This window comes from Streptomyces sp. NPDC057682 (genome assembly GCF_042799575.1).
Classification (GTDB): Bacteria; Actinomycetota; Actinomycetes; order Streptomycetales; family Streptomycetaceae; genus Streptomyces.
This window is the reverse complement of the sequence record NZ_JBHVIN010000031.1, coordinates 1-52,697: the sequence shown is the minus strand read 5'-3', so window position 1 is coordinate 52,697 and position 52,697 is coordinate 1. Positions and strand designations below refer to the sequence as shown.

The 52,697-nt window shown below is 69.6% G+C and carries 58 protein-coding genes and 1 pseudogene; 21 read left to right on the top strand and 38 right to left on the bottom strand.

Annotation, left to right across the window (positions count from 1 at the left end):
• Positions 1 to 65 precede the first annotated feature (65 nt).
• Positions 66 to 794 (bottom strand): hypothetical protein, encoded by a 729-nt coding sequence (locus tag ACFVDM_RS37385; RefSeq protein WP_383651152.1) that lies wholly within the window; start codon positions 792 to 794, stop codon positions 66 to 68.
• A gap of 4 nt (positions 795 to 798) precedes the next feature.
• Positions 799 to 1,287 (bottom strand): ATP-binding protein, encoded by a 489-nt coding sequence (locus ACFVDM_RS37380; RefSeq protein WP_383651151.1) that lies wholly within the window; start codon positions 1,285 to 1,287, stop codon positions 799 to 801.
• A 200-nt stretch (positions 1,288 to 1,487) separates the two neighbouring features.
• Between ACFVDM_RS37380 and ACFVDM_RS37375 the strand changes: the two genes are divergently transcribed.
• Together ACFVDM_RS37375 and ACFVDM_RS37370 are read left to right on the top strand one after the other, a co-directional pair.
• Entirely contained in the window at positions 1,488 to 2,420 is a 933-nt protein-coding gene (locus ACFVDM_RS37375; protein ID WP_383651150.1) for a helix-turn-helix domain-containing protein, read from the top strand.
• Complete coding sequence (locus ACFVDM_RS37370; RefSeq protein WP_383651149.1) at positions 2,417 to 2,638, top strand: DUF397 domain-containing protein; 222 nt, start codon at positions 2,417 to 2,419, stop codon at positions 2,636 to 2,638. The genes ACFVDM_RS37375 and ACFVDM_RS37370 overlap by 4 nt, the downstream gene beginning before the upstream one ends.
• Before the next feature lie 106 nt (positions 2,639 to 2,744).
• On the opposite strand, the gene ACFVDM_RS37365 is transcribed toward ACFVDM_RS37370, so the two are convergent.
• Positions 2,745 to 3,440 (bottom strand): HNH endonuclease family protein, encoded by a 696-nt coding sequence (locus ACFVDM_RS37365; RefSeq protein WP_383651157.1) that lies wholly within the window; start codon positions 3,438 to 3,440, stop codon positions 2,745 to 2,747.
• 544 nt (positions 3,441 to 3,984) lie between these two features.
• Here ACFVDM_RS37365 and ACFVDM_RS37360 point away from each other — a divergent pair.
• From ACFVDM_RS37360 to ACFVDM_RS37350, 3 genes are all read left to right on the top strand, one after another.
• Entirely contained in the window at positions 3,985 to 4,167 is a 183-nt protein-coding gene (locus ACFVDM_RS37360; protein WP_383651148.1) for a hypothetical protein, read from the top strand.
• A gap of 163 nt (positions 4,168 to 4,330) precedes the next feature.
• Entirely contained in the window at positions 4,331 to 4,810 is a 480-nt protein-coding gene (locus ACFVDM_RS37355; protein WP_383651147.1) for a hypothetical protein, read from the top strand.
• A gap of 198 nt (positions 4,811 to 5,008) precedes the next feature.
• Positions 5,009 to 5,815 (top strand): SAM-dependent methyltransferase, encoded by an 807-nt coding sequence (locus ACFVDM_RS37350; protein ID WP_383651146.1) that lies wholly within the window; start codon positions 5,009 to 5,011, stop codon positions 5,813 to 5,815.
• Position 5,816: 1 nt separating this feature from the next.
• On the opposite strand, the gene ACFVDM_RS37345 is transcribed toward ACFVDM_RS37350, so the two are convergent.
• The 35 genes and pseudogenes from ACFVDM_RS37345 to ACFVDM_RS37175 form a co-directional block, all read right to left on the bottom strand.
• Positions 5,817 to 6,803: a helix-turn-helix domain-containing protein gene (locus ACFVDM_RS37345; RefSeq protein WP_383651145.1), complete on the bottom strand. Its 987-nt coding sequence runs from the start codon at positions 6,801 to 6,803 to the stop codon at positions 5,817 to 5,819.
• A gap of 88 nt (positions 6,804 to 6,891) precedes the next feature.
• Positions 6,892 to 7,128, bottom strand: coding sequence for a DUF397 domain-containing protein (locus ACFVDM_RS37340; protein ID WP_383651144.1), 237 nt, complete (start codon positions 7,126 to 7,128; stop codon positions 6,892 to 6,894).
• Positions 7,129 to 7,494: 366 nt separating this feature from the next.
• Positions 7,495 to 8,652 (bottom strand): DUF317 domain-containing protein, encoded by a 1,158-nt coding sequence (locus ACFVDM_RS37335; RefSeq protein WP_383651143.1) that lies wholly within the window; start codon positions 8,650 to 8,652, stop codon positions 7,495 to 7,497.
• A gap of 240 nt (positions 8,653 to 8,892) precedes the next feature.
• Positions 8,893 to 10,011, bottom strand: coding sequence for a DnaB-like helicase N-terminal domain-containing protein (locus ACFVDM_RS37330; protein ID WP_383651142.1), 1,119 nt, complete (start codon positions 10,009 to 10,011; stop codon positions 8,893 to 8,895).
• Positions 10,011 to 11,204: a DNA cytosine methyltransferase gene (locus ACFVDM_RS37325; RefSeq protein ID WP_383651141.1), complete on the bottom strand. Its 1,194-nt coding sequence runs from the start codon at positions 11,202 to 11,204 to the stop codon at positions 10,011 to 10,013. The genes ACFVDM_RS37330 and ACFVDM_RS37325 overlap by 1 nt, the downstream gene beginning before the upstream one ends.
• A 179-nt stretch (positions 11,205 to 11,383) precedes the next feature.
• Positions 11,384 to 11,968 carry a hypothetical protein gene (locus ACFVDM_RS37320; RefSeq protein ID WP_383651140.1) on the bottom strand — a complete coding sequence of 195 codons (585 nt, stop codon included), beginning with the start codon at positions 11,966 to 11,968 and terminating at the stop codon, positions 11,384 to 11,386.
• Between the two features lie 271 nt (positions 11,969 to 12,239).
• Entirely contained in the window at positions 12,240 to 12,695 is a 456-nt protein-coding gene (locus tag ACFVDM_RS37315; protein ID WP_383651139.1) for a 2'-5' RNA ligase family protein, read from the bottom strand.
• Positions 12,696 to 12,874: 179 nt separating this feature from the next.
• Positions 12,875 to 13,030: pseudogene (locus tag ACFVDM_RS37310) on the bottom strand (DNA cytosine methyltransferase); the annotation flags it as partial.
• The gene (locus ACFVDM_RS37305; RefSeq protein WP_383651156.1) at positions 13,027 to 13,899 is read right to left on the bottom strand and encodes a hypothetical protein; all 873 of its coding nucleotides are present in this window, start codon (positions 13,897 to 13,899) and stop codon (positions 13,027 to 13,029) included. The gene ACFVDM_RS37305 and the pseudogene ACFVDM_RS37310, both read right to left, overlap by 4 nt.
• A gap of 560 nt (positions 13,900 to 14,459) precedes the next feature.
• Entirely contained in the window at positions 14,460 to 15,173 is a 714-nt protein-coding gene (locus tag ACFVDM_RS37300; protein WP_383651138.1) for a DUF317 domain-containing protein, read from the bottom strand.
• A gap of 208 nt (positions 15,174 to 15,381) precedes the next feature.
• Positions 15,382 to 16,158: a hypothetical protein gene (locus tag ACFVDM_RS37295; RefSeq protein WP_383651137.1), complete on the bottom strand. Its 777-nt coding sequence runs from the start codon at positions 16,156 to 16,158 to the stop codon at positions 15,382 to 15,384.
• 181 nt (positions 16,159 to 16,339) lie between these two features.
• On the bottom strand, positions 16,340 to 18,127 hold the full coding sequence (locus ACFVDM_RS37290; protein WP_383651136.1) for a type IV secretory system conjugative DNA transfer family protein: 1,788 nt from the start codon (positions 18,125 to 18,127) through the stop codon (positions 16,340 to 16,342).
• Between the two features lie 40 nt (positions 18,128 to 18,167).
• Positions 18,168 to 18,926: a DUF317 domain-containing protein gene (locus tag ACFVDM_RS37285; RefSeq protein ID WP_383651135.1), complete on the bottom strand. Its 759-nt coding sequence runs from the start codon at positions 18,924 to 18,926 to the stop codon at positions 18,168 to 18,170.
• A gap of 572 nt (positions 18,927 to 19,498) precedes the next feature.
• Positions 19,499 to 20,335, bottom strand: a complete 837-nt coding sequence (locus ACFVDM_RS37280; protein WP_383651134.1) for a DUF317 domain-containing protein — start codon at positions 20,333 to 20,335, stop codon at positions 19,499 to 19,501.
• A gap of 130 nt (positions 20,336 to 20,465) precedes the next feature.
• A complete protein-coding gene (locus tag ACFVDM_RS37275) occupies positions 20,466 to 21,269 on the bottom strand; it encodes a DUF317 domain-containing protein (RefSeq protein WP_383651133.1) in 804 nt (267 codons plus the stop codon).
• Entirely contained in the window at positions 21,266 to 21,649 is a 384-nt protein-coding gene (locus ACFVDM_RS37270; protein WP_383651132.1) for a hypothetical protein, read from the bottom strand. Before ACFVDM_RS37270 ends, ACFVDM_RS37275 begins: the two co-directional genes overlap by 4 nt.
• A gap of 276 nt (positions 21,650 to 21,925) precedes the next feature.
• Positions 21,926 to 22,678, bottom strand: a complete 753-nt coding sequence (locus ACFVDM_RS37265) for a hypothetical protein (RefSeq protein WP_383651131.1) — start codon at positions 22,676 to 22,678, stop codon at positions 21,926 to 21,928.
• A 189-nt stretch (positions 22,679 to 22,867) separates the two neighbouring features.
• Positions 22,868 to 23,707: a relaxase/mobilization nuclease gene (locus ACFVDM_RS37260; protein WP_383651130.1), complete on the bottom strand. Its 840-nt coding sequence runs from the start codon at positions 23,705 to 23,707 to the stop codon at positions 22,868 to 22,870.
• Positions 23,704 to 24,138 carry a hypothetical protein gene (locus ACFVDM_RS37255; RefSeq protein ID WP_383651129.1) on the bottom strand — a complete coding sequence of 145 codons (435 nt, stop codon included), beginning with the start codon at positions 24,136 to 24,138 and terminating at the stop codon, positions 23,704 to 23,706. The genes ACFVDM_RS37260 and ACFVDM_RS37255 overlap by 4 nt, the downstream gene beginning before the upstream one ends.
• A 92-nt stretch (positions 24,139 to 24,230) precedes the next feature.
• Complete coding sequence (locus ACFVDM_RS37250; protein WP_383651128.1) at positions 24,231 to 24,728, bottom strand: hypothetical protein; 498 nt, start codon at positions 24,726 to 24,728, stop codon at positions 24,231 to 24,233.
• 34 nt (positions 24,729 to 24,762) lie between these two features.
• Positions 24,763 to 26,562: a VWA domain-containing protein gene (locus ACFVDM_RS37245; RefSeq protein ID WP_383651127.1), complete on the bottom strand. Its 1,800-nt coding sequence runs from the start codon at positions 26,560 to 26,562 to the stop codon at positions 24,763 to 24,765.
• Positions 26,559 to 27,701, bottom strand: coding sequence for an AAA family ATPase (locus ACFVDM_RS37240; RefSeq protein ID WP_383651155.1), 1,143 nt, complete (start codon positions 27,699 to 27,701; stop codon positions 26,559 to 26,561). Before ACFVDM_RS37240 ends, ACFVDM_RS37245 begins: the two co-directional genes overlap by 4 nt.
• A gap of 194 nt (positions 27,702 to 27,895) precedes the next feature.
• Positions 27,896 to 28,117 carry a hypothetical protein gene (locus ACFVDM_RS37235; RefSeq protein ID WP_383651126.1) on the bottom strand — a complete coding sequence of 74 codons (222 nt, stop codon included), beginning with the start codon at positions 28,115 to 28,117 and terminating at the stop codon, positions 27,896 to 27,898.
• A 36-nt stretch (positions 28,118 to 28,153) separates the two neighbouring features.
• A complete protein-coding gene (locus ACFVDM_RS37230) occupies positions 28,154 to 29,467 on the bottom strand; it encodes an MFS transporter (RefSeq protein ID WP_383651125.1) in 1,314 nt (437 codons plus the stop codon).
• 18 nt (positions 29,468 to 29,485) lie between these two features.
• A complete protein-coding gene (locus tag ACFVDM_RS37225; RefSeq protein ID WP_383651124.1) occupies positions 29,486 to 30,670 on the bottom strand; it encodes a hypothetical protein in 1,185 nt (394 codons plus the stop codon).
• A gap of 516 nt (positions 30,671 to 31,186) precedes the next feature.
• A complete protein-coding gene (locus ACFVDM_RS37220; RefSeq protein ID WP_383651123.1) occupies positions 31,187 to 31,774 on the bottom strand; it encodes a hypothetical protein in 588 nt (195 codons plus the stop codon).
• A gap of 23 nt (positions 31,775 to 31,797) precedes the next feature.
• Positions 31,798 to 32,382, bottom strand: coding sequence for a hypothetical protein (locus tag ACFVDM_RS37215; RefSeq protein WP_383651122.1), 585 nt, complete (start codon positions 32,380 to 32,382; stop codon positions 31,798 to 31,800).
• Between the two features lie 27 nt (positions 32,383 to 32,409).
• Positions 32,410 to 32,832, bottom strand: a complete 423-nt coding sequence (locus ACFVDM_RS37210) for a hypothetical protein (protein ID WP_383651121.1) — start codon at positions 32,830 to 32,832, stop codon at positions 32,410 to 32,412.
• Positions 32,833 to 33,004: 172 nt separating this feature from the next.
• A complete protein-coding gene (locus ACFVDM_RS37205) occupies positions 33,005 to 34,519 on the bottom strand; it encodes an ATP-binding protein (protein ID WP_383651120.1) in 1,515 nt (504 codons plus the stop codon).
• Positions 34,520 to 34,547: 28 nt separating this feature from the next.
• Positions 34,548 to 35,009, bottom strand: coding sequence for a DUF6238 family protein (locus ACFVDM_RS37200; protein WP_383651119.1), 462 nt, complete (start codon positions 35,007 to 35,009; stop codon positions 34,548 to 34,550).
• Between the two features lie 58 nt (positions 35,010 to 35,067).
• Positions 35,068 to 36,540: an SCO6880 family protein gene (locus ACFVDM_RS37195; RefSeq protein ID WP_383651154.1), complete on the bottom strand. Its 1,473-nt coding sequence runs from the start codon at positions 36,538 to 36,540 to the stop codon at positions 35,068 to 35,070.
• A gap of 75 nt (positions 36,541 to 36,615) precedes the next feature.
• Positions 36,616 to 37,989 carry an ATP-binding protein gene (locus ACFVDM_RS37190; RefSeq protein WP_383651118.1) on the bottom strand — a complete coding sequence of 458 codons (1,374 nt, stop codon included), beginning with the start codon at positions 37,987 to 37,989 and terminating at the stop codon, positions 36,616 to 36,618.
• A 38-nt stretch (positions 37,990 to 38,027) separates the two neighbouring features.
• Positions 38,028 to 38,714 (bottom strand): hypothetical protein, encoded by a 687-nt coding sequence (locus tag ACFVDM_RS37185; RefSeq protein ID WP_383651117.1) that lies wholly within the window; start codon positions 38,712 to 38,714, stop codon positions 38,028 to 38,030.
• A complete protein-coding gene (locus ACFVDM_RS37180) occupies positions 38,714 to 39,028 on the bottom strand; it encodes a DUF6112 family protein (RefSeq protein ID WP_383651116.1) in 315 nt (104 codons plus the stop codon). The genes ACFVDM_RS37185 and ACFVDM_RS37180 overlap by 1 nt, the downstream gene beginning before the upstream one ends.
• Before the next feature lie 139 nt (positions 39,029 to 39,167).
• Positions 39,168 to 40,283, bottom strand: coding sequence for a C40 family peptidase (locus ACFVDM_RS37175; protein WP_383651115.1), 1,116 nt, complete (start codon positions 40,281 to 40,283; stop codon positions 39,168 to 39,170).
• 500 nt (positions 40,284 to 40,783) lie between these two features.
• On the opposite strand from ACFVDM_RS37175, the gene ACFVDM_RS37170 reads away from it, so the two are divergent.
• The 16 genes from ACFVDM_RS37170 (at position 40,784) to ACFVDM_RS37095 (ending at position 52,514) form a co-directional block, all read left to right on the top strand.
• Entirely contained in the window at positions 40,784 to 41,539 is a 756-nt protein-coding gene (locus tag ACFVDM_RS37170; RefSeq protein WP_383651114.1) for a DNA-methyltransferase, read from the top strand.
• A gap of 238 nt (positions 41,540 to 41,777) precedes the next feature.
• Complete coding sequence (locus tag ACFVDM_RS37165; RefSeq protein WP_383651153.1) at positions 41,778 to 42,308, top strand: DUF4913 domain-containing protein; 531 nt, start codon at positions 41,778 to 41,780, stop codon at positions 42,306 to 42,308.
• Entirely contained in the window at positions 42,305 to 42,781 is a 477-nt protein-coding gene (locus ACFVDM_RS37160; RefSeq protein ID WP_383651113.1) for a hypothetical protein, read from the top strand. Before ACFVDM_RS37165 ends, ACFVDM_RS37160 begins: the two co-directional genes overlap by 4 nt.
• 14 nt (positions 42,782 to 42,795) lie before the next feature.
• On the top strand, positions 42,796 to 43,491 hold the full coding sequence (locus ACFVDM_RS37155; RefSeq protein ID WP_383651112.1) for a hypothetical protein: 696 nt from the start codon (positions 42,796 to 42,798) through the stop codon (positions 43,489 to 43,491).
• A 21-nt stretch (positions 43,492 to 43,512) separates the two neighbouring features.
• Positions 43,513 to 44,238 (top strand): hypothetical protein, encoded by a 726-nt coding sequence (locus tag ACFVDM_RS37150; RefSeq protein WP_383651111.1) that lies wholly within the window; start codon positions 43,513 to 43,515, stop codon positions 44,236 to 44,238.
• Between the two features lie 140 nt (positions 44,239 to 44,378).
• Complete coding sequence (locus tag ACFVDM_RS37145) at positions 44,379 to 44,855, top strand: hypothetical protein (protein WP_383651110.1); 477 nt, start codon at positions 44,379 to 44,381, stop codon at positions 44,853 to 44,855.
• Positions 44,852 to 45,295, top strand: coding sequence for a hypothetical protein (locus ACFVDM_RS37140; protein ID WP_383651109.1), 444 nt, complete (start codon positions 44,852 to 44,854; stop codon positions 45,293 to 45,295). Before ACFVDM_RS37145 ends, ACFVDM_RS37140 begins: the two co-directional genes overlap by 4 nt.
• Before the next feature lie 10 nt (positions 45,296 to 45,305).
• Positions 45,306 to 45,716, top strand: coding sequence for a hypothetical protein (locus ACFVDM_RS37135; RefSeq protein ID WP_383651108.1), 411 nt, complete (start codon positions 45,306 to 45,308; stop codon positions 45,714 to 45,716).
• Between the two features lie 41 nt (positions 45,717 to 45,757).
• Positions 45,758 to 46,573, top strand: coding sequence for a winged helix-turn-helix transcriptional regulator (locus tag ACFVDM_RS37130; RefSeq protein ID WP_383651107.1), 816 nt, complete (start codon positions 45,758 to 45,760; stop codon positions 46,571 to 46,573).
• Positions 46,570 to 47,052 (top strand): regulator, encoded by a 483-nt coding sequence (locus tag ACFVDM_RS37125; RefSeq protein ID WP_383651106.1) that lies wholly within the window; start codon positions 46,570 to 46,572, stop codon positions 47,050 to 47,052. Before ACFVDM_RS37130 ends, ACFVDM_RS37125 begins: the two co-directional genes overlap by 4 nt.
• Positions 47,049 to 48,380 carry an MFS transporter gene (locus tag ACFVDM_RS37120; protein ID WP_383651105.1) on the top strand — a complete coding sequence of 444 codons (1,332 nt, stop codon included), beginning with the start codon at positions 47,049 to 47,051 and terminating at the stop codon, positions 48,378 to 48,380. The genes ACFVDM_RS37125 and ACFVDM_RS37120 overlap by 4 nt, the downstream gene beginning before the upstream one ends.
• A gap of 213 nt (positions 48,381 to 48,593) precedes the next feature.
• Positions 48,594 to 49,025, top strand: a complete 432-nt coding sequence (locus ACFVDM_RS37115) for a VUT family protein (protein WP_383651104.1) — start codon at positions 48,594 to 48,596, stop codon at positions 49,023 to 49,025.
• Positions 49,026 to 49,075: 50 nt separating this feature from the next.
• Entirely contained in the window at positions 49,076 to 49,894 is an 819-nt protein-coding gene (locus ACFVDM_RS37110; RefSeq protein WP_383651103.1) for a hypothetical protein, read from the top strand.
• 32 nt (positions 49,895 to 49,926) lie between these two features.
• Positions 49,927 to 51,138, top strand: coding sequence for an ATP-grasp domain-containing protein (locus ACFVDM_RS37105; RefSeq protein WP_383651102.1), 1,212 nt, complete (start codon positions 49,927 to 49,929; stop codon positions 51,136 to 51,138).
• Positions 51,138 to 52,007 carry a DUF317 domain-containing protein gene (locus ACFVDM_RS37100; RefSeq protein ID WP_383651101.1) on the top strand — a complete coding sequence of 290 codons (870 nt, stop codon included), beginning with the start codon at positions 51,138 to 51,140 and terminating at the stop codon, positions 52,005 to 52,007. The genes ACFVDM_RS37105 and ACFVDM_RS37100 overlap by 1 nt, the downstream gene beginning before the upstream one ends.
• Before the next feature lie 24 nt (positions 52,008 to 52,031).
• Positions 52,032 to 52,514, top strand: a complete 483-nt coding sequence (locus ACFVDM_RS37095; protein ID WP_383651100.1) for a hypothetical protein — start codon at positions 52,032 to 52,034, stop codon at positions 52,512 to 52,514.
• The last annotated feature ends 183 nt before the right edge of the window (positions 52,515 to 52,697 follow it).

The following is a 52,697-nucleotide window of genomic DNA, read 5'->3' as shown; positions in this document are numbered from 1 at the left end:
CCGCTACGAGAAACGCGCCTACATCTACCTCGGCACCGTCACACTCGCAGCCCTCGTCATCTGGCTCAGAACATGATCCGAGAAACAGTGCCTAGGCGACCTAGGGCGGTTGACGGGTCGGGGTCGTCCTGAGGAAGCAGGGGAGCGAAGACGGAGCGCCAGCGTGGGGCGCGGGCGGTGGCTGCGACCTGTGCGTAGCGGTCGCTGTAGCGCCACCGGGACCACAGGGAGCCGCGGACGAACGAGGACAGGACGCCGACCGGAGCACGGGTCAGGACGATGGCCGGAGAGTGCGGCAGCATTCCCAGGACGGTGTCGGCGGCGAAGAAGAGGTTGGTCTCCTTGACCAAGTGCCGCGGCCGGCCGTGCAGGTCGCTCAGTGCGCATAACAGGTGGTGCCAGCCCAGGCCGCTGAGTCCGGTCCCGTGAAGGCTGGGCGGGACTCGGTTGCCGGGCGAGAGCGGGTGCTCGCGTCCTAACTGCTGGCGGAAGGGCTCGTTGTGCTGCGGCATCACGTCTCGTACGGAGTCGGAGAACCAGTTCGATCCGACACGCTCGAAGATGCCCAGGGCCAGGACGGGCGGCATGGCGGATCCGCCGGACTGCTTGGTGAGGCGGGCCAGCCGTGCGGCGGCGCTCGCGATCGTGCCGTCCAGCGGAATGCCGGCCTGCGGTAATCCGCCACGTGCGGGCGTTGAGAGGGCGAGGCTGTAGTCGTTCTCGTCGGCTCGTGTGTGGTTGCGGGCGGCCGGTGAAGTGCTGTGCCCGGTCGGATCGGATGGAGAGGTGGTCACTGGGTCACTCCTTGACGGTGGTGGCGTTGGTGGTGCAGGGGTCGGTCGCGGGAACACGGCAGATGATCTGTTTGCCGACAGGGGTGATGCGTGTCTGCCACCCGGGCGAGAGCAGGTCGATCAGGCCGAAACCTCGACCGGTTTCCGCGTCCTCGTCGTCCAGGGCGGTCAAGCGCCGCCTGGGCATACGGTTCGGCTCAGGATCGTGGACCTTGACAGAGACGCAGGATTTCTCGGCACCGAGCTCCACGACCAGCGGGACCAGGTCACCGCAAGCACGTACCGCGTTGCCTACCAGTTCAGAGGCCACCAGTTGCGCGCTCTCCACCGCTTCCTGCCCGACGCCGGCCAGCTTGAGCGTTGTGCCGGTCATGTCGCGCAACCGCTGTAGATGCTCCGCGCAGGCGCACATGTGCACGACGAATCCGCGGTCTGTCCTCATCAGGTAGAACCCGGGGGCGGACTCCGTCACCGTCTCCGCCATGAGCGTCATGGCTTCCTCCGTGGTGCAGCATGCGGCCACACGTCGAGATCTCGCGCACACCGTGTTCCCGCCAACTTGAGTACGGTGACGCGTCCTTGGGGAGGAGCATGCACCGTTTGAAGCTCAACTCGCAATATTGTCACCCGAGTTTGCGTTTTAGGCTCGGTGTTCTATCGACTTGCGCCCTGGAGCGGTGAAAGACTGCGCCCATGCCGAACGCGCGACCCGTACCCACCGTGCGCCGCCGTCGCCTGGGTGAGGCGCTGCGGCAGTTCCGCATCCAGGCAGGGCCCGGAGCCAAAGGGCTCACCCTTGAGGAGGCCGTCGAGGAGGTCATCCGGCGAGACAAGCAAGCCGGCGGCGACGGCGGCACGTGGGCCCCGTCGAAGCTGTCTCGGATCGAAACCGCCAAGGCCCGCATCCGCCCGGCCGAGGTCACCCAGCTCCTCACGGCATACGGCCTGGACGCCAAGCAGGACGATGGCATCTTCACGGCCCTGGAAGGCCTGGCCAAGCATGCCAGCCAGCAGGGTTGGTGGCAGACCTACAGAGGGGTCGTCTCCCCGGCCTATGCCGACTACATCTCTCTCGAGTCCGACGCGGAAGGCATCAGGATCTGGTCGCCGCAGCTCATACCCGGGCTGCTGCAGACCGCGGCGTACGCCCGCGAGACGATCACCGTGAACGCCACGACCCGCACCCCGGAGGAGGTCGTGGCTCTGGCCGAGGTTCGTATGGCGCGCCAGGCCGTACTCTCCCGGCCGGAACGGCCCCTGAAACTACGGGCGATCATCGACGAGCGTGTTCTCCACCAGCGGGTCGCGACCCGGCCCACACTCATGCGAGACCAGTTGCGGCGCCTGCTCGATGCCGCCGACCTGCCGAACGTCACGCTTCAGATCATGCCGCTGACCTCATCCCTGCATCCGGGCACCAGCGGTGGCTTCAGCCTGGTCGGATTCCCCGACCCCATGCCCGACGTCGTCCTGCTGGAGAACCTGGTCGGAGCGTCCTATGTTGAGGCTGACGGGGAGGCCCGGATCTATGCCGATGCCTTCGAGCAGGTCGTTGCCTCTGCCCTCCCCAGCGACATGTCGCTGGCGCTGATCACCCGCATACTGGAAGAAGGAAACGGCAAGTGAACAATGAAAAGGGCGAGTTGCGTGCTCCCGATCTCGCCACCGCCCACTGGATGAAGTCCAGCTACAGCGCCGGAGAGAACGACTGCGTGGAGATCGCCATCCTGCCCGGCGGCGCCAGGGCCGTACGCGACTCCAAGCACCCCGAGCGCGAACCTTTGTGCTCCACCGCGTCCGCGTGGGCAGCCTTCGTTCAAGGCGTACTCGGCGGAGAGGTCTAGGCAGCCCTGGCCCCGTCGTGAGTGATCGCGAGAGCCCTGCCGCACGTGTAGCGGCAGGGCTCTCGGCATCAGGAAAGGGTTCTAGCAGGCCCGGTGGGGTTTGCCGTTACACGGATGCTGGCACGTAGCGGACATGGGTTGCAGGGCATTCCTGGGCGAGCGCGAGGAGGGCGTCGCGCTCAGTTTCGTCGGCGGCGAGGTCCCAGCGGAGCTTCGTGCCGACCCAGGTGGCGGCGTAGGTGCAGTGGTATGAGGTATCCGAGGGCAGCCACTCGGCTGGGTCCTTGTCGGCCTTGGACCGGTTGGAGGCCGCGGTGACGGCGATCAGGGTGTCGGGGCTGTCCTGGTCATTCGCGTACGCCTCACGCCGGGCCGCGCTCCACGGAACCTGCTCGGAGTCGTAGACCTCGGCGAGCGGGACGAAGTGGTCAACGTCGAGACGGGCCGCATCGGTGACCACGACGTTGTCGTACCTGCTGAGCCAGGAACCGCCCGTCAGCGCGCACCGCTCGCCGACCTGGGGCGCTTCGACGGCCTCGGCGAGGATGGTCTCCTTGCGGGTATTGCAGCCGTCGGTGCTGTTCAGACCCTTGTTCCAGTGCTTGTAGAGAGACCGGCTGTATCCCGCCCGGTGTTCGGCGGCGATGGGCAGGTGGTCGATCGCCTCGGCGAGCGGCATCAGTACCGCGGGTGACGGGCCGGGTGCCGCCGGCCGTGAGCGAGCTGCTTCGGCAGGCAGGGATGTCGCGAGGACGGTCAGGGCGGCGAGAGCGAGGGCGGGCAGGGTGCGCCGCATCGTCATGGTGATCACGAATGGCGTTCTAGAGCGAATCCCAGCAACCGGGAAGCGCCCACCAGGGATGATCACCCGGATGGCGGGTGCTTTTCACCGCAGAGAGGCGCTGAGTCGAATTCCATCGCCGATTACGCCCAGCGGCATCAGTTCGCTCGAACAGGTGACGTTGTCAACCGATGGTGCTCCCGGTTTTCATTGGCTGCCGCTGATTACTACCCCGATTCGGTCATATGCGATCAGTTAGTGATCGGGCGTGACTGCGGTGTGACGGAGATGGATTGTTGTGGCGAATGTGACTGCATGCTTTCCGGATTTTTGCCGTCCGTTTTCATCGGTCTCATCCGGCCCGGCGAGGGGCGGGGCTGGGCTAGCTTCCGGGGGAAGGCGCGGAAAAGGGGCTCCGAAGTTGAGTGGTGTCGGCGTCGGAGCCCCTCTCGCCGTGCCGGATCAACAACACGCAAGGAGCAGGTAATTGATTCAGCGCGTCCGCCGGGTGATCGATTGGGTCATTCCGGCAAATACTGAGGCTAGCATTCCGCTCGCGGCCCTCGTGCAAACTTCCATCAGCGGTGCCTTCCAGGCGACGCTCCGCCTCGGCTCACTCCTCCAGGTGGGACTCGTCTCGGCGGCCCTCCACGCCGATCCGCTTCACCCGCAGGCGCTCATGATGCTCGCGGCGACCGCCTGGGCCGACCGCAGCACCGTGTCGTACCTCAAGGTGTGGCACGGCTGAGATCGGTGAACCGGACGCCGGCCACCTCCTGTTCGGGTGGCGGCCGGCGTAACCGGCCTCGCGGGCCGGGCCGTTCCTCCCGAACGGCGCCACACCCTCGCTGGGTTGCCGCCGCCGGGGCGGCATCGCTCCACGACTGCTTCGCGTATGGAAGGCAAGCATCATGCCGACGCGCGCCGAATGCGCCCTGGCTCAAGCGGTTCACCCCGTCCACGCCCCCGACGAAGCGGCTCGGGCGGGTAGAGGGCTGCGATTCCTCGCCTACGAGGCGTTCTGCCGGGACCACTGGACCGCATACCGGGCCTTCGGGGCGGCGGCGGCCGGATCCGCCCGCCTCGGCGCAGACATAGCCCGCAGCGCGCTGCGCGACCTGGCCGCTCAGTGGGACGCGACTCTCCAGGCCGCCGCCCCGGCCGCATTGGCGTGGGGCCTGCTCTCAGCCAAGTGTGATCCGCACCACAGGCCCTCCGTGCGGCGTCTGCGCAGTGTCCTTGCGCCGCGCGAGGTTGACGCCCTCCTGCTGCACTATCGCGTCGGGCTGTCTGCTCCCGAATCCGCCCGCACCATGGGGTTGGACGGTCCCGGATTCGAGTTGCTCCGCACTCGCGCGCTGCGCGGCATCACCCGGTCGAAGTGCTGGTGAATATGCCGCTGGTGAATTCGTGACCGGTTGCGCCGGGAGTGCGCCGGGGTGTGGATACGGTTTGGCCTGGCTGATTCGCGTTGGCATGTTTCGCCCGTTCGTGGATGCGGGTAGCCCCCGTGTCGGCGGCCCTCCTAGCATGGGCGATCCGCCGTCAGGGAGCTGTGACGCCTCCCGGGAGGTACGTGCGGCCGGAACGTGAGGAGCGAGTCGATCGTCGACATCAGCAAACCCAGTGTTGCCAGAATGTACGACCATTTATTGGGTGGCACTGACAATTATAAAGTGGACCGCGATGCCTGTGACGAACTGCTGCGTATGGCACCCAGCACTCGGACGCTCGCGCTGGCCAACCGGGCATTCCTGGTGCGCGCAGTGAAATACCTTTCCGGCGAATGCGGTGTCCGTCATTTCCTCGACCACGGATCCGGTCTGCCGACACGCCCGAACGTTCACCAGGTCGCCCAGGAAATCAACCCCGACAGTCATGTCGTCTACATCGACAACGACCCGATGGTCGTCGCGCACGGGCGCACGATGCTGGCCGAGGACCCCAGAACCACTGCGGTGCTCGACGCGGACTTCCGCAACACCGAGGGCATCTTCGCGAGTTCGGAAGTGCGCCGGCTCACCCGTGACGGTAGCCCCGTCGCGGCACTCTTTGTATCGGTACTCCATTGCATTCCCCGCCAGGACGATCCGTGGTCGCTGATCGCCGCGGTCGCAGAACGCCTGCCGCCCGGCAGCTACATGGTGATCTCCCAGCTCACCAGCCCGGACCCCGCACTGCGGGCGGAGATCACGGACTTCATGCACAGGGTGACCGATGGGCGCTGGGGCGAGGTCCGGGCGCCCGACGAGGTCGACCGCTTCTTCGACGGCCTGGAGTTCGTCGGCACCACCGCCCCCGTCGAGGTCTCCCGCTGGCTCCCCGACAGCGATCTCGCCCCGAGACAGACGACCGACGAGTGGATCGAGTACGGCGCGGTCGCCCGCGTCCGCTGACCTAGATGTCCGTCGCGGGCTCGGTCCCTGTCGGCTCTTCGGGCTCGGTCGCCAGCTGGTCGATGTACATCTGGATCCGCGCCAGCGTCTGCTGCTTGTCCAGCGCCCGTCCCCACCAGTCGTCCATCGACGCCTGAAAGGTCTCGACTTCGGCGGGGTCGACGAGGAACTCGCCGCCGCGGTTCTTGTTCTCCAGGTAGACCGCCTTGCCGGTTTCACTTTCGTGCGGTTTGAACAGCGTCATGGCCGGGTGCAGCGGGGATCCCTGGCGCAACGCCTTCCCGGGCAGCACGTAGATGTGGACGTTCGGCTTGTTCTCCGCGAGGTTGAACAGGTGCCGGAGCTGTTCACGCATCACCTGGGTGCCGCCCAGCTCCTTGGCGAGCACGGACTCGGCGATGATGATGTGCATGATCGGGGCGTCCTCCTGGTCGAGGAGCATCTGGCGCATCTGGCGCATCTCCAGCCGCCGGTCGATCAGTTCCAGGTTGCGACGCCGCACTTCCGGGTCGTGCTGTGCACGGGCATAGTCGGCCATCAGCGCCCGCGCGTAGCCGGCCGTCTGCAGGACACCCGGAATGTTGATCTCCTGGTAGATCCTGATCACCTTGGACGTGGCCTCCATGGCGAGCACGCTGGCGAACAGGTCACCGACCACGTCCGAGTAGTTCGACCACCACTGCTGCTGTCGCCCCTGGGACTGCCAGAGCAGGAGCGCGACCTCATCTATGACGTCCTGGGGAGCGTTGTAGAAGGTGAGCAGCGCGAGAACGCGGTCCTCGTTGAGCTGGTCGCCGCGAGCTCGTTCTATCCGGCTCAGCGTGGCCGCTGACCCGAGGCCGGGCCTGCCGGCCACGTCCGCGAGGTTGAGGTGCTGCTGGGTACGCAGATACCGCAGCAGGGCTCCGATGAGCCTTGCTGCGGCCTTCGGGGTCGAGGGCGGCCCCTGCTCCTGCTGGCCCACTAGGGCCAGAATCCGACCGGACATGGTGAACTCCTCGCGTCGACGCAGTTTCCCGCCGCGCGCTCAGAATGGACAACCCGCCACGCCCGGAGCAACCTGTGGCCGGTGCTTTTCAGACAGTCAGCCCGCCCAGATCTCCCCTGCCCGCGCCCGCGAAGAATGCCTCCATGGCGCTGCGGCCGATCACCAGCGCGGGGCCGTCCGGTGCCTTGGAGTCCCGGACCGCAAGGCGAGTTCCATCCCCGATGAAAACCTCGACACAGTTGATCGCGTCATCGCTCGCCGAAGACTTCTTCCACCGCGCCCCCGTAATCGAACTCGCGGTCATTCCGTTGAAGAGATGCTGCATGTATCACTGCCCCTTCCCTGTCTGAGCTGCACCGATGGTCGGGCTGCAGCTCAGGTTGAACCTGGCGACCCTGCTGATTTCACAGCCCGATGAAAATTGCATCGACTCGTGACAACGAGGGAAATCCTAGATCCTTCGCGGCGTCCGTGGAGTCCCCCGAAAGGGCGGTGTCGGCGAGATGCAAAGCATTAGTATGTTTATGTATTTGGTCGGGAGTGGGGCTGTTCCGGCGGTGCAGAGAATGGCCGGACTCGGGTGGTGACGGAAACGGTCCTGCCGGTTCTTGCTCGGTTCACGGAAATGATTCGAAATTCAATCGAGGTGCGTGGCCGGTATGCCGGTTTTTCGCGAAGGGCCTGCTGCCCATCAGCGCGAGCGGCCGGCGGGACGCATGACCGTCGGCGTCGGCGCGGGCGTGACCAGGCCTCTCGCGCGTTCGCGGCCCAGCGGGTACTGACGGACGACGGTCTCGTTGGCGAGGGCGTCGCAGAGACCTGTGATCAGGGAAGTCGGGGTGCGGGGGGATGCGCTGATCGCCCAGGTGGGCTGGTCCGGGTCGGTCCCGGCCCAGATGGTCCATGTGGCCGGGTTCTGGGGGTGCTGCGAGGTGAGGGGGTCGAACTGAACGCCGGCTTCCCCGTCGGGGGATATCCTGCGGAGCCCGCGGGTCGTCAGCGAGTGCTCCCATCCGGCCTCAGTCAGGGGCCGGGTGGCCGCGGTAGCTGTCTGCTCGTCGACCGGGCCGTCGATGCGGGTGTCCCTGCCCTCGCCGTCGGCGAGGTGGGTCAAGAGAACCTGCAGCGCCGGGGCGGGCGTAGCGCCCGTCGCGGTGAGGACCCACATGCGGTCGGAGACAGGGGTTTCGTACGCGGCCACGGTCCACACCGTTTCGTGTGCGTCGGCTTCGTGGACGTGCTCGATACGCAGGGTCTGAGACTCATGGATGGCGTGGGTCGTCTCGTCCGACCAGGTCCGCCACTTCTGGAACTCGCCGTGCTTGTCGAGGAAGCGATCGAGGAGTGCGTCGTGGTCGCCGGGGTCCGCCAGGTAGACGGGGACCGTCTTGTGCCCCGGGTGGGAAGGGCCAGCCTCGCTGGTGGTGACGTTGACGGAGCGTGCTGCGATGGCGGCGCGTTCGGTGTCGGTCAGAGACGCCGGACCCAGGCGCATCTCGGATGCGTGGACCCGTTTGAAGGCCGTCATCGCCTCCGCGAGCGAGTCGAAGGTGTCGGCGACCTGGCGCAGGTGGTTTTCGCCGTGGAGGTACACGGACTTGCCGCCTTGGTGCAGGTAGGTGCCGACTGCGACGGTCGTGTGGCCGTCCCGGGCGTGGGCGTGGATGAGGAGACGACCGTGCTGGATGTCGTCGTGGATCTTCTGCGCCTGGTCGGAGACCCAGCGGACCTCGCCTCGGGTGCACCAGGGCATGGGGTAGTCGGCCCAGGCCCATTCCTCGTCGATGGCCTCCTGGAGCTGAGGAGTGATTTCGACGGCGATGCCCTCGGCCGCCAGAGCCTTCGCCATGTGGTCGGCGTAGTACGGCTCCTCGTGATCAATGCGGGCCAGGACCAGAACGGAAGGGGAAGCAGCACTCCACCCGGCGGACTCCAACGCCGCGGTCGCGATGTGGGCCTGCGAGCCGGTCAAAATGGCCCGTACGGCGCTGGGGTGAGTGGGGTGGGTGGTGAAGAGGACGTGAGCGTCGATAGGGGAGTCACCTGGGGTTTTGTGTTTCGTGCCGACGGCGGGTCCGGGTCTTGGGGGCTACCGGGTTGCGCGTGCGGAGCGGGCGGCGTGAGCGGCCGTGGTGGTCGGCGGGCCGGCACGGGTCGTTGGAGCGGGGCGTTGCCGCGGTGGCGGCGCGGCTCCGGTGGCGCGTTGCCAGCGGGCCCGGACGGCTGAGAAGTCGCCGAGGGCACGACGGGAGCCGACGACGAGCTGGCCGGGGGTGTTCGCGCAGTCATGGGCGTAGGCCTGGATGCGCTGACCGGTGTGCTCGGCTGTCGCGAGGAGCGAGCGCTCCAGGGCCCGGTCGGCCCAGTGCTCGACGGATCCTTCGGGTTCGGCGAGTACGTGCAGGATGTCGGCAGGCCGGCTCCCACTGTCCAGCAGTCCGCGCTGCTGTGCTTCCCACAGGACTGTGACGGGGTCGACGGGCTCCTTGCGGCGGGCCAGGGCGATCAGGCACTCCCACAGGCCGGCGTGCAGCGGCAGAATCAGATCGTCGGGGAGCAGCCACCGGACGGAGCCTATGTCGGCGGGCCGGGCAGTGGCGGTGGCAAGAAGAAGTTGTTCCTCCTCGACGGCTTCCGCGAGGTTGGGTACGGCGGAGGGCGGCGGTGCCGCGGTGCGGGGACGTACCCCTGTGCGTGTGGGGAATCGCTGGCCGATGTCGGCCACGACCGCAGTGAGCGTGTCGGCTTCGGCGAGCACCTTCTCGACGACGTGCGGCAAGGAGGTGTCGTGGACGGTGTGGACAAGGCCTTCGGCGGCCGACTGCAGGCGGCGGCGCGCATGTTCCGCCTCCACCATCCGGGCATACGCGGGGGCATGGCTCGGCCACAAGCAGGCCTGTACCAGTGTGTGCAGGTGTATGGCGGTCAGCCCGCGAGTCAGCCCCTGGGCGGTGCTGAGCACGCGGTTGAGCCATCGGGTGGTCCTCCTGTGCTCGGCGGGGTCGGGCCGCGGCAGAGTACTGATCGCCGTAAACAGCGCGGCGTGTGCGGAGGTGGAGAAGGAGTCTGCGGCGATGCCGCTCACATCGTCCAGACGGTGTGGTTCGCGAAGGAGGGCCCCGAGGAGAGCCTGCTCGGCATGGAACACCGGCGGGGGCGGTGGGATGGAGGCGACATCGTCCTCGCTGGGTTCGGGGGCGTGGGACATCAGGCGGCCAGGGTGAAGTCGTCGGGGCAAAGAGCGACGCCGAGGTGGGGGGCGAGGAGGTGCCCGGCGAGCAGCGGGGGCATCGCGTTCCCAATCTGTGAGAACTGCTGGCCCTTGTTCCCGGCCCACGGGTAGTCGGCGGGGAACGTCTGCAGCAGGCCGGCCTCGCGGGCGGTGATCCTGATCGGCTCCGGAACAGCCGGGACGTCGGCACCCGCGGACAAGGGCGCAGCGGGCTCGGCGACCCACGTGCACTCGTTCGCACGGTGACCGAAGAACATGGTGCCGGCTGGCTCGGACAAGGGGCGGACGGTGGCGTGGGCCTGGTTGTTGCTGCGCAGGGACCATGACCACTGGTGGGTCTCGGCGGTGAACGCCCGTGCCGCAGCGTTCGTCCGGGGCGTCCAGGTGCCGCGCTCCCGGGCGTCGGACAGCGCCTTACGGGAACCCGACGGGAACGGCTCGGGCCCACCGCCGTCTCCGCCGCCCGCGCAGACGGTGGGGACCGGCCGGTCGGTCGCACCCCACCCCAGAGCTTCGGCCATGCTGACCCACTCGGCCCGGCCGGGACCGAACAGTGAATCCGGCTCGGCGAGTCGGGCGTGCGTGGGAGGAGGCGGCAGAGCAGTCCGAACACGGGAGGCCAGGAGGATCGCTCGTCTCCGCGTCTGCGGGACACCGAAGTCGGCCGCGTTCAGGATCCCGTACCAGACGGAGAATCCCCACCCGCGCAGGACAGCAGCGTATTGCTTCCACAGAGGCAATACCGCCGGCACTTCCTCCATGGCGACCCAGTCGGGCTCGCCGACCGCGTTTAGCGCGTACAGGTAGCGCATCGGCTCCGCGGCGAGCAGGGAGCGCTCGTCACGGCACGCGGTGAGGAGGCGCTTGCGGGTGTCGCGGCCCGCGGCCAGGTCCTCGACGACCGTGTGCACCAGCGGCTGGTCGAGGAGCCCCAAGCGCTTGCCCGCCAGGCTCCACGCCTGGCACGGTGGCGAGGCAATCAGACCGCGCGTGCGGCCGACGAACGGCCGCGTCGGATAGGCCGCTACGTCGGTTTGGACCGTCAACTGGCCAGCACGCGCCCGGGTCTTGCACGCCCAATGGTCCCATTCCAGCCCGACGTCGGCCAGACCGAGAACTTGGAGTGCTCTGCTCCAGCCACCCGGCCCCGCGAAAAGGTCGAGAATCAAAACCCGTAGCTCTCGTGCAGGGACGGGGAGTTCCCTGGAGGCAGATTAGTTATCAAGACGCTGACTGTGTCCTTCTTTCATTAATTATGGGTCTTCTGTAGCGAGCTGGAGGGATGAATTGCGCGCATGCTGTGAATTCCCTGCACCGGGAAGCTGAATCACCAAATTGGATCGGCGTGTCAGCGCATCTTCGATGCGTTCTTGAGCGGCGCTGGGGGTGGTGGTGCGGCAGGGGTGGATCGGTTCTGTTCGACGCCAGAAGCGTATGGCGAGGGTATTGCTCCCTGGAGCCTGCCTGCGGTGGGCGGTGCCAGTGTGGCTGCCTCCTCCCGGAGGCCGCTGACAACCATTTCGAGAATTCTGTCAGCCGTGTCACGGCTTTCAGAAACAACCTTGTTGGCCAGACCGGCCCGTCGTGCCAGCTCGACCCTATCGTTTTTGTGCTCGGGGTAGATGCTGAACTTGTACGTGGCGACTTCTGCTTGTATTCGACCGAGTTCAGTAGCGACCTCACCCAGCGGGGCGAGAGTTTTACTGTATGCCTGGACAGCTTCCGTTGAGCCCTGGGATGGTAGGTCGATAAGGCATTGATCGACCTTCTCGCAGACAGCTTTGGTGATCGCTGCCAAGATGTTGCTTCGCGCGGAGAGGGTTTCTACTCCCGGAAGGGATGGCGGTGCAGGAAGGGCGCGTAGCTGAAATCGGAGACGGTCGATCAGGCTGGCCATGTCGTGCAAAGCCAGTGCCTGGGAGAAGTTGGTCATGCGTTTTCGATGCCTTTCTCTAAAGGCTGTCCCGCAACTCGGGGAAATGGCCAGTAGGCCGCCACAGCCAGATCGACTTGTCCGGTTCTATCCCGGCTCGCGGCCTCATCGGGATTCAGGCCAAGCAGGTCGAACCGGACATTGGTAAACGGTCTCCAGAGTTACGGGACAACCTTTAGGACGTCGGCCTCGTCGGCGGCCCACTCGGCCGCCGGCACGTGGTCGATCGGCGCCCGACTCAGCGGTACGCGTGACCGAGAGCAGTACTCGCTCATATCTCAATGCCCCCCAGTGGAACGACCGCGACGGGCTCCCAGGTGATGTGGCGGCCGTCGTGCCACTGCTCGACGAGGTGGAGCCGGTCCGCGAGGACCGTTCCGGACAAAGGGCCGTCGATGGCCGAAAGCTCGGCCTTGAGTCCGGCCGCCTCCAGGAGCTCAGCACCGTCCGAGGTGTAGGCGACGGACATGTGCGGGTAACGGCTCGGCGCCGCCTTGAAGACGCTCCCGGCGCGGGTCATGGCCCCGGTGAGGTAGTCCACGATGCTCGCGAACGGGTTCTGCGGCCACCCGCTGATCTCGACGGCCACGTTGCCGATTGCTGGCCGGTCGAAGGTGAGGACGAAGGGCTCCACCGTACGCGCGAAGGCTCCCACGTTTTTGAGGAGTCCCTCCAGATCGACACCGGTACGCGCCAGCCCGACGGCGTGCAGAAGCGTGCAGTGCATGCCCTCTACCGGTACGCCCGGAAGACCCGGCCGGGAGAACCCTGCGTACGGAGCCAGGAGATCGGCGGCCTCGTCGTAGGTTGGCAGGATGTGCCAGTGGAGATCGCGGCGGCCTGCAGGCCAGACGGCGCTCACCCGGTCAAAGAAGTTCTCCACGAGGCCGCGTTCAGAATCCCCGTCCACACCGAAAGGTCCGTGCGGATGGTCAATTGCCCGCTTGACGCGCGGGTCTTGCATGCCTACTCGTCCCATTCCAGGCCGATATCGTGTACGCCGAGAACGGTCAGGGCGTAGCTCCATCCGCCGGGGCCGACGAACAGATCGAGCACGATCATGTGGCCAGCCCGAAGTCGTCACGGGTCAGGGCGTCTGCCTCGCCCCGGCAAGCCCAGGGCGAGCATCCGTCGGTGACGCCCTCTTCCAGTGCGGCGGCGTCTTCATCGTCGCCGAGTTCCTGCTGCAGGGCGGCCCACTCAGCGGCGGTGACGTGGTCGATGGGGGCCTCGGCCAGCGGGATTCGTGAGCGGTGCAGGAAGGCTTGGCCGAGCAGGCGGTTGCCGCTGGCGTTGGCGCGGGCGTTGCCCTGCCGGATGGCAGCATCGAATTCGACTACGTCCGCCCACTCCTCGGGCGAGGTATCACGGATGTGGCGCCACTGCGCGTTGCCGTGGAACGGGCACCCCAAGCAGGAGGACTTCGGGGTGTTGGCGAGGTCAAGCGAGGACAGGTACCGGATGCAGTCGGTGCGCGACCAGCCCAGGTCGATGAGTGGGTGCCGGTTGCGCATGTACTTCACGTCCGCGTCCTTGGCGCGGTGGAACTCGTCGGTCGAGATGCCGACCCACTGCTCGACGAACACCTCCCGCGGGATCCGGGCGGGGTAGGGGTAACCGAGGAGGGCTCTGACCTGCTTTTTTATTGGTTTTATCTTATATTCGCCGGTGCACTGCCTCCGGGTCATCCCGGCCTTGCCGTTCTGGTTGAGGATGTAGAGCGGCATGGAGGCGAACCTGTGGTGTGGGTCGAGCGCGTCGTCGCGGATGTTCCCGGTGGACACGCGCAGGACGGGGATGCCGGCCGGGGCGGCTATCTCACGCTCCAGGCGGTCGAGGTGCTCATAGACGGCGCGGGGCTCCCAGCCGGTGTCGGCGAAGATCGCGTAGTCGACCTTGGGAAGGGCACCTGCGGCGGACAGGGCGAGCAGGGCACTGGACTGGACTCCGGCGCCGAGAGACAGGGCGCGAAACTGGGGCTGTTCGGTGATGGTGGGTCCTGGAGGGCGTGGGGGAGCGGAGGGGGATCTCGGCGCGTCGGCGGTACGGGTACGGCGGGCGACTGGGAGTGCTCTCGGCGCAGCGCGTGGCACAGCGCGAGGAGCCCGTCGAGCAGGTCGGCGGCCGAGGCGACGGTCGGCTCCGCAGCGCTCGTTCTCAACAGTGCGCGCCAGGGCGGCGGGAGGCGTTCCTCGTTCGTTGGCGGACCGTAGAGATGGGCGTGCAGGGCCTGGGCGTAGACCGCCACGGGGCCGCCGCGGGAGCGGTAGCCGTGCTGGGCTGCTGCTTGGCGCCGGACGGCGAAGTGCACGGTGACGTCGCGGAGAGTAGCGCCAGGTATCTGATTCGGCGAGCACACGGGCGAAGTCGAGCACGGAGGGGGAGCCGGGAGGTGTAGGAAGTTAAGGGACGAATGGTCAGTGCCCGGCTGAGCGATGAGGCTCAACGGGGAGGGCTTTCTGGGGCAGGGGTGGCTCCGTAACGGAAATGGCTAGCGACGGTGTGGGATGCCGAGCTGGGCGAGGGCGTGAGCGACCTGTGGGTTGATTGCAGCGCCGCGGACCGGGGTGATCAGGCTGCTGTGGTTTTGCTGGGTGTTGAGGGGGACGTCAGCGAAGTCACGCTCCACGGCGATCGGCGAGGCGAGATGCGTGAAGAAGTTGCCGACGAGGTGCTCGGGGGTGTCCCGCGTGAAGGTGGCCATCGTCGCCGTCCCCTCGAAGTGGACGTGCTCGACGCTCCAGCCATCGTCCGCGTCCGGCATCTTCTCGATTCGGCAGTAGCGGTCGGGCGAGACGAAGGAGTTGCCTTCGGCGGACCAGCCGTTGAGGGCGGCAACCTGGTCCAAGGGCTCTCGTGTGACCGGGATCCGCTCGGCGTGGCGGTCATCGCCGAGGAGCTGGGGCAGGGCCTGGGTGAACGCGGCCACTGCTTCCAGTGGGGCCTGTCGGCTGAACACCGCTTCCCAGTACGGCTCGTGGTGGGCGACCTTGATCCATCTTCCGAGCGGCTCCAGCAGAGCGATGTCGACCGCCACGCTGCCGTCGGGGCTGCCGACACTGACGTCCACGTAGCCGACATTCTGCTCGGCCTTCCAGCCGAAGAGGTGGGTAAGGGGGCCGATCACGTCGGCGATCCGGTCCCCGGCACCAGCCATGTACCGCGGGGAGACCAGAACCCGTTCGTCGGGAGCGTACGGGCTCATCGGCGAACCGCCCGCGCCGCTGCGGCCCTTCGGAGCTGTGGACTCCGCCGTCGAGAGGGTGGAGCGAGGACGGGGCCTGCCGGGCGTGTACGACACGTCGTGCGGGCGCACCCGGAGGGCTTCAAAGTCGCGGGTCGACTGCCCTGTCTGGCGTACTTGTTTGTGGTGATCGATCGGGGTCGTGGGGATGGGTTGCTCCTGGGATGGTTCAGCGGGTTTGGGCGGGGGCCTGTGTGGTGGCCGGGAGGGGATGGGACGGGGACGTGGTGCTCGGCCTTGCGGGGGGCCGTCCGATGACCGAGGCGAGGGAGGTGATTCCTGGTGCGGTGAGGCGTACGCGGTTCTGGGGCGGGCCGCCGATGTAGGCGGCGTGCGCCGAGGCCGTGGTTCTCTCGGCCAGGCCCTTCGCCTCCAGCGCGCGCAGGGTGCTCATCAGCACCTTGGGTTCGCGGGAGCGTGTGAACTCCCGGCCCAGCGAACTGCCGGTCACGACGTGCCCGCGGGCGATCTCGGTCAGGGCGTTGTACTGGACGGCGGTCAGCCGTTGATCGGTGGCTGGGGCGGAGGACCAGCGGCGCCGACGGGTCTCGTCGGCCAGGGTCACTGCGCAGCTGACCGCCGCTTCCGGGGCCAGAGCGGTCAGTTCCCGGGCCGTCCCGGTAGGGAGGTCCGACGAGGCGGTGGCGAGGAAGGCAAGCTGCTGCAGGCGCATGACCGTCTCGGTCAGCTCCGCTCTCTCGTAGAGTCGTTCGTTCTTGATCGCCTTGATCGCGGACTGGGTGTCGGCTGCCAGGCGCAGCGCCGACTCGGCGTGGGTGTCCGGCCGAGGCGGGGCGGTGGAGGACAGGAGGAGATCGAGGGCGTCGTTGTGCTGGACGTACTGACCGGCCAGGTGGAGCAGTCGCTCGACGGGGGTCGGCGGCGGCGGAACCTCGAACAGTGTGGCGTCGGGATTCACGCGCGCGTACGAGGCGAGGCCGCGCATCCGGCGGACAGTGCTGGCCTGACGGTGAGCGGTGGCGCCTGCCGCACGGGCGCGTAGGAATCGACGATGCCGGCGACGTTCCAGTCGTCGGGAACTTCGTGGACGGGTATCAAAGGGCCGGACTCCAGGCGGGACGGAATACGGGCAAAGCCGGTGCGGTGGAGAGGTGAGGGGTGGTGGGTCAGGCGGCGGTGTCGAAGTCGGACTGCTTCGGAGCCGCCTTGGCGACGGCGCGGGCGGTGATGCCCTGGGATGCGCGGGCAGAGGCGGCGGACAGCTCCTCCGCCCCGGGTTCGAGGTACCACGGCCGAAGATCGAGCACGGCGACGCGCATCCCGGTCGCGAAGCAGAGCGCGGTGCCCTTGGGTAGTGCGCGGATCGCGTCGGCGGGCAGGATCCGCTCCTGCCGCATCGACACCGACGTGCTCTTGCCGGACTCGGAGTGCGAGGTGGAGGTGGTCTCCACGTCGTGGTCGCCGATCAGGCGGCTCAGCTTGTCGGCGAAGTCGGGATCGTCGATTCCGGAGCCGATGACCTTGACGGTGGAGGCGGACCACATCGCGTCCATGCCCGCGTCCCCCCAGACCTTCTGGCCCTGGCGGTAGGACTGGAGAATGGTGATGGGAATGATCCCGCGGCTGCCGAGGTGGGAGTACAGGTCCGGCAAGTCGCTGATCTTGCACACGTTGGCGGCCTCGTCGAGGATCGCCAGCATGGGCGGGTCGAGGCGCCCGCCGGCGCGTTCGGCCTGTGCGGTCGCGGCTCGCATGACCGAGTCCGCGCACGCGGCGATCAACGCCGAGGCCCCGCCTCCGCCGTCCTTGCTGAGCAGGAACAGCGTGTCGGTGGACGTGACGAACAGTTCGGGGCGGAATTCGGGGACATCCTTCTGCGGGGTGACCCACGCGGCGATCTCCGCGTTCAGGAGGGCGGAGGCGTACTGCCGGGCGGTCTCGTAGATGCCGTCGCGGGTCTCGGGCGGCCCTTCGACGGTGCCCTTGAGCTGGGCGGCGACGGCGGCGAAGCCGTGGTCGCGCAGGATGTCGAGCGGGGTGCGGTCCGCGGGGAAGGCGAGCCACTGCATGATGTCGGTGATCGGGCGCTCGTCGAGTGCTGCGGCCAGCAGTAGTTGGGACAGGATGTTGCTGCCGGCCTTCGACCAGAAGTCGCCCTGCTGGGAGGCGTCCACCGACGCGGCGAGGAAGTGCCCCGCGAGCCGGTTCGCGCCGTCCAGGGTTTTCGCCGAGGCGAGGGGGTTCCACCACATCTCGCGGGCGGCGTGCGCGATCTGCTGCGGGTCCATGGTCCACACCGTCCCCGCCCGCGCCCGCATCTCGTGGGTGGCGGTGACCGCGTCCCCGGCGGCCTTGTTCGACGTCAGCAGGACCGGTCCGGGGGCGCCGAGTATGGACGGGATGGCGAGCGAGGTGGTTTTGCCGGAGCGCGGGGCCATGATCGCGACGGCGACGTCCTCGAATCCCATGCGGACCTCGTGACGGGTGCCCTTGAGGTTGCCGAGTAGGACACCGGTGTCCTTGGCCGCGATGTGCTTGGAGTCCTTGAGGCTGGGGCGCAGGGAGCGGGCTTTCGCGGTGATCGCTTTGGCCATCAGCGGTTCGATGTCCTGGGCCTTGGCCATGTCGGTGATCTTCTTTCGGCCGCCCCGGCTTCGGCGCCGGGTCCATAGAACGCCTGCCGTAGCCCCGAGGACGAGGAACACGACAACGGGGACGACGCGGGCGCCGATCAGCAGGGACGTCTCTCCGGCGGTGGGCCAGACCTGGTGGGGGTGGAGGAGGGCAGCTGTCGGCTCGTATCGGGCAGGGGTGGCGCCGGTGAGGTAGGCGGTGACGTTTCCGGACAGCCAGGCCAGATGGGCGAGAGGGACGAGAACCGCGATCGCGCCGAGCAGGAGGCGCAGGACGAGGTCGTATCCGTCGGTGTTGCTGCTGGAGGAGGGAGGGGGCAACGACTACGTACTTCCGGGGGAGAGACAGTGAGTGCGAAGGTCAGCGGCTGCGGCCATACTTCGGTGGGCTGTGCCGAGAGGGGACCGGCACCACCGCGGGGGCGGTGTACCGGGAGGCGAGTGACCGGATCCGGTCCTCCAGCGCGCCGGCGACATCTGCGGCGGGCACTCGTCGGGTCTCGCGGACCGAATGGTTCGGCGTCCTTCCGCTGTCCGTACGGAGCAGAGGTTCCGGGGAGGCGAGCCCAGCGGTGAAAGCGGCCACGAGGTGGCGCGGGGTATGAGCACCGAAGTATGCACTCCAGCCCCCGTCTCGGGTGCCGACTGCGATGGTGGTGACTGCCCAGGCTCCGGTTTCGGCCGGTGGCGCAAGGCGCTCGATGTACGACGTGTTGTCGAAGGAGACGAGTCCGTCGTCGAAGTACCGGGTCCAGCCCGCCTGTCGGAGCGATGAGTACGGGTCGCACGATGAGTCGTGGGTGGATGCCGGGTCGGTGAGGGCGTCGGTGACGGCGGCGATCAACTCGACCGGTGTGCGCGCACCGAAGGTCGCGGTCCACGCGGGTCGGTCCGGTGCGGCGGCGTGCCGGAGCGTCCACCACGGACGGTCGGGGCGGGGCTCCAGGCGCAGAAGGGCCGCCTGGTCGGGGCTTGCGAGCAGCACGCGCGGCATCAACGGGTCGTTGCCGTGGCTCCAGCCACAGGCGCGGTGGAGGGGAATGGTGATCCAGGCGGGATCGCCCCCGCTGGCGAGGTGGCGCGGGGTGATGAAGTCGACCTCGACGGTGTCCGTGGTCACTTTCGTGCCGCCGTTCGCCGGACGGGTGCGAGGGCCGGGGTGGGGGCCAGTAGGGAGGGTGCTGTGCGGGCCGCGGTGTTGATTTCCAGGATCGCGGTGCCGTGGGTGGCCCAGTCGTCGAGGTAGCTCCACGATTCGGCGTGGTGGCCGGCGAGGGCGTCGTCGTAGTCCGGTGTGCCGGGCTGGGCGGTGGTGGGGAGGGCATCGAGGGTGAGGGGCCACTGCTCGTGCAGTTCGTCGAGGCGGTCGAGGGCGTTGCGCAGTACGCCGAGGTGGTAGACCCAGCGGCTCTGGACCGTGCTTGCCGGAAGCCGGGTCAGCTGTGCCTCGGCTGTGGCCAGCAGGTGCCGGGCGCCGTGGCGAAGCGACTCGAACGCTTCTGCCGTCTCGGCGTCGCGTTGGCTTGCGCGCAGGCCGTAGGCGTGGTCGTCGTGGGGCCATCCGTCGAGGTCGGTGTGCTCCTCGGAGTAGGCGTCCCAGGTGGCGAGGATCTTCGTGCTGTCGCGCAGGTAGTCGTCGAGGCGGCGCAGGGAATGGTGGTGGTCTCGGGAGATGGGAGGGGTCCTGTCGGTTCAGTGGCGGGCCGGGGGAACGGGCTTGGGCGGGACCGTTGCGGTCGCGGAGTGGGTCTGCCGGCGGTGTGCCGAGCGGGCCCTTGCACGGATTGCTTTGATCCGGCGGGTGTACGCGTCGGCTGTCTGCTCCGCAGTGAGCGGGCTGCGGTCCTGCGTCACGCCGTAGGTGGCCGTGGGGTCGACCAGTCCGCGCTGCAGAGGTGCGGTGTCGACGAGTGCGGTGAAGAACGCGGCGACGAGGTGCTCGGGCGTACCGCGGTGAAAGGTGGCGTGCCATAGATGGGTGCCACTGCTGCCGATGTCGGGCGGGAGGTCGCGCACACTGATGTACCAGGCAACGGGGCCCTGTTGATCCCACGGAACGGTTCTGGGGCCTTGTCCGGAGTGGCGCTCCACCGTGCAGTTGTCCGTGTAGGCCATGCCCCGGCCGTCGATGAGCCAGCCCGCCGCGTCCAGTTCGGACAGCGGGCTCGGTGACCTGACATGTGTGCGGGCGACGAGCGCGTCGGTGAGGCCGGCGAGGACCTCGGCGGGCACGTGCGCTCCGAACTCGGCGTGCCAGCCGGGCTTGCTGTGGGCCGATTCTGCCCGGAGCCGCCACCGTGCAGAGGAGCGGGGCTGGGGATCGAACTGGAGGTGGTGGCGGCGATCGGGACTCACCAGGATGACCTTGGGGCTCAGGGGGTCGGAGACCGTGTCCCAGCCGGCGGCGGCCAGACCGTGGGTGACGTGGCGGGCATCGCCGGGGCCGGCGAGGTGGCGGGGGCCGGTGTCGTACGGGACCTGCGTGGCGAGTTCGTCGGCGAAGGCGGTGACCTGTTGTGAACTCAGCACCGGCGGGCAACCGACTCGCTCGTGGAAGAACTGCCGTACAGGGCGGTGAGGTCAGCGAGCGTGTCGGTCAAGGTGCGGTGGGCGTCCGGGGGGATGCCGGGCATCGGACTCCTCGGGGTGGGTGTGGAGGTCAGCGGCGGGTGCGTGTGCCGCCGGCCGGGGTGTACGGGCGGGTGCTGGTGCGCGGCCGGGTGCCGCGTGGGCTGTTGCGGGCCCAGGCTGCGGCTCGGGCGGCGGTGATCCGGGCCTGCTGCCATGTGTTGAGCTGGGAGGGCGTCACGGACACCGACCAGGTGCGGATCCGGGCGCTCGCCGGGACGCGTCCGCGGGGGCGCATCACGGGGTCCGGGCTGGCGAGTTCTGTGGCGAAGGCCTGTACGAGGTGCAATGGGGTGGTCGGCGTGAAGTGCGCTGTCCAGCTGTTGCCCTGTGTGTCCCGGGCCCCGGTCCACCACATCGCCGCCCCGTCGGGGCCATGCCGGAATTGCATCCATGCGGTGCCGCCCGGGCTCGCGGCCGTGTGGTCCGGGCCCTCGACGCCCGTACTCCAGCCCTGCTCGGCAAGGGGCGCCCAGACGTTGGGGGCGTGGGCGGACCGGGGGCGGGTGAGCGCGTCGGTGAGTCCGGCGACGATCTCCACCGGCGTCTGGCGGCCCAGGTGGGCCGACCACTCGGCGCCGGCCCCTTCTGCCCGGCCGTGGACGGTCCACCCGCCGGGCAGGATGTACGGGTCGTAGGCGACACGCACGGTGCGGTCCGGACTCTCCATGAACAGCGGGCCACCCGTTCTGGACCTGTCGCGCCAGCCAGAGGCGCCCAAGTACTCCGAGACGTGCCTGATGTCGCCGCCGCCGGCCAGGGCACGGGGCCGGACGAGGTAGTGCTGCTCCGCCTGCTCGCTGGGGCCCCAGCCCCGCCGCTGCTTTTTCCTCACCGGCGCCGCCGTACGACGAGCGGCGCTGGTGCCGGGGGCCGTGCCGCCGTGGCAGCGGGCTGGGCACCGACGCGCTGGAGGGTGTCGGTGTGCTCGTCCAGGTCGAGGGCGATGTCGCCGAGCTCGTTCGAGGCACGGCCCAGGGCGAGCCACACTTCCGCCGGCAGCGCGCCGCGCTCGGCCTGGTCCTTGGCGAACAGACTGCCAGTTGCGACGAGGTGGGTGACACCGCCCAGGACTCCGTTGTCCGGGTTGAGCACGAGGGCGATGACCTGTGCGGCCTGCGGCGGGGGAAGCTGGGACAGATGGTCGGCCAGGTGACCGAGCAGGCGGGTGATTTCGTCGGTCAGCCGCACCGCGTACGTGGTTGGGTGGGACATGGGCCTCCAGAACGGGGGCGGTCGGGGGCCGCGGCGTTCTCCGGCGAGCTGGGCCCGGCGCGTTCGGGCGCACCTGTGCTCGGCGCGGAGAAGTCGGGTCCTGTCGGAATGCAGGCGCGCAGATACCGGCGGAAGAGGGCCGTGGCGAGTCGAGGCTTGAGCCGGGTACTGATCGGCGGGGGTGTGCGGGCTGCTACTGGTTTCTCCGGAGTTCGGGTGGGGAGGAGGCGCTCCTGGGGCGGCGCCGGGCCACCCCGGGTGCCCGCGGTCGCCGTCTTACCGCGACCGGGTGACCTGAGTTCGGGGGCCGGCCGGGACGGGCGGAACGGACGTGGGTGCGGAGGGGGCGGTCCGGCCCACCGAGTGCTGGAGAGCGAGGCCGATGCCGAGCGCGTCGAGGCGCGAGCTGATATCGCGAAGGGCACGGGCCTGGACCTGGGAGTCGTCACCACTCAGGCGGTAGATGCCGCTCTGGGGGTCTTGGACGAAGCCGTGGGAGATCAGGACAGTGCCTGCGCGGTCGTCGATGACGGCCGTGGCGATGCTCCCGTCCTTCTGCCAGGTCAGTACGATCCGGTCGGCCTGCGACGGCTGGACTCCGCCCAGGGAATTGGCGCGGACCTGAGCGAGGGCGCTGTCGTAACGGGCGAGGAGATCGTCGGCGACCTCCTCGGCACCCAGGAACGGGTCGTCGCCCAGGGCGATCCCGTTGGGCTCGGGAACCGCACGGTATGCCTCGTCGGGCAAGGCGGACGGGGCGATGGCGGCGATGAGAAAGCCGTCGCGTTCGTGCCGGTCCAGAAGGACGAGCTGCGCGCCGTCAGGCCGGCTCAGGACCGCGGCGTGCTGCAGGGGCTGCTCGGCAAGGGCGGCGGCGACCAGATCCAGGTCCCAGACGCGGTCGGCAAGTTCAGCGAGGTCGTCCTTCGCATGGTCCGGCAGGTACGTGCTGGTCCAGGTGTCGGGGAGTTCACCGGCCAGTACGTCGGCGTAGGAGGCGAGGCGCTCGGAGTCAGTGATGTTGGGCATGGGGTCCTTGGGCGAAGTGGGAGTCAGCGGCGCAGCCCGTGGCCAGCGGGGGCGGCGGAGCGGTGAAGGCGCGCGGCGGGGGCGGACCGGCACACACGGCGGACCGCTCGTGCTCGGTCGGCGGAATCTCCGCGGGGCAGGTGCTGCGACACGGGGGTCGGCCGTCTGGCCGAGCCTGATGTGGAAGCTCTACGGCGTGCGTCGGTTTGGGCGCCGAAGGCCGGCCGAAGAGGGGGCTGCGGGAGGCTGGGTCAGGTGAGCGACCGTGCCGTCTAGGTCCTGCTGGATGCTATGGATGCGACGGCCGATCAGCTCCAGCCGATGGGCAGCCCCGGGGTTTGCGGGCTGCTGGGCAAGCTGATGCGCGGTGTGCTCGACGATCCTGCGGACAGTGGCCAGCGGACCGCCCTGCTCGTCAGCGAGAAGGACGAGGGTGTTACCGAGCCTCGTCGATGCCGAGGACACGGTGCGACGGGTCTGATCCTGGGCGGTCCTGGCGGAGGCGGGGACCAGACGCAGATCTCTCTCAAGACGACGGGCCTCGTCTGACAGCCGCTGCATGTAGTCACGGGGCAGTACCCGCCACGAGCCGTCGAGAAGGATCAGGCTGGCTACCAGCTCCATACGTCCTGGTTCTGCGTGCACGGCTACCCACCGGCAGCCGTGGGCGTCGTCGCCGGGCACATCGAGGCCGGTGGCCCGGGCGAGGCGCATGGCGACCTCGGCCCATTCCGGCTTCGTCAGCTCCCGGTCCGTCGGCGCGAGGCACACGGACAGCCGAACGATCGCACGCTCGCACTGCTCCGGGGCGACGGCGAACGCGCGCTCCAGATAGGCGTCTTCGAGGTGCTCGGCCCAATCCGCGGAAGTCCAGTCCGCCCGTCGACAGCCCAGGGTGTAGCGATCCAGGCCAGGCCAGTGCGCGACGACCGTGCGCTCGGGCCCGTCGTTCGAGGCAACCGGCCGGTCCAACGCCGCTTCCAGCGCATCGTGCGGCAGACGGGTCCGCCCGTGAAAGCGGACAATCACCGGCCGCCCCCGACATCGGCGACATGTACGAGCTGACCAACGGCGGTGGTGGTGTACCAGCCGCAGTCGACCAGCTCGTCGCGGCCGACAAATCGCGCGAGGAGAGCCTTCTCCATGGCCCGCACGTGGATCACACAGTCCGGACACCTGCGGGAGAGGTGTACGAGATAGCGAGGATGGGCGGTGACGTAGGACTGAGCACCGCCGGTTGCATCCCGCAGCCGCCACCCGTTCTCGTCGGTCGATGTGTGCCAGGAGGGAGCGGCTACTCTCTTCACATCTCCCCAGAGTTCCCCGCCGACCACGCCTTTCAGAACGATGACGGTGTCGCCGACCCGGAAGTGGGCGTGGGTGATGTCCCGAGTGGCAGTGGATGGATCGGGAACGACAGTGACGGGAGTGGGCTGACGGTCCCGGGGCGGAGGATGCAAGCGATTCCTTTCTGGGTGACGGGGCGGGAGCATCAATACTCCGGAGGAACGCCGGTTTGGCTAACCGGCGGTCACCGGCTATGTTGCCGCCGTCAGCGGACCGGATTCTCCGTTCCGTGGTCCGCCGCCTCGGCCGCGTCGAGAAGTTCGGGCAGGTCAGAGCCCTCGGTATCCCTCTGGTCGATCCACCATCCAGCGCGGGCGACGGTGCGAATCTTGTCTTCGAGGACGGCCCAGTCGGCTTCGTCCCAGGTGCCCTCGCTCACCAGCGCGCTGTACGCGGCAGTGACGAGCTGGTGCCGGGAGCGCTCGCCCCAGGCGAGCGCTTTCTCGGGCCCTTCGAGCGGCGGCATGTCGAACCGCTCCGTCCACTCTGCGGCGGCCTGCTGTTCTTCGGCACGCTTGGTGGCGAGCCATGCCGCCCGGGACTCCGCGTCAGAATTCCGGGAAGCGTTCCAGCAGTCGGTGCAGTCGCGTCCTTCGAGCCAGCGCGCGAAACCTGCACGCCGGTCAGCGGGACGGTTGGACAGGTCGTGCGTCGCTTCGTGTCCGCAATTATGAATAACGTTCCAGGCTTTGCGAATTGCCACGTGTTTGTTCCTGCTTTCTCTTTTCTGGGGCGTCTCAGCGGGTCCTGCGGATGGCGTCTGTGGCTGCCTTGGAGATGGCTGCGGGAGCGCTGGACGGTTTGGGGAGGTGCAGCAAGGTGGTCCCCGGCAAGTGCTGGGACTTCGCGGTGAGGGTGAGTTGGAGTACGGCGCAGCCGGCGGTCGTGAGCTGTTTGACGCGGGTGACGGCTTGGGCTGTTTCGTCGCTGCCGTAGTGGGCGTCGGTGACGATCACGAGGAGACGGCCGGTGCCGGGGCGGGTGAGTTCGAGGCCGTGGTCGAGTGCGTCGATGGCGTCGCCGAGGTTGTGGCTCCCGCCGGTGGCATCGAAATCCGTCACGCGTTCTGGTGCGCGGTGGGTGGGGCGGGTCAGTGCGGTCAGGTGCCTGTCATAGGCGACCGTGGCGGTGAGGGAGTCCGGGTCGGTCAGGGCTGCTGCGCGGGCCACGATCCAGGCGGCGGAGGCGACGGGTTTGCAGGCGTCACTCATGGAGCCGGAGACGTCGACGGCGATCCCCACGCGCAGTGGTGGGGTGGGGGAGTTGCGGCGGCGGGTGTGGGTGAACGGCTCCGCGGTGGGGACCGATCCGGCGGCGCGCTGGGCGTCGCGGGCGAGGGCACGGCCCATGTTGAGGCGGCCGGGCGGGGTGGGGCTGGTGGTCCGTTCCTGGGTCCGTTCGCGGTAGGCGGCGGCACGCAGGGCGCGGCTCAGGCGGGCTGCGGCACTCTTCTCGGCGGCGGTGGGCCTGCGGGTGCCGGTGACCGGGGTGTTGTGGGGCGCCGGTGTGCCGTCGGGGTTGACGGTGGTGCCATGGGTGTTGAAGACCGACTTGGCGGTGGCGGCGGCTTTGCGTCGCTGGCCGGCCCGCTGGGCGCGGTCCTGAGCCTGCGCCTCGGCCTTCGCGGCGATGGCGTTGGATGCCGCGGCCTGCGCTGCGAGGTCGGCGGCGTCGGTGGCGGCCGTGCTGTCCATGACGACCCCCACGGCGCCCGACAGCAGATCGGTGAGGCCTTCCGGCACGGGCAGGACGGGGCCCGCGGCGTCCAGAGCGTCGCACCACTCTTGACCGTGCGCGAGCATCGTCGTGGCGTCGTCGTCGGCACACTGGTGGGCCCCGGTCCAGACGCGGGTGAGCGTGGCCAGCAGGTCTGCGCCCAGCACCTTCTCGCACAGTTCGGCGACGGCCCGGGTCTCGCCGGCGTCCAGAACGCCGGCGTCACGGCGGCCGAGGATCAGGGCCGCCACGGCGGCGGCCTGCTCGATGCCCTGGACGGTGGGGTGTGCGATGTCGGACATGACCAGAGTCCGAGCACTGGTGCGCAGGAACGAGCGGTCCGTGGGCCGCGTGATCAGGTGCGCGCCCTCGACACGGCTCTCCTCCAGCAGCAGCGCGGCCTCGACGACACGAGGGTCCGCTCCGGCCGGAGCCGTCCAGACGGAGTGGGCCGCGTGCGCGGCCTCGTGGACGAACACGCCCCAGACGGCGGGATACCGCTCCTCGTCGCCCACGATCCGCGGGTGGATCTCGTGGGGCTTCAGCGGGGCGAACAAGCGGGAGTCGACCTCGATCTCGCCCAGCGTGGGGAAGTAGGCGGCGGGTGCGCCGCTGCGTGTGCCGGGGCGGCAGGTGACGAGGAGGTCCTGGCGGCCGGAGAGGGCGACCAGCCGGTCGCCGAGTTCGGCTCCCACGCGCAGCCACGCGGCCGGGGAGGTGCGCGGTTGCGCGGGCGGGGCGCCGTCGTCGTCCCAGCGCGCGAGGTCGAGGTCGTCGTGCCGGGTGGTGGCGGGGGACTGGACGTGGTGGTGGGCGCTCATCGCGTGCGGCCCCGGTTCGCGGAAGCGGTGCTGCCCGGGGGCTGCCGGGCGGCTGAGGCGGGGATCTGCTTGCCGAGGGTGAGGGGCGCGACCTTCTTGACGCCGACGGTCTTGATGACGGCGTCGGCGACGGCGTCGCGATCCTCCACAGGAGCGATCCCGACCAGGTTCGCGAGCGCGGCCTTGGTGCCCAGGACGGCCTCGGTGCGCTGGTAGCTGAGCAGTTCTCGCAGCTGGGGGGCCCAGCCCAGCTCGCCGAGTTCTACCTGGTGGGCGAGGTGCCGGGCGACCCGGACCACCCGGGCATCGATCCTCAAGGCCAGGGCGAGGTCGTAGTCCGTGCCGATCTGGATCTGCACGCTGAACCGGGACGACAACGCCTCCGTCAACACCGCCCCGTGGACGCCGGGATTGTGGCCCGCCACCACGTAGAAGCCCGGCTCGGCCTTGATGGTCTCGCCCTTGTGCGCCTTGACCTGGATCTGCCTGCGCCCGTCCATCGCCGGATACAGCGCCGCCAACACCATCGGTGAAATCAGGGTCGCGTCGTCGATCAGCAGGGCACGGCCCTCGGTCATCGCGGTGACCAGCGGACCGTACTGGAAGACGTAGCCCCCGCTGTCAGCCTGTGTGTACTCGCCGATCAGGTCGCCGACCGTGGTGTCGCCGTCCCCGGCGACGGTGAGCAGGTCAGGGAAAGCCGCCTCCACCAAACTCGTCTTTCCGGTGCCCGGAGGGCCGTAGAGCAGCACCGGCACGTCCGCGTCCCGCAGCCGGTTCAACGCCTCGACGTCGGGCAGATCGGCCAGCTCCCGGGGGTGGTAGAGCTGGCCGCCCGCACGGCGGATCGGCCCGGTCTTCCTGGGCGCGGCTGCCGCAGGAACGGTCGTGCGCGCCGTGGCCGCCTCGGCACGGGGAGAGTGCGTGCCCGGCCGGCTGATCACAGCCGTCTGCGCGGCGGCAGCGGTCTTCGCGTTCGCGCGGAACTGCGGCTGCCCCCTTCCGTCTTGGTCGGCCTCGCCGCGCCGCACCAGGGTGAGGGCCGCATTTCGGACCGCGCCGTGGGAGTGGCCCAGCTGCCTGGCCATGTTCCCGATGGTGAGCGTGTCCGCCGGCCGGTCGGCCAGCAGGCGGGCCACCTTGGCCCGCAGCTCGCCGCCCTTGGTCCGCGCTGGACTTGTGGTCGGTGCAGGTGTGGTCAAAACGAAGCCCCTTCAACGGGTGCGGGCGCGGGCGGGGTTGGCGATGCGCCGGAGAGGCCGGCCGCTCTCGGAGCGGATCCCGGACCGCACCGACACCGGCGGCCAGCCAGCCGGGCGCGTATCGCTGGCGCTCATCGGTCGACCGAGGGCTCGGCGCAGGTGCACGGGACGGTCGGTGACGAGCAGCTCGTCGGCTGTCGCGCAGCACCGTGCGTCCCCTCCGTACCGGGCTCCGCCGCCTGGCAGACGCAGACCGGCGCCTCTTCGAAGCCGTCCTGGAGCAGGATCCGCCGGGCGGCGGCGTTGTAGCCGGTGGTGGTGACCTCACCGGTAATGGCGTGCCGGATCGTCATGAATGGCTCTTCAGGTGTGTTGGGCAATGGGATCCACTACTTCTGGATGAGGGGGGCGGTGGGAGTGCCCCCTGATCGGGGCACCTTCAGCCGGGTTCGTCCGGGGCGGCGGTGACGGGCGATCGGCCAGTTCTCGGCGGAGCGGAGGTATCGGCGCGCGGCGAGAAGGACAGCGAGGGCGAGGGCCGCGCCTGCGGCGGGGAGCGACGCGCTGGCGAGCGGCTGCTCGGCGAGGCGCCCGGCCAAGGCGGTACCGGCGGACTGCCCGACACCGATCGAGAGGATCAGCCACGCGTACGCTTCGCTGGTCCGGGCTGCCGGGGTGAGGACGTCGGTGGTCACGTAGGCGCAGGCGACCACGACGGTCAGGAATGCCCCAGGCACGGCGACAGCGACGGTGTCCACTGCGGGTGCGTCCAGGAGGACCGTTAGCGGCAGCCATCCGGCGAGGAACGCGGCGGCGGCGGTGATCAGACGGTCTGTGGTGGACGCCCTCCAGGTGCGGCGGCCGTAGACGAGGCCGCCCAGGAAGCTACCGGCGGAAAATGCGGCAGGGATGATGCCCGAGAGCATGTCCTGTCCGTGGCGCTCGGCCATGGCGATCGACCACACGTTCATGGCCCCGATCGCGCACCCGATGCCCGCAAGCGCGATGAACATCAGCACCAGTCCGGTGCCGGGGCTTATTGGCGCGCTGGTGCCGGCCATCGGCGCTTGAGACGGCGCCGGGCGCCAGCGCCGTGAGGGCGGAGCGAGCACGACCACAGCGGTTCCGAAGAGGCCGAGCACTGCGGCGACGGCCAGTGCGACGGCGGGGTCGTACGTTGAGGCGAGGGCGGCGACGAGCAGCGGGCCGACGATGTACAACAGCCCCTGCGTGCCAGTGTCGAGGGCGAGGGCGGCATGCCGCAGCCGGGGTTCGGGCAGCACGCTCGGCCACAGGGCCCGCAGGCCAGCCTCCAGAGAAGGGGTGGTCAGACCGCCCGCGACCACGATGGCTGTGGCGAGACCCGGCCCGCCGTACGGTCCGGCCAGCGGAAGAGCCGCCAGGAACGTGGAGTTCAGAACAGCGGCCGGGACGTCCACCGCGGTCTGGCCGTGGCGGTCCATGAGGCGCCCCTTGACCGGCTGCACCAGCGAGGAGGACAGCCCGTACAGGGCGCTGAGCAGTCCGCCGAAGGCGATGCCGCTGCCGCTCGTGGTGGCCCACATCGTGATCGCGACGGGTGCCATGCCGTTGGGGAGCCGGCCGGTAAGGGTGCCGCCGAGAAGGCGGGCGACGTACGGGGTGCCCAGTACCGCGCCGTAGGTGATACGCGGTGCCGGGGTCTGGAAGACGGTCGGAGGCAACGGAACTTTCTCGGGGCGCTACGGGTGTCGGACTGTCGTGGTTGCGCGGTGCGGCGGTGCGGCCGGTGTGGTCTCGACGCCCGTGCGCGGGCGGACGCGCAGAACGGGAGTGCGGTGCGGGGGCAGGACGCCAACGGTCGCGCCCAGGTCCTGCGCCGCATCTGCGACTTCACCGGCGAGGAACCCGATCTGGCGGCTCAGCGCTGTGAGGCGGGCCCCGATCTGGCGGCCCTGTGCAGTCTCCAGTGCCAGGGCGAACTGGGCGCTGATCTGCAGCAGATTCTGCAACTGGACCATGGGGCCGACGGGATAGCTGTGTTGAACGGCGTCAAGGAGCGCATCCGACGCGTCACCGGCACTGCGGCCTTCGACGACATCCCGGATGAGGTCCTGCAAGGACAGATCCGGAGCCGGTTCCGGACGGTTGAACCGCGAGACGTCCGCGCGCAGCACGCCTGCCGGGACTGCCGGGGGCAGGGCCTGCCCCGCTTCCAGCTCGTGGGCGTAGTGACCGATTACCTGCCAACCAGGTGCCCCTGGGTCACCACGCAGGGCGACCACCGTGGAGTCGTCGTCCTCGACCAGGTTTGCGAGGGTGATGAGCTGGCCGTCGGCGGCGTACCACGACTCGGTCAGCTCCAGATCCCCCCAGCGTTGCGCGGCGTGGGCCCTCTCGGTCCACATTCGCTGTTCCTCGTCGGTCAGCGGAGCCTCGTGGTGGGCTTTCTGGTCGGCGAGATCGCTGGCAATGGAACCGTGGTCAGCCCATACCGTGATGTATAGCCACAGAGCGGCATGTTCGGCGCGTTCGTCCCGGGAACCGGGGACAGTCGGCCGGTCGAGGCTCCGTCGGATCTCGGCCGAAGAGGTGGCCAGGTTGTCCAGGACGGCCCGCCAGCCCGCAAGGTGCCGGGCCGGGGGCAGTCCGTCGAGCACGAGGCGGGCGGCGTCGAGGAGAGCCTCGGCGTGCGGAGCGAGGTGCGCGGCGTATGCCTCGACCGCCGCGCTGTCACGGTGGGCTCGTGCGGCTGCTGCGGCGGTGGGGTGGACGGTGCGGCCGTATCGGTCCCGTGTCGCATGGAGGGCGGCTTCCGCCTCGTTGCCGATGATGTCCATCTTCGAATAGAACTCGCGTGCCGCATTGCCGAGTTCGGATGAGCTCAGCTGTTGGTCTTCGCGTGCCGGACGGTTCGGGGCTGTCATCGGGACCGCCCCCCGACGGTGGCCGTCACATGGGCGGATGGAGCGTAGATGGGGCGCGGCGGGACGGGCCGGGCGGCAGGGGCGGACGTGGTGGGTGGTGTGAAGCGGCGTTGCGTTGTCCGGGCGGCTGCGGCCTGGGCGAGACGGGCGCGACGCTCCAGGAGCCCGTTCGGCCGGCTCGGTCGCGCGGGGCCGGCGGAGACGGCCGGGTCGAGGCGGACGTCGGCGTGCACGGTGCAGCCCTGGCGCCGCAGGTTGTGGACGGCCTGTCGGGTCCGGCGGAGACCGTCGCGTTCGGGCTCGCTCAGCCGGTAGAGGCCGGGCTCGCCGGGAACCGGGTGAAATGCTTCGCGTGTCAGGTACCAGTGAGCCACGGTCGTGGGCATCGAGGCCGAGGCCGAAGCGACGAATCCGTGCTCCGTGTGGTCTCCGAAGGAGAAGTGGGGACTTGGGGGCAAGAAGGCGGGGTCTCCTGTGCTGTCGAAGGGGGACTGCGCGTTGGTGTGACCGGGCGGACTAGCGGTGTGGGACGGTTCGCGCCGGAGCCGGACTCCGCGGGACGGCTGTCGGGGCGTGTGGGGCCGGGGCGGTTCGCGGCGCACGGACAGGTGCTGCGGCAAGTGAGGACCAGGCCGCAGGGTCGTCGCTGAATGCGGAGCGAGGGTCGGTGGACCAGCGGACCATGGGGCCGAGGTCCTCGTTCATGAGAGAGATCACCTCGATACCCGACCCGTGCAGCACATACCCCCACTGCATGTCCTGGTCCTCGACGGTTGCGTCGGTGACGGACATGCGTACCGGCGGAGAGCCGTCGGGCGTGACCAGGTGGTCAAGGGTGCGGCTGGGCCACCGCTCGTCGCCGACCAGCGAGGACACGAGAGCGGGTGGGGCGCCGTCCAGGAGATCGGTGCCGAGTTCGTCCCACCCGACCGTCACGTCGTCAACGAGGTGGCGGGTCATGGCCTCAACGGATCGTGCCCAGCGGTACTGGTAGGCGGTCAGGAGTAGCGGCAGGTGGTGGCTGGGCTGGCCGTCGAGCTGGACTTGAATGCCGCTGTAGCCAGTGCCGTTGACGGGGCGTGCGATGAAGGAGCGTGTGGACAAGGGCGGTTCTCCGTGTGGATGGGTCAGCGTGTCGGCCGGGGCTGGACTGTCGCCGCCATGCGTGGGGGAGGGGACGGCTGAGTGCGGCCCACGGCGACGGGGGCAGCGCGAGGAGGGGTGGTGATGTGCTGATCGCGCGCCGATGCCGGCGGTCTCCGGGGCGGGCCGTCCGGCAGCAGCCCGAGGTCCTCCAGGCGCTGGTCGATGGCCTGGATGAGGGGTACTGCAGCGCCGCCGTTCCGGGCTTCCGGGCGTGGGGGGACACCGGGGTCGCAGCCGGGAGTCGAGTCGTAGACGACTTCGAGCACGGTCGGATCGTCAGGGGATTCCCGCGTCACGATCCAGCCTTCCGGGTCGCCGGCCGGGCGGGCGGCGGACGACTCGTACGGGGGCGCGATGATCAGGTAACTGTCGTCGGGCAGCGCGACATAGACGACGTGGGAGTTGAGGCCGAACTCGATGTCGCATTCGAGCCCGCGCGTCCGCAGCGGCGTGGTGATGTGGGCATGGCGGCGCCACAACTCCTGCCACCCTGGATCAGTGGTGTATCGGTGGCTGGGAAGCGGGGCGGGTTCGGGGGCGGTAGCGGAAATGAAGTAGTGCTCCATCCGTGGGAACAGTGCAGAGGGTCGCGCTCAGTGCGGCCTTGGCGTGGATGCGTTGTGCCCGGCCGGGGTCGGCGGCGGGCCTGGAGGTACCGGCCCGGGGCCTGCTCGACGTGCGGGTTGTGCGGTGCGGTTTCCGAAGGCTGTGACACGCTGGTAGGCGTGGATGGCCTCCTTGAGGTGCTCCACGGCGTCGGCTCGGCGGGCAGCGAGGATGTCGATCAGCAGGCCCCGGGACTGCAGAACCCCCAGCGAGTTGATAGACGACTTTCCAGTGGAGACTCGGTCGAGCATGGAAGCCACGCCCTGGGCGGCGTCGGTGAACTGCGCATGCACATGGTCGAGATGACTGGCAGCCCGGATCACGAGCCAGGCGACGATGTCCTCGGCGGAGTCCGCCGTGCGGGGCCTGGTCGGGCGCGGGGGCAATGCGCCGAGGGCCTCGACCACCATCCGTTTGCCGGTGGTGAGCTGCGAAGAAGGGGTGCCGGTTCGTACACCGGCGGATGTGGTCGAAGAGGGCGGTGTGGCGCCGTCCCGGGTGACGGGACGTGGAGACGAGGCCTCCGCCGGGGCAGGCTCTGGAGCGGTGGTCACGCGGATTCCGTTCGGTCGATCGATGCTCTCAGCGCATGCGGACGTCTGTGTCGAAGAGGTTGAACTCAAGGCTGTGCAGCAGGTGTTGGACGACGAAGGATCGGCCGGCTACCTTCCACAGCCCGCGGCCTCGGATGAGGTGCTGGATGGCGCCTGTCTCGACGGAAGTGAGGCCGAGGAGGGAGGCTGCGGCGTGGAGCTGGTCGGTCTCCTGGCGGTAGATGATGCGAGTGCTGCAGTCGGCGAGAAGGCCCTCGGCCAGGGCGCGGCCTTGTGAGCCCGCGTCGCCGGCGGTGAGCAGGTCGCTGAGCCGGTGGATGATCATCAAGTTGGCGATGCCGAGACCGCGGCTGAGTTTCCACTGGGCCTGCATGCGCTGGAGCAGCCCGATGTGAGCCATCAGGCGCCATGCTTCGTCGTAGACGATCCAGCGTCGGCCTCCGTTCGGGTCGGAGAGCGCGGATTCCATCCAGGCGCTGGCGCAGGTCATGGCGAGGACGAGTGCGGTGTCGTCGCCCGAACCGCCGAGGCGGGACAGGTCGATGGTGAGCATCGGCGCGGTCGGGTCGAAGGCGACGGTGGAGGGTGCGTCGAACATGCCGGCCAGGTCTCCGTGGACCAGCCGGCGCATGGCGTGAGCGAGGTCGCGGGCGGCATCTCCGAGCTGGCCGAGCATCACGCCTGCGGCGTCGTCGAGTGCCAAAGGGTTGTTGAGGGCCGCGGCGATGTCGCCGAGGAGCGGGGTGCGGTGGGCATCGGCTGCGTGGGCGACGACGGTGTCGAGCGCAATGTCCAGAGCGGTGTGCTCCACGGGCCTCAGGTCCCTGCCCAGGACGGTGCGGGCCAGGGAGCCGAGAAGGAGAAGCCGGCGCTTGCGGATCTCGCCGCCCCAGTTGGCCTCGGACACGGACGCGGGGCGCGGGGCCGCGTCCAGAGGGTTCAGACGTCCTGACAGTCCGGGACCGAGGGCGACGGACCGTCCGCCGAGGGCTTCCGCGACCGGTGTCCATTCGCCCTTGGGGTCGCACGGCACGTAGACGCGGTATCCGAAGGCGACCGAACGCAGGGCGAAGGATTTGGCGAGCGCACTCTTGCCCTGGCCGATCACGCCGGCGAGCAGGATATTGGGGTTCGTGAACCCTTCGATCTTCCCGTACAGCGCGAACGGGTCGAACACGAAAGCCGCTTCGGCGTGGACGTCGCGGCCGATGTAGATGCCCTCGGCGCCGAGGCCGCCTTCGGCGAGGAAGGGGTAGGCACCGGCGGCCACGGCGGTGGTCATGCGGTGGGCGGGGAGCTTCAGCCGGCTTCCGCGAGCGGACGCGGGCCCGCTCCGTCCGCCGGGCGGATGAAGTGCGGCAGGCATCTGGGTTTCGGCGTCTATGCTGCCGCGTCCGTGAGCGACGGCTTCGGAGCGGGCCTTCGCGATGGCCTCGGCGAGCTGACGGCGGGCGGCCCTGCGGCTGGCGCGGTCGGTGGTGTGAGGGGTGAACAGCGCGGTCGCGGACGCGCGGCGGCCTCGGCGGGCGGACCGGTGGCTCATCGGCGGCCCTCGATTCGGCGGGTACTGCTCACCGCACACAGACCGTGGTGTATGGGTGGAGGTCGGTGGGCGTGGTTCTGCGGCGGACGACGTGGCCGGCGGCAAGGTGCCGTTGGCAGATCGTCAGCACGGGCGGGCCTTCCGGAAGCTGATCGGGACTGCAGGAGCGTGCCTGGCCGTCGGCCGGCCGCGTACCAGGCAGCAGGTGAAAGGCGGCGTGGACGTCGCTGGCGGCCTGCCAGAGCCTGGTGTGGGCGGATTCGAGACTGCGTCCGGCCGCCGGGTGCGGGGGCCGGGTCGTCTGGGCGAGCCGGTCCAGAATCGGCAGCAGGGCGGTGAGATGCGCGTGCAGCACGTCCAGGTGCGGACGATCCGCGGGCCTGGAGGGGACGATGCCCGAGGGAGCGATGGCCTGTGCGTGATGGCGGATCCCGGCGCTCGCGGCGCGGAGGTAGGGGTGCGCGTCGTCTAGGCGCGTAGGAGAGGTCAACGGTGGTCCTTCCGTCGCGGGTGAACTGGAGTGGTGGCCAGGGCCGACTGGTTCCGGTTCACAGGGCGGTGCGGGCGAGAGGGAGGGCGGTCAGGGTGAACGCTTCCGGCTGCTGGTAGTTGAGCCGTCGCAGGTCGATTCCTGGGGTCACTGCGTGCGTTTCGATCTGTGCGCAGGCGGCGTCCAGGAGCGCGTCGGTTTCGGCGGTCACGGTGATCAGGCCGGTCAACGCGACGTCGGCGTGTCCCGCGATGAGCTGCCGTTCGCGGGTCTTGACGTCGGCGTACTCGACTGAGTCCTCCTCGGAGTCCACCTGTCCTCGGCGGGCACGCTCATTGGCGTCCGAGATGATGGCCGCCTTGCGGCGCTGGACGTCGCGCAGCGCCGATTCGAGACCCTGCGGCACGTAGATGAGGGAGAGGCTGCGACGCACCCCGGCGGTGAACATCAGCCCGTGCAGGAAACCGGCCCCTACGTCGGTCCGCGGCCAGTTCTCCACCCAGTACGTCGCGTGCCGCGCGCTGTCGGTGGCGAGGCGGTCGTACTCCTCGACCTGGACGACGGGGCCGGCGGCGGCGGGATCGGCTTCGGCGCGGCCGGTCTCGGACCAGTGCTGGAGGGCCGCGAGCGCCTTCGGGTCGTAGGCGGTGCGGATGACGGCGGCGATCTCCCGCGCGTTCAGCCAGCCGGTGACCTGGAGCCCCGCGGTGCGGGCGGCCTGGGCGATGGAGGAGGTGGTCTGTTCCATGACGGTGAACGCGCCGGGCAGTCCGCTGCCGGCCTGCGAGATCAGGCGACGGGCGGCCTTGAGGTCGAGCGAGATGGCGAGGTATGTCTCGTGCGGTGCCGCGGTGGGGCCGGCCGAGGCGACCAGCTCGGAATAGATCTGTCCGGCGACCGGGGCGTCGGGGTGACCGTGCTGGGCCCAGTGCCGGGCGAGGGTGTCGCCGGTGTCGGGGACGGTGCGCTCCAGTACCTGCACGCTGGAGACGTGACCGGTGCGGGCGATGCTGGCGAGGGCCCGTCCCCAACTGCCCACGTTGTGGTTCTGGGTGGCGGGGTCGAGAAGGGCGAAGGCCCGGGAGGTGACGCGGGCGACGGCCGTCAGGGTCTGCCGGTGAGGGTCGTGGACGGCCGCGGCGCCGTTGGCCGAGTCGCCGGGGGTGACGACCTTGAGGGAGGCGGCGCTGCCCGGCAGGTGGAGGACGCCGTCCTGACGCGGTCGGGTGACGGGCCGGGCGAGCCAGAGGGTCTGTCCGGTGCGGCGGCGGTACGCATACCGGATGACGGCCGGCGCCCAGTCGATCAGTGAGCGGCCGTTACGGCGGATCGCGACGAGCGCACCGGACCCGGCCCATAGCGGCGCCAGGGCGATGGCACCGAGCAGTCCGGTGGAGACGACGGTGACCAGCAGCAGCGCCAGTGTCGCGGCGACGAGTGCTAGTTGAGGCAGGGTAAGTCCGAGAAGGATGCCGCGACGGGACCGGTGCGGGAACTTCACCGTGACCGGGGCAACGGATACGTCAGTTATGGGCTGGTCCTGGGAGTGCGGGTGGAAGCCGGGGGCGGGAGGGGCGTGTCCCGCCCCCGGCAGTCGGTCAGGGGATCAGAGGCCGGCCGCAGGCGGCGGCGATCCGCCCGCACTGCTGGACGGGGTGTGCTGCGTACCGGAGGGCGGGGGAGCGCCCTGCGGCGGCGGAGTGGTGGTCGGCGGGGTGGACTGCCACCCGCCGCCGTGCCCCGGCCCGGTACTCACTCCGGAGCCGCCGGGGGCGGGGCTGCCTCCCATCTGACGGCTGGTGTCTGCGGTCACGCTCGTCGGCGCGGGCTGAACGGCCCTCTCCAGACCCGACTTGACCGCGGCGCCGCCGGACGAAGGACCCGTGCCGCCGCTCTGCGGCCCCTGCTTGCCTTCGCCGGGCGCGCCGCTCGGGTTGGCGGCGATGTCGCCGGGGAAGCCGCCACTGCCGTCGGGGCCCTGAGGTGCTGCGCCCCCTCCGGCGGTGGTGCCGCCGGTTGCGGCGCTGGTGGCGGCTGCGGCGGCCTTGCGCGCGGCCTTCTCAGCGTGCGCCTTGGCGATCTGCGCACCGGCGCCACCGGCGCGGTGGATCGTCTCTCCGTCGCTGCCTTCAGCGGCCCAGTGCACGAACTTGAAGACGGCGTACGGACACAGCAGCACCAGGACCATGATCACGATGCCGGACATGACGTCCGCGAGTGCGGAGATGCCGTCTTTTGCTTCGGTCTTGCCGAGGGCGGCGACGCCGAGGACGAAGATCACGGTCATCAGGAGTTTGGAGACCACGAGTGTTGCGGTGGCCTCGATCCAGCCGCGACGCCAGCGGCGGGCTGCTTCCCAGCCACCGCCGGCTCCGGCGAAGATCGCGAGGGTGACCATGACGAGGATTCCGACCTTGCGGACCATCATCACGCACCAGTACAGGATGGCGCCGACAGCCGCGCCGAGTCCGGCGACGACCGGGACGAGCCAGCCCATTCCAGTCAGGGCGGCGATCCCGTTGACCATCACCATGCGCCGCACCGCGGACTCGATACTCAGATGTGCAGATTTGAACAGGCCGTCGCTGATGGCGTTGACTACTTTGACGGCTACTGTCGTCAGGGCGATGGCGGAGAACGCGAACAGTACGCCTGAGGCGGTGCCGGTGCCCGCCTGGACGAGGGCCTGCCCGTCGCGCCGGATGGCGGCACGGATGAGCTGGGCGCAGAATGTTGCGACGAGCAGGGTCAGCCCGAGGGGCAGCAGCATCTCGTAGTTGTCGCGGAACCACGTGGCGTTCAGATCGACGCGGGTGGTGGTGTTGACCGATGCGGCGGCCAGGTCGGCCGAGGCGGCGGCAAGCTCGCCCGCCGAGCGTGCCAGCCAGGCCCCGAGAGTAGCGACCGGGTTCGCGGCGAAGTGGATCGCGTCGCCCGTGTCGCACAACTTGTCGGCCACGGGGATGTCGCAGAATCCCACTAGCTACTCCTCCTTTCTGTCGGGACGGGGACGGGCGGTCACTGGTGGACGCTGGGAGCGATGGCGGCCAGCGCGCAGTCGTGGCCGGGCCGGCACTGAACGGCCAGGGTCATCGCTCGTTCCTCTGCGCCGCCTCCGCCGCCCTTCCAGCTGATCTCCTGCTTGCCGTTGACGGTGACGACGTAGACGTACGCCTCCGTGATCGCCGAAGGGTCCTCGGCGAGGACGTCCTTGAACGCGGTGGGGTAGTGGCCTTCGACGACGGTTCCCGTGGCGTGCTGGTCCTGGTCGGCCATCCGCGACCACAGCACCGGGTCGGGCATCTGCCCCGAGACCGAGGCCCAGTCGGCGTATTTGGCCTCGGTGGTCATCCACGAGCGCATGCCGCTGAGTTGCTGGTCGCGGGTGGTATCACGGGTGTCGTAGGACCAGAGCATCTCGGCTGCCGCCCTGGCGTAGGCGACCGGTTCGGATTGCTGCGGAGGCCGGGTCACCGAACCGGATCCGGAGGACGACTTGGGAGTCGGTTCGGGGGAGGACGAGCTGTTGCTCGGGGCGGGCGGCGATGATGCCGTTCGGTGACCGTTCCCGCCTCCGCTCAGCAGGGCGACGGCTGAGGCCGCCACGAGCAGGGCGACACCGGCAGTGACCACGATCGCGATGCGACGGGTGGCCCACCGCCCCGAGCCGTACGAGGACAGTGCGAGGAAGGAGAGTCGCGGCATCAATGGACCTGGGCTCCGAGGTTGGAGAAGAAGGCGACGATTCCGTTCGCGGCGCCGAGTCCGAGGGCGGCGCCCGCGGCGACGACGGCGCCCTTCTTCCCGTTCGCTTCGGCCTGGTGGCCACCGGTGTGGTGGCCCCAGGCCCATACGCCGAGCGAGACGGCGAGGGCGCCGACGACGGCGATGATCCCGAACATGTTGATGCTGTTGACCACGTTCTTCAGCACGCTCAGGCCGGGCAGGCCACCGCCCTTGGGCGAGATTCCTGGGTCGTAGGCGAGGTGCAGGACACGGTCCGTGAGAGGGCTGGACATGAAAGTGGTGACGCTCCTTGCATGCGCCGGACCGAGCGATGGCCGGCGGAAGGCGAAAACGGGGGGGAGGGTTGCGCGAAGGGCGAGGCAATGACCGTGGGCCCCTGACCACCCGGGGTGTTGCCGGGCGGGCGTGGCGTCAGAGGACGCGACGGACGGCGAGAATCGACCAGTCCTTGATCGGAGTGATCCGAACCGGCTTCGTGGTGCGCGGTGCCTCTATGACCAGGCCCGCGCCCATGTACATGCCGACATGCTCGGGCCGTGCGGCGGTGCCGCGGGAGAAGAGCAGGTCACCGGGCTGAAGGTCCGAGGCAGAGACGGCCTTGCCTTCGCGGACCTGCGTGTACGTGGTGCGTGTGAGGGTGACGCCCGCGTGTGCGTACGCCTGGAGCATCAGGCTGGAGCAGTCGCAGCGCCCCATGGGGTCGGGGCCGTGCGCATCCGTGCAGGATCCGCCCCACTGGTAGAGCGTGCCGAGCTGCTGCATCGCCCAGGCGATGGCTTTGCGTGCCCGGGGGTCGGCGTCCTTGGGGATCACGTATCCGGCAGGGACGCTCCCCGCGGGGATGAAGCCGAAACCGGCGCCGGTCTGTCCCAGTGCGCAGCTGGCCGACGACTGCGTGGTCTGGGCCGTGTGCTTGTCGGCGGCGTCACCGGGGAACGTTTTGGCGATGGCGGACTGCAGCGCGGTGGCCAGCGGCTCCCACCGCGCGTATGCGTTGGGGAAGCCGGACTTCTGCACGGCCTGGGCGGCTTGGGTGATGGTCATCTGCTGCCACCCGTCGACCTTGAGCAGGTGCGTGTAGAACTGCTCGCTCGCGTGGATGGGGTCGCGGATCTGTTCGGCGGTGCCCCATCCCTGGGACGGGCGCTGTTGGAAGAGGCCGAGGGAGTCGCGGTCGCCGGTCGCGAGGTTGCGCAGCCGGCTTTCCTGCATCGCCGTGGCGAGCGCGATGACCTGACCCTTGGCGGGAATGTCGAGGGAGAGGCCTGCGGCCACGATCGTCTGGGCGTTGGGCACCTGCTCGTCGGGCAGGTCCAAGCCGTCCACGTGCACGTCCTTCCCGGACGCGCCGTCGAGGAGCTTGGCGACCTGATCGGCGACCTCGTCACTGTCGATGCCGTTCAGGCAGCTCGCGAACGAGCCGTTGCTCTGCATGGCGTCGGCCGAGGCGATCAGCATTATGCCGGTGCTGGCGATCAGGATCGGGGAGAGGACCACGACACCGATGCCGGCGGCGAGCGCCTTCAAACCGGGCGGACTGGTCGCCCAGCGGTTTCGGATAGGGGCGGGTTGCGCGATGTCATGAAGGGTTCCTTGGGGGTGTGGTGTCCGGTCGTGCCGCGAGCGCGAGGCAGCCGGAGGGCACGGCAGCCGGGGTGGGCGGTCACAGGCGGTCCGGCGCAGGGCGAGCTGCTGCCCGTTTCGTGCGGCTGGGCTATGAGCCAGGTATGGCGGCCGGAACCCATATTCTCCCGTGAGGTGCGGCAAGGGGCGCCGGCACCGGAGTGCGTCCGGCCGTTGAAAAACAGTAGACGCGGATCGGCGGATGGCCAAAGAGGTGCCGGACACCGGTACCCCGCCCCCGCGATTCTTGGCCGTCGGCGGGTTCACCCCTACAGTTTTTGAATCCCCTCGCCCTCCTCGGCCCGTGGCTCTGGGCTTCTGCATGCCCAATTCCGGCCCGCGAGGACTCCTGCGCGAGGTGACAGATTCCCTCCGTGTCTCCGCACCCGAATCGGGGTTCCTCTTTGCCATTTTCCCTACACCAGGGCGATGCCCTGGCCGTTCTCTCCACCCTTCCGGACGACTGCGTCGACTCCGTCATCACCGACCCGCCGTACAACTCGGGCGGTAGGACCGCGAAGGAGCGCACCACCCGCTCCGCGAAGCAGAAGTACACCTCCGTCGACTCCAAGAGCGGCCTCGCCGACTTCACCGGTGAGAACATGGACCAGCACTCGTACGGCTACTGGCTGACGCAGATCATGACCGAGGCCCACCGCTTGACGAAGACCGGCGGAACGGCGCTGCTCTTCACCGACTGGCGTCAACTCCCGATCACCACGGACGCGATCCAGGCCGCCGGTTGGCTGTGGCGCGGCGTGCTGGCCTGGCACAAGCCCCAGGCCAGGCCGCAGAAGGGCCGGTTCACCCAGAACTGCGAGTTCATCGTCTGGGCGTCGAAGGGGGCCATCGACGGCTCCCGGAATCCGGTCTATCTGCCGGGAATGTACTCCGCGTCGCAGCCCTCGGGTGCGAAGCGCCAGCACATCACGCAGAAGCCGGTCGAGGTGATGCGCGAGCTGGTCAAGATCAGCCCCGACGGTGGAACGGTTCTGGATTTCTGTGCCGGATCCGGCTCCACGGGCGTGGCCGCCCTTCTGGAGGGCCGGGACTTCATCGGCGTGGAAAAGACCGAGCACTACGCATCGATCGCGAGTGACCGGCTCACCGAGACGATCCGCGCAATCCTCACTCGGGATGACGTCGTTCTCACCGCCTGACCCGTTTGCTCGCCCCGCCGCCCAGCTCGGCAGTGCCCGCGCGCGCCCGTCGGAATAGAGCCGCCCGAAAGGGCGGGTAGTTCCCCGGAGGTATCGCGCGAGCCCCGTAACGTCTCAACTCTGCGTCTCGTAGGAGGCCGACCTCACCATGCCTGAATCCGAAATGCCAGCCGACCTGGAGCCGATCCGCCTCCCCGATCAGCACCTGGAGGGAATCGAGGCGAGCGTGCGGCGTCTCATGGAGCAGTCGGCGCAGCAGGCGCAGCAGATCGATCATCTCGCTGCCGCTCCGTCCCCGTTCGCCGCGTACGGCATGCCCGGATTCGGCGGCCCGTCGACGGCCGCTCCGCCGGAGCCCCGCCCGATCCTGGAACTCACCGGCGAGGAGCGAGAGGACGAACTCGACGCCCTGTCCGACTGGGTCGACGACTTCTTCCTTCCGGTCTACGGGGCAGAGGTCACCACCGCGGCACCGTGGTGCCTGCAATGGCAGGAGCACGACGACGTCGTGGCATGGCTCCACGCCCTGTGGCTCGCGTATCAGCAGCACACGGACCCCGAGGCCGGGCTGAGCGGCCTGTTCGTGTGGCACCGGGACTTCCTCACCCACGCCGTCGCCGCGATCCGCGCGCCGGGCGGCCCGCTGTCGGCCTGCATGACCTCGCCCGACCGGCCCGCACACCGCCTCCTGCCCAGTCCGCCGCCATCCGTACGCACCGAGACGGAAGTTGCGACAGAAGCCGACGACGCCGTCGAACCGCTGTCGTGACGGGACGTCCTGCCTTCGGGCTGAGCATCGACCCCCGCGCGCTTACCGACCTCCTCCAGGCCCCCGGCGACATACGCGACCTCACCCTCTCCTACCTGCAAGAAGTCGTGAACGCCGAGCGCTTCGGCCTGCGCCTGGACGGGGACCTGCAGGGGTACAGGAAGCTGTTCATCGACTCCCGCAAGGACTGGCGCCTCGTCTACGCCTTGCGCCCGGCCCCCGCGGAATCCGCCCACCGCAAGGAGATTCACGTCATCGCGATCCGGCCGCGCGCAGGCAATGACGTCTACGACGAGGTCGGCCGACGCCTGGGCATGTCCCGCCGGCCGCTGAGCGCCCGCACCCATGCGGCACGTTCGCGCTCCCCGCAGGTAGCTGCCCGCGTCCTTGCGCCCCGGCCAGGTCCGCCGCCCATCACGGTGCCTGGCCTCCCGCGAACCGCCCCCAACCCCGCTGTCAATAGGACACGTTGAACGGAGCGCCGTCCATGTCCGCACACGCGCCGGGGGCCCGGCGCGCCGTCTCCCCGCTCGACCACCGTCTCGAAGCCGCCACCGGACACGACATCGACACCCTGTGGGACTACCGGGACCGCAGGGTCCTCGATGAGCAGCACACACTGCTGGTCGACCGGCACCGGGACCTGGCCCGGACTCAGACCGGTGTCGTCTTCTACTTGCGTCTCCTCAACCGCCTGTCCAGCGGTGAGTTCGACGTCGATTGCGCCTTGTTCACGCGCATCGATCGCGCTGTGGATCAACTCGAAGAGGCTGCCGATGCTCGCGACGCCGCCGCTCGGGACGTGCTTGCCGCCCTTGAGCCGATCGAGGCGGCGGCAGCCTCCTGCGCGCCCGACACACAGCATCTGTCCACGGACGACCAAGCGGCGCTGCTCGCCATCGCGGGCGGCGCCAAGCTCTACGAGCACCTGCTGACCGGCCGGATGTCCGTCACGGCCGCCTCCGGCACCCGAATCCCCCACGCCACGCTGCGGCGGCTGGAAGACGGGGGACTGGTCACCCTCGACACCAGCCACCCCGTACACGCCGGTCAGCCCGTAGCACTCACCGACGCCGGTAGAGCGGCACTGGTCGCCGCCCGGCGCACACCCACGGCACTGGAGCCGAAACTCCCCCCGCCCCAGTCCACCGGGCCGCCGTCAACACCACTTCAGCGGCGCTGATTTCCACCGAAGGGCCCTTCATTGCCACACCCCGAGCCGGCACCGGAGCATAAGCCTGTCCCCCAGGTCGACTTCGATCTGGACGACCTCGACGCCGACGACACGTACCTCGACTTCTACCGCACGATCGGTGCCAGCGAACTCGTCCCCCTCGCAGAGCACCACGACGGGCCACACAGCTACTACGTCCTGCATGACCGCAGCGCAGTCTGGGGACACCCCGGCGCGCCCGAGGTACTCGCCGTTCATCTGCGACGAGACCACGCCGACGGGACGTTCACCTTCGATCAGGCCCCGCTACCTCTGGCCGCGATGGCGCAGTCCTGGCTCATCCACCGCGGCTGCCCACCCGAAGCCATCGCTCTCGACCCGGGGCTGGGCGCACCGCCGGCAGACGATGCCACGCGGGCGCTGGAGCAGCGGCTCATCGGCGACGGTGATCGATACGCCATGGGCTACTCCTACACCAGCGACGACCCGGACGACATGGTCATCGTGGTGGCCCTGCACGCCCTGGGCGAGGGCACGCTGTCGCCGTTTCGCGTGATGATCCAGGAGGTCAATGCCGACACCTGGACGCGCACCCTGCGTGAGGGCGGCTTCGACACAGCGGACGAGGCCCTGCAGTGGTGCACCGCTCGCATTGCCGGCGAGGCAGGCCCCCTTCCGCCGGTCCGCCCCACCACCATCTTCCCGGCCGGGGTAGCGAAGGGGCCTGCCGTGCGCCCGCCCGGCCGTGCGCGGTGAGCCCTCACCCCGAGGCGGGCAGCGCAACATAGCCGACGATCGCCGGTTAGCCAAACCGGCGATTGTCCGGACTCTTATAGCCGCCGGGGCGACGCCGCGGCTCCCATTCATTCCACGCCTGTTCAGAACAGGAGACCCCCATGCCCGAAGGCGTACCCGAAGACTCTGTCGTGGGCGTCCTCACCAGCCTTGTCGAAGCCCGCTTCGGCATGGGCTTGGAGCAGTTGAAGGCCGCGGTCACCGCCGAACCGGACGCGAATCCCGACGCCACCGCTGTCGTCAGGTGGCACAGTCTGCTCGTCGATGCCCAACTGGTGCTGGAGCGTGCCGAGAACGACCTCCTTGCCGCACTCCTGACTCAGCCGAGCGAGATCGACGACCCCGCGATGGGGCTGGCCCACCGGGTGAACGCGGCCGTTACCGCCCGCGACGGCCGGGCCATGGTCGTGCGATGGCTCGTCGATCCGGACGCCCTGGGGAAGCAGGGCCTCGCCGCAGAGCGCCTCGCCCGCCACCGGCCCCGTACCAGCCCGGCCGTACAGACCGGCACCCCGAGCCGACCTGCAGGCACTGCCGTACCGGCGACGGTGCGGCCGTCAGGACGGGCCGCGCGATGAGCCGTGACAAGGCCAGCACCCTGGACTCCGACCTGGAGAACGCGTTCGGCAAGTCCGTCTCCGTGCTGTACGAGGCGTCCGTCGGCGACGATGCCCCGCCCGCTCTCGCCCGCGCCCTGGAACTGCGCTCCTTCCTGGCACTTGCGGAGGAGCAGGTCGCCCGCGTACGCGATCGGGTCCACGCCGACATGGCCCCCGACCGCGACATGAGCGAGCTGTCGGCCGACAAACTCCACTCCGACGCGCAGTGGCTGGACGCGGCGCTCGATGCCCGCGACGGGTACCGCGCTGCCCTCGGAGGGCTCCTGCGCACCATGCCGTCGCCCGCCCCGACGGCCCGGCCTGTCCGTACGGCACAGCTCACGGCCACCGCACCCCCACCCCCCTCTGCCGGACCGGCATCTCAGCACGCCGGAGTGACCCGGCACCGCCGACCGTGAAAGCCACCGCTTGACCCAGATCACGTCCACCGACATAGCGACTCGGATCGAAGACCTCTACGACGTTCCGATCGGCGATCTCGCCGTCCACGCCGAGAGCCAGCCGCCCGGCATGCTCAGCGCCCTGCTCGACATGCACGCGCAGGTTCTCCGAGCTGAGCACACCGTTACTGCCCATCGCGCCCGCCTCGGTCAACTTCTCAGCCCGGAGCACATCGGCCGGCCCGAGGTGAGCCATCTGCTCGACGCCGCGCGAGGCCTCTCCGAAGCCGTCGCCCTCCGTGACGGGCTCGCCCCTCTGGTGTTCGCCGTCCTGCAGAGCCTGGGCCGCGTCCCGGCCCCCTCACCCAGCCCACCCGCGCCCGCCGCCCCCGTTCCCGTAGGGCCCGCACGGGGCGAGAGCGCGGTCCCCAGCCGCTGATCCGCCATCGGATTCGCCGTACTCACCCAGGAGTTCCTGTCTTGGTCACCACAGCTCTGCGTCCCGACATCGATACCGACATCGCCCGGGTCACCGAGACCCTCGCCATGATCACCCCGCGCTGGAACGTGCGGATCCTCCTGGCCCTGGCCAGGTCGCCGCTGCGCTACAGCGAGGTGGCTGCCAAGGTGTCCTGGCTGCAGTCCGGCCAGCTCCACCCCAAGCTCACGTCGCTGTGCCACGTTGGTCTCGTCGAACGAACCGAGCACACCGCACGGCACGTGACCTACGGCCACACCGACCGCGGCAAAGCCCTGCTGCAGGTCCTGCCCGTGATCGTCACCTGGGCCGAGGAACACCTGGAAGCGGCGGAACACCCGCTGCCGGCCATCGAGCAGATCGAGGACAGCCTCACTCTTCTCACCCGCCGACACGCCGCAGCCATCCTGTGGGTGCTCAAGTCCCGTCAGGAGGTCAGCGGCCGGGCTCTGGGCCGGATCGTGATGCCCGGCAGCGACTGGACCAGCGTGTACCCGCCGCTACGGCAACTCGTTTCGGACGGTCTGGTCGTCACCGACGGTGTGGGGCGGCCCTACAGGCTGTCCGAGGCCGGCAACGCTCTGGGCCCCGTGCTCGGCTCCCTGTCCGCCTGGTCCGCAGGACAGCCCCTCACCCGGGCCGCCCAGCACCCCGTGTGGGGGAATCCGCAGGTGAAGCCCACGCCAGCGCCGTGGGTCAGCAGCCGTCCGAGGCCCGCCCCCGCGGCAGCCGCACCCGGCTGGCACAAGCGGGATCTCTTCTCGCACGCCACGCACTCTCCGAACGCAGCCGTTCCGGCGGGAGGACCGCGCCGATGAGTACCCCCTTCAGCCCGGCCGAAGTGCAGCGCGCCATCGACCTGCTCGCTTCGCGGCCCCTGGTCCGCCTGGTCACCGAGATCGACGACAACGGGGCGATACCGCCGCGACGGCTGGGCGGCACCCTTCCCGACCTGGCCCCGCACCAACTGCGCAGCGCGTCCGGAACAGCCCGCGCCCACGGCCTCATCTGGGGCTCGCCGGGCACCGGCCTGGAACTGACCCAGGCCGGCCATGAACTGGCTGACCTGTACGACGCGATGGCCACCTGGGCCCGGCGCCGGGCCGCCCCGGTCCCCGTCTGCGAGTTCAGCAGCCGCATCCGATACGTCCTTGATCGACTGGCACCCTCGCTCACCACCGAGAGCGCCGACGGAGCAGCGGATGGAATGTCCCGTCTCCGTGCGCTCCTGATCCAGTGGCTGGCCGGAAACCCCCAGGTGCTCCGTGTGTGCGAACCGGAGCAGGCCGCCGCGTGAGTGCCGCCGTCATGCCCCGCCACGCGCGCGACGCCCGCGCACTGGCGACCAGCGTGTACCTGCCACGCACGGCGGACGCACTCGCGCTCGCCATGTCCACCTACGGCATTCCCCTGCTCGTCCTTGCCGCAACGGGCTCCGCCGAACTGACCGGCACCGCCTTCGCGCTGGAGTGGATCCCGCGACTCGCCGCGTTCGGGTGGGCCGGCTCCGTCGTCGACCGGCGCGGTGCGGCCATCGTGCTGCATCTCGCCTCGCTCGTGCGCGCGCTGGCCCTGGCCGCCGGCGCGGTCCTGCTGCACTTTCATCCCTCCGGGACCACGGCGACGGTGACCGTGATGGTGGTCGCGGCTACGACCGGTGTGTTCAGCGAGTTCGGATACATCGCCGCCGAGACCGCGGGCGCCGCAGCCAGCCGTCGCGCCGGCACCCGGGCCCACCGCGTCCAGGCCGTCCTGCTCGGCATCGACCAGACCGCGACCCTCGCAGGACCCGCGCTCGCCGGCGTACTCCTGCTCGCCGGACCACCGACGATGCTCGCCGTGATCACGGCCCTGTCGCTGCTCGCCGCGATCCTCGCGCTGCGCACACCGCCCTCACCCGTCGCCCCGGCCCGCGCCCCGAAAAAGGGACATCTAGCCGGGCTCGGCACGGGGTGGCGCACGATCCGCGCCGTGCCCGCACCGCCCTCACCCGTCGCCCCGGCCCGCGCCCCGAAAAAGGGACATCTAGCCGGGCTCGGCACGGGGTGGCGCACGATCCGCGCCGTGCCCGCTCTCGGATGGCTCGTGGCCGGACTCACCCTGTCTAACCTGGCCTCCGGCGTCCTGCAGGCAGCCGGCCCGGTGATCGTCGTCCAACGCCTGGGGCAGACCACCACCGCGGTCGGCCTGCTCTGGTCCGCTGCCGCCGCGGCCACCATCATCACCGTCGCCCTCTGCCGGTTCGCGATCGACCGCGTGGGTCTGTGGCCCGTGGGCGCCGCGTGCGCGGCCATCGCCTCGCTCGCCTGCTTCGCCGCTGCCTGGGCACCCGACTACTGGACCTACCTCGTCCTGGTCGCGGCCCTCATGGCGGCAGAAGGCGGCATGTCCGTCGTGCTGCGCACTGTGCGCTCCCGCCTCATCCCAGCAGCCGGCCAGTTCGGCAGCGCGCTCAGCGTGAGCATCCTCATCCTTCTGCTGCCGTTCCCTCTCGCCGGGATCCTCACCGCACTCACCCCGCCATGCGCGCTCGGCTACGTCATCACGGCCTGCGCCGCCCTCCAGGCCATCGGCCTGGCCTGGGCCTTCACCCAGCTGCGCACCGATCCCTCCCTGCGTACCTGACCTCGCCGATCCGCCGCCCGCCCGTGGATCCGTCACCGAACCGGAGACCTCTTCTCCTTGTCCGCCAGCACCACCAGGCCACGGCAGCCCGCGCCTCTCAAACCTCGCACCGGCCTCCCCTCCGGCTTCACCCCGGCACCCGGGCGCCTGTCCGGCCCGCTACTGACCGCCGCGTACATCAGCACGGTTCCCGCGGCGAGCCTCCTTATCACCATGTTCGGAACCGTCCCTATCGGGCCCGGCCTCACAGCCCCGGCCGGGGTCTTTCTTGCCGGCATCGCTCTCGTCCTGCGCGACCTCGTACGTGAAGCCCTCGGCCCCGCAGTCGCGCTCGCCGCAGTCCTGGCGGGCGGGGCCCTGTCCTGGTGGCTCGCCGATCCGGAACTCGCTCTCGCCTCGACGGCGGCGTTCCTGCTCTCCGAACTCCTCGACACAGCCGTCTACGAGCCTGTGCGCCACTGCGGCCTCGTCACGGCGATGGCCCTCAGCAACACCGTCGGCCTGGTCGTCGACTCGGTGCTCTTCCTCGCACTGGCGGAGGGATCCCTCACCCATCTGCCGGGGCAAGTCCTGGGCAAAGCCACCATGACCGCGGTCGCCATCGTCGCACTCGCCCTCGTCCGCCGCCCGGGGGTGACGGCATAGCAGCCACCTCCGCAACCACGCACGGCACTCGGTTCTATCTCGGCACGCACATGGTGAACTGGCTGGAGGACAGCCCGTACCCGCTGTTCATCTCCCGCAACCGGCTCCGCAATCGCAGGTCCTACCCCCGCGCCCGAAGCCCGTGGGCCTTGGACTCGGGTGGATTCAGCGAACTCCAACGACACGGCACTTGGACCACCACCGCCCGCGAGTACGCCACCGAAGTCCGCCGCTACGCCGAAGAGATCGGCCAGATGCAGTGGGCCGCCCCTCAGGACTGGATGTGCGAGCCCTGGGTGATCACCGGAACGCCCCACCTTCCATCCACCAGCCCCCGCTGGTTCCACGGCACCCGCGCCGCCCGGGGCCTGTCCGGGCACGATACGGAGGAGGACCTGGACGCGGCCATCACCGTCCACCAGCAGCGCACCGTCGCCAACTACCTGGCTCTGCGCGGCATCGCCCCTGACCTGCCGTTCATCCCGGTACTGCAGGGATGGCACCTCCGGCACTACCTCACGAGCGCCCAGATGTACTCCGATGCCGGAATCGATCTCACCTCCCAACCCGTCGTCGGTCTCGGCTCGGTCTGTCGACGCCAGGCCAGCGGACAGATCGCGTCGATCGTCCGGACCCTGGCAGCCCAGGGCCTCTCCCTGCACGGCTTCGGCGTGAAAACCACCGGCCTCGCCTCGTACGCCGACGGTCTGGTCTCGGCCGACTCCATGGCCTGGTCCATGGGGGCCCGCCGCCGGCCGCCGCTGCCCGGCCACCGGCACAAGAGCTGCAGCAACTGCCGGGAATGGGCGCACCGCTGGTACTCCCGCGTGACCGCCCACCTGCCCAACCCCACTGACATACCCACCTAGGAGCACTTATTTCCACCTCGCCCCGCCCCGTCGTGCTCGTCGTCTCCCCGGGCGATGAGATCTACCGCGGGTACTGCCTGGAGCAGGTCGCAGCCGCCTACGACGTCGTCCTGCTGACCGGCACCGCCGTCTCGTGGGAGAAGCCGTACGTCATCGACCACGCCGTCGTCGACCTGACCGACCCCGACGCGACCCTCGCCGCAGGCCAGGCACTCGCCGCCCGCCACCCGCTCAGCGGCATCGTCACCTGGGACGAATGGAACCTCGTGCCCACCGCCCGCCTCGCACACGTCCTCGGGCTGCCCTGGCCGTCCGAGGACGTGATGAACAACTGCCGCAACAAGGCCACCGCACGCGGCCTGTTCGCCCACCACCGCGTACCATCCGCCGCCGCCATGCGCGCCCGCACACTGCTGGAGGCCGGCATGGCCGCGATGACCCTGGGCTACCCCGTCGTCATCAAGCCCGCCGCGTTCGCCGGAAGCATCGGGGTGCGCCGCGTCGACCGCCCCGAAGACCTGCCCGACGCTGTGGAGTTCGCCGCAGCCGGCGCGGCCCGCAGCCGCGAGGACACCAGCATGCTCGTCGAGGAGTACCTCGACGGCCCCGAAGTCTCCGTCGAATGCGTCACCCACCACGGCCACACCACCGCGGTCGCCATCACCCGCAAACACCTCGGCCCCGCCCCGTACTTCGAAGAGGTCGGCCACACCGTCGACGCCGCCGACCCCCTTCTCGACCAGGTCGCTCCCGTCGCCGCCGCAGCAGTGCGCGCCCTGGGCATCACCGACGGCATCCAGCACGTCGAGATGCGCATGGTGAACGGCACACCCCGGCTGATCGAGGTCAACGGGCGCATCGGCGGTGACATGATCGGCCACCTCGTACGCCTCGCCACCGGCATCGACCTGCCCCGCGCCGCAGCCGACATCGCCTGCGGCAGTACCCCCGACCTCACGCAGACCCGCCATGAGGCCGCCGGAATCCGCATGCTCCACCCGGACACCTCCGGAACCGTCACCGCACGGCACATCACCCAGCCCTTTGCCGCGCACACCCCCTGGCTCCGCCAGATCGAGTGGCTCTGCGAGATCGGCGACCCGCTCCGCCTGCCGCCCGAAGGCGACCTGTACACCGCCCGCGCCGGCTTCTACATCGTCACCGGCCGCACTACCGCCGAAGTCACCGAGCACCTGGACCTCGTGGCCGACGAGATCACCCTCGTCACGACGGAGGATTGCTGATGAACGCCGCCGGTGCCCAGCATGACGTGGACGGCGACGTCTACGTCTCCCCACGCCACCTCGCCTCGACCACCGGAACCGGTGGCCCGGCCCTGGCGCCACTGCTCGGTCTCGGATGGGGCTCACGCCACGACGACCTCGGCAACATGTACGTAGACGCACCCGACCAGCGCGTTCGTGTGGGCTACCTGCCCGAGGGAGACGACGACGGCCTCTGGCGAATCAACGCCTACAAGGATCCCTTCGGACCGCCCGCCTGGGGCGTCTGCTTCAACGACCGCGTCCCCACCGAGTTCGTCCACGCGTTCACCGCCGCACTCGCGACCGCGTACGAACAGGGACCGGATGCCTACCTCGCGGCACCGGTCCCACGCAGCGAGGACCGCGAACCCTTCCTCGCTGTCGTACCCCTGCTGAAGCACGGCTGGACGCTCGACCGCCGCCCTCTCGACGGCGTATTCGAGGTCGCGCCCCCGGACGGCCAAGCCGGTCTGGAGTTCACGACCGGCACCCTCGACGCGGAAGCCGAACTCACGACGCGGGACGCGCGCTGGCAGTTGTGGGCAGGCACGTCCGTTGACCGTCCTGTCTGGTACGCCACCGCCAGCACCCACACCCCCGTCGTCCTGCTCAGGGCTGTCACCGAATGCGTCGCCGACCCGGCACCGCTGGCCCGGTGGCGTAAGGACGCCCTCAGCTACATCGACGGAATGGCCACGCTCACACCGATCCTCCCGCCCAGCCCGCCGGCCCCCACACCACTCGACGTGCAACGGATCTCCGCCCGCCGGCCGACCGCACTTCCTCCGGCCAGCGTCCCGCGCTGGAGCTCCGCCAGCCGACCAGCCCTCCCCGGGCCCCGCCGATAGAACCAGACCACCCCGGAGAGCCTCTTGTCCCTGCAAGCCGCCGAGTTCTTCGCCGAGCTGTGCCTCCCCTTCGACGACACCGTCGTCGGCAACACCTACTTCGCCGCCCCGCCCGGCACGTCGGTGCGGCTCCGCATCGATTTCACCAGCACGATGCACGCGGACACCTATGGCGGGCTGCGCCTGTCGATCGTCCACCCCGAACGCGGCGAGATCGACGCTGTGGCACTTAGTTTTGCGGACCACGGAACCTTCCACCGCCGCGACGAGGCCACCAACACCCGCCCGCGCACCCGGCGGTACGGCACCTTCGACACCTACCACCGCCCCGGCCGCCCACCGTGGGACGGAGCTGTCACCACCGGCCTGCGCGACGCCATCGAGAAGTACACCAACATTTGGTTCCCCGGCGCCTGGACCCCGACCCCGCACGGGCGTACGGCCAGTCCTGACCTCCGGAGCACCCCCGTCCCGCCACATGCCCGCACCGGGGCCCGCACCCGCTGAGCCTCCTCGCGGCCCTCGACCACGGCGCGCAACCGTCCCTTCGTCTACCCCCTACGTTGCCGCACGACCGAGTCATTCGACGCCTGCTCTAGGCACTGTTTCTCGGATCATGTTCTGAGCCAGATGACGAGGGCTGCGAGTGTGACGGTGCCGAGGTAGATGTAGGCGCGTTTCTCGTAGCGG

Bases quoted from the DNA above. Each gene is read 5' to 3' on its own strand.
- ACFVDM_RS37380 (WP_383651151.1), bottom strand. From the start codon at position 1,287: ATGACGCTCATGGCGGAGACGGTGACGGAGTCCGCCCCCGGGTTCTAC.
- ACFVDM_RS37375 (WP_383651150.1), top strand. From the start codon at position 1,488: ATGCCGAACGCGCGACCCGTACCCACCGTGCGCCGCCGTCGCCTGGGT.
- ACFVDM_RS37365 (WP_383651157.1), bottom strand. From the start codon at position 3,440: ATGACGATGCGGCGCACCCTGCCCGCCCTCGCTCTCGCCGCCCTGACC.
- ACFVDM_RS37355 (WP_383651147.1), top strand. From the start codon at position 4,331: ATGCCGACGCGCGCCGAATGCGCCCTGGCTCAAGCGGTTCACCCCGTC.
- ACFVDM_RS37345 (WP_383651145.1), bottom strand. From the start codon at position 6,803: ATGTCCGGTCGGATTCTGGCCCTAGTGGGCCAGCAGGAGCAGGGGCCG.
- ACFVDM_RS37340 (WP_383651144.1), bottom strand. From the start codon at position 7,128: ATGCAGCATCTCTTCAACGGAATGACCGCGAGTTCGATTACGGGGGCG.
- ACFVDM_RS37335 (WP_383651143.1), bottom strand. From the start codon at position 8,652: ATGGCGAAGGCTCTGGCGGCCGAGGGCATCGCCGTCGAAATCACTCCT.
- ACFVDM_RS37330 (WP_383651142.1), bottom strand. From the start codon at position 10,011: ATGTCCCACGCCCCCGAACCCAGCGAGGACGATGTCGCCTCCATCCCA.
- ACFVDM_RS37320 (WP_383651140.1), bottom strand. From the start codon at position 11,968: ATGACCAACTTCTCCCAGGCACTGGCTTTGCACGACATGGCCAGCCTG.
- ACFVDM_RS37315 (WP_383651139.1), bottom strand. From the start codon at position 12,695: ATGCACTGCACGCTTCTGCACGCCGTCGGGCTGGCGCGTACCGGTGTC.
- ACFVDM_RS37300 (WP_383651138.1), bottom strand. From the start codon at position 15,173: ATGAGCCCGTACGCTCCCGACGAACGGGTTCTGGTCTCCCCGCGGTAC.
- ACFVDM_RS37295 (WP_383651137.1), bottom strand. From the start codon at position 16,158: ATGCGCGGCCTCGCCTCGTACGCGCGCGTGAATCCCGACGCCACACTG.
- ACFVDM_RS37270 (WP_383651132.1), bottom strand. From the start codon at position 21,649: ATGTCCCACCCAACCACGTACGCGGTGCGGCTGACCGACGAAATCACC.
- ACFVDM_RS37265 (WP_383651131.1), bottom strand. From the start codon at position 22,678: ATGCCCAACATCACTGACTCCGAGCGCCTCGCCTCCTACGCCGACGTA.
- ACFVDM_RS37245 (WP_383651127.1), bottom strand. From the start codon at position 26,562: ATGAGCGCCCACCACCACGTCCAGTCCCCCGCCACCACCCGGCACGAC.
- ACFVDM_RS37235 (WP_383651126.1), bottom strand. From the start codon at position 28,117: ATGACGATCCGGCACGCCATTACCGGTGAGGTCACCACCACCGGCTAC.
- ACFVDM_RS37225 (WP_383651124.1), bottom strand. From the start codon at position 30,670: ATGACAGCCCCGAACCGTCCGGCACGCGAAGACCAACAGCTGAGCTCA.
- ACFVDM_RS37215 (WP_383651122.1), bottom strand. From the start codon at position 32,382: ATGGAGCACTACTTCATTTCCGCTACCGCCCCCGAACCCGCCCCGCTT.
- ACFVDM_RS37210 (WP_383651121.1), bottom strand. From the start codon at position 32,832: ATGGTGGTCGAGGCCCTCGGCGCATTGCCCCCGCGCCCGACCAGGCCC.
- ACFVDM_RS37205 (WP_383651120.1), bottom strand. From the start codon at position 34,519: ATGAGCCACCGGTCCGCCCGCCGAGGCCGCCGCGCGTCCGCGACCGCG.
- ACFVDM_RS37185 (WP_383651117.1), bottom strand. From the start codon at position 38,714: ATGCCGCGACTCTCCTTCCTCGCACTGTCCTCGTACGGCTCGGGGCGG.
- ACFVDM_RS37180 (WP_383651116.1), bottom strand. From the start codon at position 39,028: ATGTCCAGCCCTCTCACGGACCGTGTCCTGCACCTCGCCTACGACCCA.
- ACFVDM_RS37165 (WP_383651153.1), top strand. From the start codon at position 41,778: ATGGAGCAGTCGGCGCAGCAGGCGCAGCAGATCGATCATCTCGCTGCC.
- ACFVDM_RS37155 (WP_383651112.1), top strand. From the start codon at position 42,796: ATGTCCGCACACGCGCCGGGGGCCCGGCGCGCCGTCTCCCCGCTCGAC.
- ACFVDM_RS37145 (WP_383651110.1), top strand. From the start codon at position 44,379: ATGCCCGAAGGCGTACCCGAAGACTCTGTCGTGGGCGTCCTCACCAGC.
- ACFVDM_RS37140 (WP_383651109.1), top strand. From the start codon at position 44,852: ATGAGCCGTGACAAGGCCAGCACCCTGGACTCCGACCTGGAGAACGCG.
- ACFVDM_RS37125 (WP_383651106.1), top strand. From the start codon at position 46,570: ATGAGTACCCCCTTCAGCCCGGCCGAAGTGCAGCGCGCCATCGACCTG.
- ACFVDM_RS37115 (WP_383651104.1), top strand. From the start codon at position 48,594: ATGTTCGGAACCGTCCCTATCGGGCCCGGCCTCACAGCCCCGGCCGGG.
- ACFVDM_RS37110 (WP_383651103.1), top strand. From the start codon at position 49,076: ATGGTGAACTGGCTGGAGGACAGCCCGTACCCGCTGTTCATCTCCCGC.
- ACFVDM_RS37100 (WP_383651101.1), top strand. From the start codon at position 51,138: ATGAACGCCGCCGGTGCCCAGCATGACGTGGACGGCGACGTCTACGTC.